This is a genomic window from Wansuia hejianensis (assembly GCF_014337215.1).
Taxonomy (GTDB): domain Bacteria; phylum Bacillota; class Clostridia; order Lachnospirales; family Lachnospiraceae; genus Scatomonas; species Scatomonas hejianensis.
The window spans coordinates 2728118-2785445 of record NZ_CP060635.1 but is presented as its reverse complement, the minus strand read 5'-3'; the positions used below and the strand labels follow the sequence as shown (position 1 = coordinate 2785445).

56 protein-coding genes, 1 tRNA gene, 2 pseudogenes and 1 riboswitch (2 of these 60 cut by a window edge) are annotated in these 57328 nt (G+C 48.9%); of the genes and pseudogenes, 33 read left to right on the top strand and 26 right to left on the bottom strand.

What is annotated here, in order from left to right; genetic code table 11:
• The 4 genes from hisA to H9Q79_RS12955 form a co-directional block, all read right to left on the bottom strand.
• On the bottom strand, window positions 1-89 hold the 5' end (the start) of the coding sequence (gene hisA, locus H9Q79_RS12970) for a phosphoribosylformimino-5-aminoimidazole carboxamide ribotide isomerase (protein ID WP_118647468.1). It extends 688 nt beyond the left edge of the window; only the first 89 of its 777 coding nucleotides appear in the window; it begins with the start codon at window positions 87-89; its stop codon lies off the left edge, out of view.
• Window positions 90-332: 243 nt separating this feature from the next.
• Window positions 333-1544, bottom strand: a complete 1212-nt coding sequence (locus H9Q79_RS12965; protein ID WP_249328469.1) for a hypothetical protein — start codon at window positions 1542-1544, stop codon at window positions 333-335.
• Complete coding sequence (locus H9Q79_RS12960) at window positions 1531-2373, bottom strand: nucleotide-binding protein (RefSeq protein ID WP_249328468.1); 843 nt, start codon at window positions 2371-2373, stop codon at window positions 1531-1533. Before H9Q79_RS12960 ends, H9Q79_RS12965 begins: the two co-directional genes overlap by 14 nt.
• Window positions 2374-3150, bottom strand: coding sequence for an ABC transporter ATP-binding protein (locus H9Q79_RS12955; RefSeq protein WP_118648712.1), 777 nt, complete (start codon window positions 3148-3150; stop codon window positions 2374-2376). It lies immediately after the preceding gene.
• A 296-nt stretch (window positions 3151-3446) separates the two neighbouring features.
• On the opposite strand from H9Q79_RS12955, the gene H9Q79_RS12950 reads away from it, so the two are divergent.
• The gene (locus H9Q79_RS12950) at window positions 3447-4664 is read left to right on the top strand and encodes an IS110 family RNA-guided transposase (RefSeq protein WP_118648864.1); all 1218 of its coding nucleotides are present in this window, start codon (window positions 3447-3449) and stop codon (window positions 4662-4664) included.
• Window positions 4665-4722: 58 nt separating this feature from the next.
• Here the strand turns inward: H9Q79_RS12950 and H9Q79_RS12945 are convergent, their stop codons facing one another.
• Window positions 4723-5790, bottom strand: a complete 1068-nt coding sequence (locus H9Q79_RS12945; RefSeq protein ID WP_118645498.1) for a FecCD family ABC transporter permease — start codon at window positions 5788-5790, stop codon at window positions 4723-4725.
• A gap of 17 nt (window positions 5791-5807) precedes the next feature.
• A complete protein-coding gene (locus tag H9Q79_RS12940) occupies window positions 5808-6974 on the bottom strand; it encodes an ABC transporter substrate-binding protein (protein WP_118645496.1) in 1167 nt (388 codons plus the stop codon).
• A gap of 122 nt (window positions 6975-7096) precedes the next feature.
• Window positions 7097-7286, bottom strand: a riboswitch (cobalamin riboswitch).
• Between the two features lie 72 nt (window positions 7287-7358).
• On the opposite strand from H9Q79_RS12940, the gene H9Q79_RS12935 reads away from it, so the two are divergent.
• The 8 genes from H9Q79_RS12935 to H9Q79_RS12900 all read left to right on the top strand — a co-directional run bounded on the left by H9Q79_RS12935 (window position 7359) and on the right by H9Q79_RS12900 (window position 14947).
• Entirely contained in the window at window positions 7359-8297 is a 939-nt protein-coding gene (locus H9Q79_RS12935; RefSeq protein ID WP_249328467.1) for a LysR family transcriptional regulator, read from the top strand.
• Window positions 8298-8668: 371 nt separating this feature from the next.
• On the top strand, window positions 8669-10201 hold the full coding sequence (locus H9Q79_RS12930) for an ABC-F family ATP-binding cassette domain-containing protein (protein WP_249328466.1): 1533 nt from the start codon (window positions 8669-8671) through the stop codon (window positions 10199-10201).
• 90 nt (window positions 10202-10291) lie between these two features.
• A complete protein-coding gene (larA, locus tag H9Q79_RS12925) occupies window positions 10292-11560 on the top strand; it encodes a nickel-dependent lactate racemase (protein WP_249328465.1) in 1269 nt (422 codons plus the stop codon).
• 79 nt (window positions 11561-11639) lie between these two features.
• Complete coding sequence (locus H9Q79_RS12920) at window positions 11640-12167, top strand: spore maturation protein (RefSeq protein ID WP_118645486.1); 528 nt, start codon at window positions 11640-11642, stop codon at window positions 12165-12167.
• Between the two features lie 145 nt (window positions 12168-12312).
• Complete coding sequence (locus H9Q79_RS12915) at window positions 12313-13071, top strand: YoaP domain-containing protein (RefSeq protein WP_249328464.1); 759 nt, start codon at window positions 12313-12315, stop codon at window positions 13069-13071.
• Between the two features lie 25 nt (window positions 13072-13096).
• Window positions 13097-14029 (top strand): helix-turn-helix transcriptional regulator, encoded by a 933-nt coding sequence (locus tag H9Q79_RS12910; RefSeq protein ID WP_249328463.1) that lies wholly within the window; start codon window positions 13097-13099, stop codon window positions 14027-14029.
• Window positions 14010-14651, top strand: a complete 642-nt coding sequence (locus tag H9Q79_RS12905; protein ID WP_118645480.1) for a GyrI-like domain-containing protein — start codon at window positions 14010-14012, stop codon at window positions 14649-14651. Before H9Q79_RS12910 ends, H9Q79_RS12905 begins: the two co-directional genes overlap by 20 nt.
• 23 nt (window positions 14652-14674) lie before the next feature.
• Complete coding sequence (locus H9Q79_RS12900; protein WP_118645478.1) at window positions 14675-14947, top strand: DUF3795 domain-containing protein; 273 nt, start codon at window positions 14675-14677, stop codon at window positions 14945-14947.
• 18 nt (window positions 14948-14965) lie between these two features.
• Here the strand turns inward: H9Q79_RS12900 and deoC are convergent, their stop codons facing one another.
• The 3 genes from deoC to H9Q79_RS12885 form a co-directional block, all read right to left on the bottom strand.
• A complete protein-coding gene (deoC, locus tag H9Q79_RS12895) occupies window positions 14966-15604 on the bottom strand; it encodes a deoxyribose-phosphate aldolase (protein ID WP_118645476.1) in 639 nt (212 codons plus the stop codon).
• A gap of 46 nt (window positions 15605-15650) precedes the next feature.
• Window positions 15651-16442, bottom strand: a complete 792-nt coding sequence (locus tag H9Q79_RS12890; RefSeq protein ID WP_249328462.1) for an inositol monophosphatase family protein — start codon at window positions 16440-16442, stop codon at window positions 15651-15653.
• Window positions 16443-16627: 185 nt separating this feature from the next.
• Window positions 16628-17365 (bottom strand): Sir2 family NAD-dependent protein deacetylase, encoded by a 738-nt coding sequence (locus tag H9Q79_RS12885; RefSeq protein ID WP_249328461.1) that lies wholly within the window; start codon window positions 17363-17365, stop codon window positions 16628-16630.
• A gap of 432 nt (window positions 17366-17797) precedes the next feature.
• Between H9Q79_RS12885 and rd the strand changes: the two genes are divergently transcribed.
• Entirely contained in the window at window positions 17798-17959 is a 162-nt protein-coding gene (gene rd, locus H9Q79_RS12880) for a rubredoxin (protein ID WP_249328460.1), read from the top strand.
• Window positions 17960-18029: 70 nt separating this feature from the next.
• Window positions 18030-20564, top strand: coding sequence for an FAD-dependent oxidoreductase (locus H9Q79_RS12875; RefSeq protein WP_249328459.1), 2535 nt, complete (start codon window positions 18030-18032; stop codon window positions 20562-20564).
• A gap of 603 nt (window positions 20565-21167) precedes the next feature.
• Here H9Q79_RS12875 and H9Q79_RS12870 read toward each other — a convergent pair.
• The gene (locus tag H9Q79_RS12870; protein WP_249328458.1) at window positions 21168-22700 is read right to left on the bottom strand and encodes a PucR family transcriptional regulator; all 1533 of its coding nucleotides are present in this window, start codon (window positions 22698-22700) and stop codon (window positions 21168-21170) included.
• A 140-nt stretch (window positions 22701-22840) separates the two neighbouring features.
• Between H9Q79_RS12870 and H9Q79_RS12865 the strand changes: the two genes are divergently transcribed.
• From H9Q79_RS12865 to H9Q79_RS12850, 4 genes are all read left to right on the top strand, one after another.
• Window positions 22841-23644 (top strand): methyltetrahydrofolate cobalamin methyltransferase, encoded by an 804-nt coding sequence (locus tag H9Q79_RS12865; protein WP_249328457.1) that lies wholly within the window; start codon window positions 22841-22843, stop codon window positions 23642-23644.
• Between the two features lie 96 nt (window positions 23645-23740).
• The gene (locus H9Q79_RS12860) at window positions 23741-24373 is read left to right on the top strand and encodes a cobalamin B12-binding domain-containing protein (RefSeq protein WP_118648093.1); all 633 of its coding nucleotides are present in this window, start codon (window positions 23741-23743) and stop codon (window positions 24371-24373) included.
• A gap of 92 nt (window positions 24374-24465) precedes the next feature.
• Window positions 24466-26073, top strand: coding sequence for an ASKHA domain-containing protein (locus tag H9Q79_RS12855; protein WP_118648091.1), 1608 nt, complete (start codon window positions 24466-24468; stop codon window positions 26071-26073).
• A gap of 37 nt (window positions 26074-26110) precedes the next feature.
• Window positions 26111-26740 (top strand): cobalamin B12-binding domain-containing protein, encoded by a 630-nt coding sequence (locus H9Q79_RS12850; RefSeq protein WP_118648089.1) that lies wholly within the window; start codon window positions 26111-26113, stop codon window positions 26738-26740.
• Window positions 26741-26905: 165 nt separating this feature from the next.
• Here H9Q79_RS12850 and H9Q79_RS12845 read toward each other — a convergent pair whose 3' ends face one another.
• Both H9Q79_RS12845 and H9Q79_RS12840 read right to left on the bottom strand, forming a co-directional pair.
• The gene (locus H9Q79_RS12845; RefSeq protein WP_118648087.1) at window positions 26906-27499 is read right to left on the bottom strand and encodes a cytidylate kinase-like family protein; all 594 of its coding nucleotides are present in this window, start codon (window positions 27497-27499) and stop codon (window positions 26906-26908) included.
• A gap of 107 nt (window positions 27500-27606) precedes the next feature.
• Window positions 27607-29364 (bottom strand): DUF885 domain-containing protein, encoded by a 1758-nt coding sequence (locus H9Q79_RS12840; protein WP_118648085.1) that lies wholly within the window; start codon window positions 29362-29364, stop codon window positions 27607-27609.
• A 134-nt stretch (window positions 29365-29498) separates the two neighbouring features.
• Here H9Q79_RS12840 and H9Q79_RS12835 point away from each other — a divergent pair, with 134 nt between their 5' ends.
• Both H9Q79_RS12835 and trxB read left to right on the top strand, forming a co-directional pair.
• On the top strand, window positions 29499-30767 hold the full coding sequence (locus H9Q79_RS12835; protein WP_249328456.1) for a hypothetical protein: 1269 nt from the start codon (window positions 29499-29501) through the stop codon (window positions 30765-30767).
• Between the two features lie 12 nt (window positions 30768-30779).
• Window positions 30780-31706 (top strand): thioredoxin-disulfide reductase, encoded by a 927-nt coding sequence (gene trxB / locus H9Q79_RS12830; RefSeq protein ID WP_118648081.1) that lies wholly within the window; start codon window positions 30780-30782, stop codon window positions 31704-31706.
• A gap of 580 nt (window positions 31707-32286) precedes the next feature.
• Here the strand turns inward: trxB and H9Q79_RS12825 are convergent.
• The 9 genes from H9Q79_RS12825 to H9Q79_RS12785 all read right to left on the bottom strand — a co-directional run bounded on the left by H9Q79_RS12825 (window position 32287) and on the right by H9Q79_RS12785 (window position 40880).
• Window positions 32287-32907 (bottom strand): V-type ATP synthase subunit D, encoded by a 621-nt coding sequence (locus tag H9Q79_RS12825; RefSeq protein ID WP_249328455.1) that lies wholly within the window; start codon window positions 32905-32907, stop codon window positions 32287-32289.
• 17 nt (window positions 32908-32924) lie between these two features.
• Complete coding sequence (locus H9Q79_RS12820) at window positions 32925-34352, bottom strand: V-type ATP synthase subunit B (protein WP_118648079.1); 1428 nt, start codon at window positions 34350-34352, stop codon at window positions 32925-32927.
• Window positions 34353-34367: 15 nt separating this feature from the next.
• The gene (locus H9Q79_RS12815; RefSeq protein WP_118648077.1) at window positions 34368-36143 is read right to left on the bottom strand and encodes a V-type ATP synthase subunit A; all 1776 of its coding nucleotides are present in this window, start codon (window positions 36141-36143) and stop codon (window positions 34368-34370) included.
• Window positions 36136-36723, bottom strand: coding sequence for a V-type ATP synthase subunit E (locus H9Q79_RS12810; protein ID WP_147371508.1), 588 nt, complete (start codon window positions 36721-36723; stop codon window positions 36136-36138). Before H9Q79_RS12810 ends, H9Q79_RS12815 begins: the two co-directional genes overlap by 8 nt.
• Before the next feature lie 14 nt (window positions 36724-36737).
• Window positions 36738-37046 (bottom strand): V-type ATP synthase subunit F, encoded by a 309-nt coding sequence (locus H9Q79_RS12805; protein WP_118648073.1) that lies wholly within the window; start codon window positions 37044-37046, stop codon window positions 36738-36740.
• A gap of 18 nt (window positions 37047-37064) precedes the next feature.
• Window positions 37065-37493, bottom strand: a complete 429-nt coding sequence (locus H9Q79_RS12800; protein ID WP_118648071.1) for an ATP synthase subunit C — start codon at window positions 37491-37493, stop codon at window positions 37065-37067.
• A gap of 62 nt (window positions 37494-37555) precedes the next feature.
• Window positions 37556-39493 carry a V-type ATP synthase subunit I gene (locus H9Q79_RS12795; protein ID WP_249328454.1) on the bottom strand — a complete coding sequence of 646 codons (1938 nt, stop codon included), beginning with the start codon at window positions 39491-39493 and terminating at the stop codon, window positions 37556-37558.
• A gap of 30 nt (window positions 39494-39523) precedes the next feature.
• Complete coding sequence (locus tag H9Q79_RS12790; RefSeq protein WP_147371507.1) at window positions 39524-40564, bottom strand: V0D/AC39 family V-type ATPase subunit; 1041 nt, start codon at window positions 40562-40564, stop codon at window positions 39524-39526.
• Between the two features lie 4 nt (window positions 40565-40568).
• Complete coding sequence (locus H9Q79_RS12785) at window positions 40569-40880, bottom strand: hypothetical protein (protein ID WP_118648067.1); 312 nt, start codon at window positions 40878-40880, stop codon at window positions 40569-40571.
• Between the two features lie 199 nt (window positions 40881-41079).
• Here H9Q79_RS12785 and trmB point away from each other — a divergent pair, with 199 nt between their 5' ends.
• The 3 genes and pseudogenes from trmB (at window position 41080) to H9Q79_RS12770 (ending at window position 42419) form a co-directional block, all read left to right on the top strand.
• On the top strand, window positions 41080-41736 hold the full coding sequence (gene trmB, locus H9Q79_RS12780; protein ID WP_249328453.1) for a tRNA (guanosine(46)-N7)-methyltransferase TrmB: 657 nt from the start codon (window positions 41080-41082) through the stop codon (window positions 41734-41736).
• A gap of 176 nt (window positions 41737-41912) precedes the next feature.
• Window positions 41913-42263: pseudogene (gene trxA, locus H9Q79_RS12775) on the top strand (thioredoxin); the annotation flags it as partial.
• Between the two features lie 83 nt (window positions 42264-42346).
• Window positions 42347-42419, top strand: a tRNA-Lys gene (locus H9Q79_RS12770).
• A 119-nt stretch (window positions 42420-42538) separates the two neighbouring features.
• Here H9Q79_RS12770 and H9Q79_RS12765 read toward each other — a convergent pair.
• Window positions 42539-43195, bottom strand: coding sequence for an HD domain-containing protein (locus tag H9Q79_RS12765; RefSeq protein ID WP_249328452.1), 657 nt, complete (start codon window positions 43193-43195; stop codon window positions 42539-42541).
• A gap of 310 nt (window positions 43196-43505) precedes the next feature.
• Here H9Q79_RS12765 and H9Q79_RS12760 point away from each other — a divergent pair, with 310 nt between their 5' ends.
• The 10 genes and pseudogenes from H9Q79_RS12760 (at window position 43506) to H9Q79_RS12720 (ending at window position 50816) form a co-directional block, all read left to right on the top strand.
• Window positions 43506-45236, top strand: a complete 1731-nt coding sequence (locus H9Q79_RS12760; protein WP_118648101.1) for an ABC transporter ATP-binding protein — start codon at window positions 43506-43508, stop codon at window positions 45234-45236.
• Between the two features lie 105 nt (window positions 45237-45341).
• Window positions 45342-46046 carry a hypothetical protein gene (locus H9Q79_RS12755; RefSeq protein WP_249328451.1) on the top strand — a complete coding sequence of 235 codons (705 nt, stop codon included), beginning with the start codon at window positions 45342-45344 and terminating at the stop codon, window positions 46044-46046.
• Between the two features lie 20 nt (window positions 46047-46066).
• Window positions 46067-46132 (top strand): annotated as a pseudogene (locus H9Q79_RS18675) (zinc-ribbon domain-containing protein); the annotation flags it as partial.
• 19 nt (window positions 46133-46151) lie between these two features.
• Window positions 46152-46319, top strand: a complete 168-nt coding sequence (locus tag H9Q79_RS12750; RefSeq protein WP_249328450.1) for a hypothetical protein — start codon at window positions 46152-46154, stop codon at window positions 46317-46319.
• 41 nt (window positions 46320-46360) lie between these two features.
• Window positions 46361-47089 (top strand): NADase-type glycan-binding domain-containing protein, encoded by a 729-nt coding sequence (locus tag H9Q79_RS12745; protein ID WP_249328449.1) that lies wholly within the window; start codon window positions 46361-46363, stop codon window positions 47087-47089.
• An 18-nt stretch (window positions 47090-47107) separates the two neighbouring features.
• On the top strand, window positions 47108-48031 hold the full coding sequence (locus H9Q79_RS12740; protein WP_249328448.1) for a M15 family metallopeptidase: 924 nt from the start codon (window positions 47108-47110) through the stop codon (window positions 48029-48031).
• 26 nt (window positions 48032-48057) lie between these two features.
• Complete coding sequence (gene ybaK, locus H9Q79_RS12735) at window positions 48058-48531, top strand: Cys-tRNA(Pro) deacylase (protein WP_118648055.1); 474 nt, start codon at window positions 48058-48060, stop codon at window positions 48529-48531.
• Between the two features lie 98 nt (window positions 48532-48629).
• A complete protein-coding gene (locus H9Q79_RS12730) occupies window positions 48630-48863 on the top strand; it encodes a polya polymerase (protein ID WP_118648097.1) in 234 nt (77 codons plus the stop codon).
• Between the two features lie 210 nt (window positions 48864-49073).
• Window positions 49074-50222 carry a CobW family GTP-binding protein gene (locus tag H9Q79_RS12725; RefSeq protein WP_249328447.1) on the top strand — a complete coding sequence of 383 codons (1149 nt, stop codon included), beginning with the start codon at window positions 49074-49076 and terminating at the stop codon, window positions 50220-50222.
• A 21-nt stretch (window positions 50223-50243) separates the two neighbouring features.
• Window positions 50244-50816: an HD domain-containing protein gene (locus tag H9Q79_RS12720; protein ID WP_118648800.1), complete on the top strand. Its 573-nt coding sequence runs from the start codon at window positions 50244-50246 to the stop codon at window positions 50814-50816.
• A gap of 229 nt (window positions 50817-51045) precedes the next feature.
• On the opposite strand, the gene H9Q79_RS12715 is transcribed toward H9Q79_RS12720, so the two are convergent.
• The 4 genes from H9Q79_RS12715 to hydE all read right to left on the bottom strand — a co-directional run bounded on the left by H9Q79_RS12715 (window position 51046) and on the right by hydE (window position 54968).
• A complete protein-coding gene (locus tag H9Q79_RS12715; protein WP_249328446.1) occupies window positions 51046-52101 on the bottom strand; it encodes an ABC transporter permease in 1056 nt (351 codons plus the stop codon).
• Window positions 52094-53074 (bottom strand): ABC transporter ATP-binding protein, encoded by a 981-nt coding sequence (locus H9Q79_RS12710; RefSeq protein ID WP_118648796.1) that lies wholly within the window; start codon window positions 53072-53074, stop codon window positions 52094-52096. The genes H9Q79_RS12715 and H9Q79_RS12710 overlap by 8 nt, the downstream gene beginning before the upstream one ends.
• Window positions 53071-53730, bottom strand: a complete 660-nt coding sequence (locus H9Q79_RS12705) for a hypothetical protein (RefSeq protein WP_118648794.1) — start codon at window positions 53728-53730, stop codon at window positions 53071-53073. Before H9Q79_RS12705 ends, H9Q79_RS12710 begins: the two co-directional genes overlap by 4 nt.
• Before the next feature lie 182 nt (window positions 53731-53912).
• Window positions 53913-54968, bottom strand: a complete 1056-nt coding sequence (hydE, locus tag H9Q79_RS12700) for a [FeFe] hydrogenase H-cluster radical SAM maturase HydE (RefSeq protein WP_249328445.1) — start codon at window positions 54966-54968, stop codon at window positions 53913-53915.
• Window positions 54969-55211: 243 nt separating this feature from the next.
• Between hydE and H9Q79_RS12695 the strand changes: the two genes are divergently transcribed.
• The 3 genes in view from H9Q79_RS12695 to mfd are tightly spaced (at most 57 nt apart) and all read left to right on the top strand, a layout consistent with a single transcriptional unit that may run on beyond the window.
• A complete protein-coding gene (locus H9Q79_RS12695; RefSeq protein ID WP_249328444.1) occupies window positions 55212-56168 on the top strand; it encodes a TIGR03943 family putative permease subunit in 957 nt (318 codons plus the stop codon).
• 57 nt (window positions 56169-56225) lie between these two features.
• The gene (gene pth, locus H9Q79_RS12690) at window positions 56226-56819 is read left to right on the top strand and encodes an aminoacyl-tRNA hydrolase (protein WP_118643481.1); all 594 of its coding nucleotides are present in this window, start codon (window positions 56226-56228) and stop codon (window positions 56817-56819) included.
• A protein-coding gene (gene mfd / locus H9Q79_RS12685; protein WP_249328443.1) for a transcription-repair coupling factor crosses the window boundary here: on the top strand, window positions 56816-57328 show its 5' portion. It continues 2865 nt past the right edge of the window; only the first 513 of its 3378 coding nucleotides appear in the window; it begins with the start codon at window positions 56816-56818; its stop codon lies beyond the right edge, outside the window. Before pth ends, mfd begins: the two co-directional genes overlap by 4 nt.

Here is a 57328-nt window from a genome sequence, read left to right as displayed (position 1 = left end):
GAGGCCTGGTCGCCGTCATCCTTCAGGCTTCCTCCAACTATCTGTTTTACTTTGCCATTGTGTATATCAATACAAGGTCGAAATTTCACGGTGACTCCCTTCCGGCTTTTGAGAAAATTCGTTTAGCCGACATTTTTCATATCATCATCATATCACAGGAAAAATAAATTGTCATCGGGCAAAAACGTGTGCGCCCCCTGTTCCGCGCTTATTCCAGCGCTCCTAAATGCCGATTTCTCGCAGATGGACATTTTGTATTTTGAACCGGCAGATCAGATAATCCATGAAATGAATGATCAGATGGGAACCGGCTGGAAAAGCTGAAATACAAATTACCAGTAAAAAGGGATTCCAAATTTCTGTTCCATCCATTTAGCCAGGGGAAGGCCTTCCGGCGCCGCCACCAGTGTCCGTTCCGGAAGAACTGCTTCTTCCGGGTGTAAAAAGGTCTCACGCCAGATTTCTACGGTGTATGCTTGCCTCTCCAGCTGCTTGATCTGCTGGCTGAGGTTCTTTTGTGTCCCGGAAAATGGATTTCCCATATCCAGAAAATCTACCGGATGACATTCCGTGTCCCTTTCGGAGGGGCAGGTCAGACGGGAGAAGCCCAATATCCAGATCAAACCTCGGACAATCTTTGTGCGGCCGGACAGAAAACGCCGTCCCAGGGAAAGCCATGCCTGTTTCATTCCGTAAGAGGCTGTATGGAATCCGCTGCTGGGCAAATAAATGGTCTGCTTTCCGAACTGTGTCAATTCACAGGCCAGCTGCTCCAGGTCCAACCCGATAGCGTGGGTAACAGCGCTGCTGAGCAAATACAGGGGGCGTTTTTCCGGAAAATCAGAGAGCAGAATCTGACAAATTCCGGAGAGATCGCCGGTCGCGGCAAAACGGTCATCGAAGCGGCTGTTCCGGCAGTTACGATAGGAAAACTGTGTTTCAGAGCAGCTGAGGCATTTCTTACAGCCGCCGGCTGTGAACAAAAAAGTATCACAGTCCCATTCCTGTAGAAGAGAGAGAATCCCTTCAAAATCCGGCGGTGGCGGAGGCTGTGCGGAAGAAACAGACGGTGGGAGCGCTTCAGAGCCTGGGGGAAGGTTCCAACGCTGCAAAATTTGCCGCAGCTCTTCCAACGGCTCTCGTTTTCGTTTTGCCAGAGGCCCCCGGTATAAAATTTCCACGGGTACAGGTAAATGGTCTCGTATAGATTCTATAGCCCCCTGAAAATCCCACATGGTGAGAACCTCCATGCAGGAGGCGTAAAAAATAACTCCCTTCACCCCTTTGGCAGCAGCGGCTTGACGTATGGTGTCTGTAATCCGTTTTTCCTGCCGGCCCAGGGCGTATTCCCGATCACTCAGACAGCAGCTGAAGAAGTGATGAAGCTTCCCGGTTCTCTTGGCCTGAAAATACAGAGTGCGAATGCAGGCGAAGGACCCGGCGGCCACAAGGGCCACATCCGGGCTGGCCAGGATCTGAGAGGGTAGATCTTCGTGGCCGGAGTTGTTCCTGGCTGTCAGGGGTTCCGTTTTAAAACCAGTCATGGGCGGCTCCTTGTTCATAGATTTTTTGCCCAAACAGCTCCAGGGCCTCCCGCTCCATAGGCTGAGGCGCGGGAAACTCTTGGAGCCGGGCGTCTTCGATTTTCTGAAGCAGATGTTTGAAGCGCATGGAGTTGGGATCTCCGGGACATGCGGAGATTAATAATTCTCTTTGAAAATCCATGCGTTTGACAGCAGTGCTCTCCAGAAAATATTCGGTTAAGTGCGCGTTTGTTTGTTCAGCGAAGAGCTGTGCGACAGACAAATCTGTTTTGCTCTTTACATGGTTCAGAATCAGTCCCCCGAACAGCAGATGGCTGCCGCAAGAATAGCGCCGGATTCCCTTTAGGATGTTATTCGCGGCATACAGAGCCATAAAATCTGAGGAGGTGACTACATAAACCTGATCCACATAGTGCCGGCGCATGGGGACGGAAAAGCCGCCGCAGACCACATCGCCCAGTACGTCATAGACGATGACGTCCCAGTTCTCCTCAAATACGCCGGTTCTTTCCAGTTCCTTCATAGCTGTAGTGATACCGAGGCCGGCGCAGCCGGCTCCGGCTTCCGGGCCGCCCGCTTCGGTACATTGTACCTGAAAACGCCCCTTCCAGACCAGATCGTTTCGGGAGGGTGCCTCCTTCAGTGCCAGTTGTTCCAGCACAGAGGGAATCCGTCTGCCAGTGAGGCAGCGGGTGGAATCCGCCTTGGGATCGCAGCCGATATGCAGCACACGTTTTCCCTGAAGGGCAAATGCAGCGGAAACATTGGAAGCAATGGTCGATTTGCCAATTCCGCCTTTGCCATAAAAAGCAATTCGGATAGGTTTCATTTAATGTCCTCCTGAGATACAGACTTTTCGTTTTACCTCTTCCACATAGACCATATGCACATCCACATGGTACAGGTTTTTTAGGTTTTCTTCGGTCAAAATTTCATCAGTGGTTCCGGTCATCAGAGAGCCGTCTGCCCCTAACAGGCCGACCCTGCCGTCCAACAGCAGCACATGATCCGGTATATGGCTGGTGATGATGATTCCGTAGCCCTTTGAAGAGAGGCGTTTGATCAGATGAATCATCCGGAGCTGGTTGCCGTAATCCAGATGGTTGGTAGGTTCATCCAGTAAAATGATGTCGGGCTGCTGTACGATAGCCCTTGCTATGGTGACTTGCTGCCGTTCCCCCCCGCTCAGCTCAATATAGGGACGGTGAGCCAATCGGCTGATGCCAAAATCTTCCAGAATTTCATCTGCCAGCTGATAATCACTGGCGGAGGGATGTGAAAACATGCCGATATAAGGAGCGCGCCCCATTACCACGAAGTCACGGACTTCATAGCCATAAGCGGGCATATGGATTTGGGGAACGTAGCCAATGCACTGAGCTACTTTTTTCAAGGGCATTTCTGACATCTTTTGGCCTTTTAGATAGATCGCGCCGCCATGAGGCTCCAAAAGGTTGGCTATACAATTCATCATCGTTGATTTGCCGGCACCGTTGGCTCCCAATATGGAAAAAATCTCACCTTTTTTCAGAGAAAAGTTCACATTCCGGAACAGAGGGATTTCGTTGTGATAGCCGAAGGTTAGGTTTTCTACTTTCAGAATCATGACAGTTTCATCCTTTGCTACTACAATATATTTATGGTTAATACCCCTTACAGCCAGTAAGGAATTATCCATCTTGTTGCTTAAGCTGTTAGAATGAGTATGGCAATAGGTCTGGCCTCCTTCCTTTCAGGACTTTACGTCCGTAGAAAAGTCAGCCAACCAGCCCCCTCATTCGCAGCATTCGTTTTACGCAGGTTGAACCATGAGACGTTCGTGTGAAACACCCAGTAGATTGAATAGGCAATGGGAAAACTGGTATTGACCATTGCTAATCCATTTACAAAGGAGTATCCATTATGAACGCTGTTGGTATTGATGTTTCCAAAGGCAAAAGCACCGTTACGATCCGCAGACCAGGCGATGTGGTCCTCATGCCGCCCCGCGACATCCCACACACCAAGTCCGCCATCAATGAATTAATCAAACAAATCCAAAGCCTTGACGGCGAGACAAAAGCCTGCATGGAACACACGGGCAGATACTACGAGCCGCTTGCCGCCTGGCTTTCCGACGCCGGCATCTTTGTCAGTGCCGTAAATCCTGTCCTCATCAGGGATTTCGCTGATGATTCCCTCCGCTCTCCCAAGACGGACAAGGCGGATTCCAAAAAAATCGCACGATATACTCTTGACCGATGGGCAAAACTGAAGCAATATGGAAGCATGGATAAAACACGCAACCAACTCAAAACAATGAACCGGCAGTTCAGCTTCTTTATGGCACAGAAAACTGCCATGAAGAACAACCTCATTGCACTGCTCGACCAGTCTTACCCGGGCGCGAACGACCTCTTTGACAGTCCCGCCCGCAGCGACGGCAGCCAGAAATGGGTGGATTTTGTTTACACCTACTGGCATGTGGACTGTGTCCGGGGAAAATCCCTTTCCGCCTTTACGGAGCACTATCGGAAATGGTGCAAGCACAAGGGTTACAATTTCAGTGCGGAGAAAGCGGAGAAAGTCTACGAGGCTTCCTGCGACCTCATTGCCGTGTTCCCGAAAGATGACAACACGAAAATGCTCATCCGGCAGGCTGTCGCCATGCTAAACACCGCTTCCGAAACCGTGGAAAACCTTCGGATAAAGATGGACGAAACCGCTTCTGCTCTACCGGAATATCCCGTTGTCATGGCAATGAACGGCGTCGGCTCTACCCTTGGTCCGCAGCTTATGGCTGAGATCGGGGACGTGACGCGTTTCACGCACCGGGAAGCCCTAACAGCCTTTGCGGGCGTCGATCCCGGAAAGAACGATTCCGGCAAACACGTCCAGAAGAGCGTGCGTACCTCAAAGAAAGGTTCTCCCCATTTGCGAAGGACGCTCTTTCAGATCATGGACGGGCTAATCAAGCGTTCGCCCATTGACGACCCCGTTTACGTCTTTATGGATAAAAAACGTGCTCAGGGCAAGCCTTACTACGTCTACATGACTGCCGGCGCAAACAAGTTTCTCCGTATTTATTACGGACGGGTACGGGAATACTTCGCATCACTGCCCGAAACGGGAGAAAACTAAGCCCAGCTTTCATATCTTTGTCAGACCAACGTCCTGCGGTGGTCTGGTTTTTGTACTTTTAATTCAACCTGTATAAATTTTTCAAAGTTCTCAAATTTCTGCTTGACTTTTTATTTGCAGACTTTACTAATAAATAGAAATAGAATGGCGCTCCTATGAGGCCGGTTAAGATACTCAGGGGCAGCTCCGCGCTGGTGATATTTCTGGCAGCCGTATCAATCAACAGCAGGAAAGCAGCGCCAAGCAGAGCGGAAACGGGTATCAATTTACGATTATCTGGCCCCACCAGCATGCGGCCGAAATGGGGAATGACCAGGCCGATCCAGCCAATAGTCCCACTGATACAAACGGCGCTGGCGGTCAGGACTGTCGCACAGATGATAATAATTCCCCGGGATTTCTGAATATCCGTACCCAGTGATTTCGCTTCGTTCTCACCCAAAGACAGGATATTGATTCTCCAGCGCATGATCAGAATGATTAATGCGGCCAGCAGAATGGCCGGGCCGACGTAGATGACATCCCGCCAGACAGAGGAGGATAGGCTGCCCAGCTGCCAGTGAGTGATTTCAGACAGTTCCGTGTCGGGATCGGCCAGATATTTTAATAGTCCCAAAATGGAACTCATGACGCCGCTGACAATGACTCCTGCCAGAACCAGCGTCATCATGGATTGATTCCTTATGAATTTGGGAATGGCGGTGGCCATAGCTACGGCTATAATGCCGCCGATGAAAGCGGCGACCTGAATTCCCAGCTGTCCAAAATGCAGCAAAATGGCTGCAGAAGCGCCGACACAGGCTCCGGCAGAAACGCCCAGCATATCGGGAGCCACCAGGGGGTTCTTAAATACACCCTGATACGCGGCACCGGAGAGGGACAGGGCCATTCCTACCAAGAGGGCGGAAAGAATCCGCGGCAGCCGGAGGGTGAAAATAACGCCTGTGGCCTGTGGTTCCCAGGTGGGGGTGACAGGAAATATCCTGGAAAAAAGAATCTTGACAACATGAACTGGAGAGATAAAATATCTCCCCAGTCCGATGGCTACGATTGTCAGTGCGATAAGCAGGAGCAGCAGCCAGAGCAAGATCACCTTATAATTTTTTTGCGTGTGTTTCTTTTTCATAAGGTGGCTACTCCTTTTTAAGACGCGCTGTTTTTATTCATCTCTGTACAGAGAATCTGTGCCAGATTTTCCTCCGACAGATCAATGTTAAAATATGTTTTATAATAGTCTGCTATTTCCGCTTTTATATCAATGTCAGAAAAAATTTCTGGTTGAATCATAGTGGCCAGCCACTCCATCATGAGCGGGGTTTCCACGCCGGGGGCGTCATAACGGTAAATGCCGATGGGTGTCTTGTATACCCGTTTTTCCTGTACGGCTTTTACCGAACTCCAGTCCTGTCCGTCAATGGCGTTGTTGTACAAGTCGTCAGGAGTAAAATCATCAAACCAGCTTAAAAGGATAATATCAGGATTGATTTGGATAATATCCTCCATAGTGATTTCTGAACTGTCGGCGGCCACATTGTCTGCGCCGGCCAGCTCCAGAGCTTCTTTTATAAAATTGTCATTGCCCTGCAGTTTCAAATCAGAATTTCTCAGATAGAGAACCTTTGGTTTTTCCGCGGAGGATACCTGATCCTGATAGGATTGGATTTCATTATATATATTTCCATATAAATCGATAAACTGCTGGGCGCGGTCTTCTTTTCCGAGAAGCTCACCCACAGCCCGGAAGCTGCTCTGCAATTCTTCAACGGTTTCATTTTTTACCATAACAGGGGCGATTCCCAGTTCTTTCAACTGTTTTGCTTCATCCTCCTGATAATCCCAGATGACTACGGCCTGGACACCCATCTTGACGATTTCTTCCATGTTGATGGAAAAATCTTTTCCGATGGCGGTGCTGTTAATAGAGCCATAGGAGGGATCCAGGATTTCAAAGAACTGTCCCTTGTAGGCAGTTCCGCCCAAGGCGCCGGGATTAAGTGCTGCGATACGCTCAGAACTCCCGTCAATTGCGTAAATGACAGAAGACCAGGGCAGAGGTGTAACGGCGATCTTCGTGATGTTCGCAGGAACTTCTACCACATTGCCTGCTGCATCGGTAACGGTCCGAAAATTATTATCATCGGAAGAGACAGAAGATATGGAGCTATCTGTAAGCGCAGAGGAATCATTGGTTACGGAACTTGAAGATGTATCCGTTTTTTCTGCGGTTTTCCCACAACCGCAGAAAGTGGCGCCGACCAAAATGGCGGATAATACCACGGCGAGTGTCCTGTTTTTGATTGCTTTGTTCATAGTTATTTCCTTTCTCATTCTGTATTTGAACCAATAAAAAAATCCTTTTCTTTGAGAAAAGGATACATAAAAAAACAGTCCGCTCTGTTCTTTTGTACCCCCATCTAATGGTCCGTTAAATAGAGGGATATCACAAAATATTTAAGTATCCTGGCTCGACATCATCACTTTTGCAGACTTCCCGGAAAATTCCAGTGTCATACTTGCATTAGCTCCGTCCTACAGTGGCGGCACCGCTTCGGCATTAGACCGAATTCCATGAAATATTTTGTACATATATATTATAGCATACGTATTTTTTGATTACAATAAGCGCCCGCTTTCGAATTTTCTATTGCTAGTCATCAATTTTATTGATAATATAATCGTAAAGGAGAGAGAAAGATGACTTTACAAAATCTGAAATATATATTAGAAATCGCGGACAGCCGTTCCCTGTCCAAAGCGGCGAGAAAACTGTTTATTTCTCAGTCCACTCTTTCGGCTGCTCTAAAAGAATTGGAAACGGATCTGGGGGTGGAATTATTTCAGCGGACAAACCGCGGGGTGACGCTGACTTATGATGGGGAAGACTTTATCAGGTATGCCAGGGAAATTGTAGAGCAGACTCAGTATTTGGAGCAGCGCTATCATTCCAGGAAATCTCTTCCCATGCGCTTTTCCGTATCCACCCAGCACCTGCCGTTTTCAGTCCGGGCGTTTATAGAGCTTTTCAAGGAGGCGGATACTGACACGTACGATATGGCGATTCGTGAGTGTGATACCAATTCGGTGATACACGATGTGGCTGGCAATAAAAGTGAGCTGGGAATTCTGGCGATACAGGAATCCCATTTGCGAACGATGGAAAAGCTGCTGGTATCTTATGAAATTGAATTCACAGAGGTTGCCTGTGTCAATAATTTCGTGTTTTTTCGGAAGTCTCATCCGCTGGCAGAAAAAACGGAGGTGACTCTGAAAGATCTGGAAAAATATCCTTTTGTGACCTATGACCAGGAGATAGAAACTTCTCATTTTTCGGAAGAACCGTTGTTTTATAAGCTTTTGAGCAAAAATGTCCATGTCAGCGACCGCTGCACGAAAATCGCCCTGGTGCGGAATACAGACTGCTTCAGCATCGGGCCGGATTTGACCAACAGCAATGCGGACGCTTTTCATAAGGGAACGGGAGAGGTCGTGGCCCGGTCTTTGAAGCATGAGATCGGTTATCTGCATCTGGGTTACCTGCACCGGAAATGGAGCACGGTCAGCCAGCTGGGTGAGAAGTTTTTAAGCTATCTGAAACGGGATATTCGTAATCTTATAGCCTCAGGACAGAAATGACCTGAATCCGTCTATGTGTTACAGCCAGGAAACCTGATACATATTTGATCTTCGGAGAATTGTGTGGTATAATGTGCCTCGACAGGGAAAATACAGGAATGTATTTTCAAATATAGAATTCAGGAGGGTAAGATGTTCAGATAATCTATGAATGCGCTATGTAGACAGCTAGAGGTGCCCGCAGGGTCTGGTTTGCATGCGCGTGCGGCACTTGCTGTTTATGTGCCGGAGATAGATTGTCTGTATCTTGCCTGTTTTTATATAAGTTTACTTTTATATTGCTCAGGGTTTGGGTTTGTACAGTCTGCTTTCCGGTATATATCTGAAAGCAGGCTTTTTTGTCCTGCTGTGTGATTTAGGAGGTGAAGGGATTGCTGCAGATTAAGAATCTGACGATTACACATAAGACAGATTTCCGCATACTGCTTCAGGATTTTTCTTTTGTTTTAAACCAGGGGGAAAAAGCGGCGGTGATCGGTGAAGAAGGGAACGGGAAATCAACGCTGCTGAGGCTGATCCATGAAGAATATCCAGCCTGCCCTTATGTGGAATATACAGGCGAGATACTGAAAAACGGGATTCGGACAGGATATCTTGCCCAGGAATTGGATGAATCTGAATTGGAGAAGACAGTGCTGGAATATTGTGAGGGTTTTTATGATTTTTACAGCCTGTCTCCCAGGGAAATTGCTGAAATATCCGGGAGGCTTTCGCTGGAGGCGGAGCTTCTCTATTCTGACCAGAAAATGAGGTGCCTTTCCGGAGGGGAAAAGGTAAAGGTGCAGTTTGCCCGGCTTTTGATGGAACGTCCGGATGTACTGCTCCTGGACGAGCCGTCCAATGACCTTGATCTGGATATGCTCGCGTGGATGGAAAACTTTATCAATACGTGCGGACTGCCAGTCATGTATATATCTCATGATGAAACGCTGCTGGCGCGCACGGCAAATGTGATCATACACCTGGAGCAGAGCCGCAGGAAGACCGTTGCCAGCTATACAGTTGTGAGAACGGGATATGAGGAATATGTTTCTGCACGTGCAGCCCGCCTGACACGGGAGGAACACATGGCCCGCCGGGAAATATGTCAATGGAAACAACAGCAGGAGCGGTTCCGGAAAATCCAGCAGAAGGTTGAACATCAGCAGAAGTCTGTTTCCAGACAGAACCCCCATGGCGGAGCCTTGCTGAAGAAGAAGATGCATGCGGTAAAGGCCCTGGAACGGCGTTTTGCGAGAGAGCAGGAGAATCTGACTGACATACCTGACGTGGAGGAAGCCATTTTTCTGAAGCTGAGAACAGATGAGCAGTTGCCGGCTAGCAAAAGGATTCTGGAGCTCCATGACGCCCGGATCGTTCTCGGAGAAAAAGTGCTGGCGGAGAACCTTAGCCTCTCAGTCACAGGGCCTGAAAAAATCTGTATTACGGGAAAGAACGGAATAGGGAAAACAACACTGTTAAAAGAAATTGCAGGAATACTGCTGGGGCGCAGGGATATAAAAGCGGCCTATATGCCTCAGGACTACAGTGAGATTCTGGATATGGAGAAGACACCTGTAGATTTTCTGTGCAGCTTTGGCAGCCATGAGGAAGTGAGCCGGATCCGTACCTATCTGGGCAGCATGAAATATACGGCGGATGAGATGGAGCACAGGGCCTGCCAGCTTTCCGGAGGTCAGAAAGCGAAGCTTCTGCTGCTCCGGATGAGCCTGGACGGCTGCAATGTGCTGATCCTGGATGAACCCACCCGCAATTTCTCCCCGCTGTCCGGGCCGGTCATACGGCGCGCGCTGAAAGACTATCAGGGAGCGGTCATCAGTGTTTCCCATGACAGGAAGTATATGGAGGAGGTCTGTGATAAAAGATACTGCCTTACAGAAAAGGGTTTATTAGAAATGAGCTGAATTCGTATCTGTGTTACAGCCTGCTTGCCCTGGGTGAAGGAAAAGAGTATAATGAAAGAACTTAAATTGTCTGAGATTAGGGGGAGTGAAATGAGAGAAATCAGACTGCCCTTTGGGCAGGAGACCCTGCCGCTTCATCTGCCGGATGGAATGGTGGTGCAGGAAATTGAAGCGAAGTGCATAGAACCAGGAAAAACGGAGCAGGAGATTGTGAGAGAGGCGCTGGAGCATCCGATTGGCAGTCCTTCGCTGAAAGAGCTGACACGCAGTGCTAAGAAAATTCTGATTATTACAGATGACAATACACGTCCCATGCCGAGCAGGATCACGCTGCCCTTGATCCTGAATTCTTTTGACCGGCCTGCGGATCAGTACGAAGTTACGATCCTGATCGCGACCGGCCTTCACAGAAGTATGACTTCACAGGAACAGGAAGAGCAGCTGGGTGAAGAGATCTGCAGGAACTACCGGGTATTGAATCATAATGCGAGAGACGGGGGACAGCTGATTTCGCTGGGCAAGATGAGTACGGGCAACGAGCTGGTGGTCAACCGGGTTTTGAAGGAACAGGATCTGATTTTGGCGGAGGGTTTTATAGAAGCCCATTTTTTCGCGGGATTCAGCGGCGGCAGAAAGAGTATCCTGCCGGGTGTCAGCGGGGAGGCGACGATCCTTCGGAATCACAACCCTCATAATATTGCGGACCGCCACTCCCGCGGCGCCTGCCTGGAAGGAAATCTGATTCATCAGGAATGCTGTGAGGCGGCCCGTCTGGCGGGCCTTGGCTTTATATTGAATGTGGCTTTGAATGAACGGAAACAGATTGTTGCCGCATTTGCGGGAGATCCGGCTGAAGCTCATGAACGAGGGTGCGAATACGTGAAAAATACCATGTCTGTACCGGTCAGGAGAACAGATATTGTAATTACGACGAATAATGGCTATCCGCTGGACCGGAACCTGTATCAGGTGGTAAAGGGAATAGAGGTGGCGGGGCAGGCTGTAAAAAAAGGAGGGGTTATCGTCATCGCAGCCGAGTGCCGGGATGGAATCGGGCATGAGGGCTTCAGCAGGCTGCTGGCGAGCTGCTGCAGCCCGGAAGAGCTGTATGAAAAAATGTCTGCGTATCCTGTGGAGGTGGATAAATGGCAGGTGCAGATCCTTGCAAGAGTGTTGAAGGATACACATGTAATTCTGGTAAACCGTTCCATTGATACGGAAGTCTTAAAATCTATATTTTTAGAGCAGGCACCGGACCTGGACGCAGGGCTGGCTATGGCGATGAGGCTGACGGGTCCTGAAGCAGCCGTCAGCATTATGCCGGAAGGGCCTGTGATGATTCCGGTGGCGGAGGACTGACGGTATAATTCTGTAAAGCCTTAGGGAATATGGTTCCGGTCCGTACATACAATATAGAAAAGACGAGCAAGGAATGATCATGAAAATTCTCTATATTCTATCGGATCTTTTGATACCATGCCTGATTTTCTATATAGTTTCCTATGGGCTGATATCCAAGAGAAACATTTATAATGATTTTGTATCAGGAGCCGGGGATGGCCTGAAGACGGTCGTCCAGATCCTTCCGACGCTGGTTGGCCTTCTGGTGGCGGTAGGCGTCCTGCGGGCTTCCGGTTTTCTGGATATGGTTGCAGGCCTGATCGGAAGAGTTTCAGAACCTCTGGGATTTCCCGCCGCGCTGGTGCCGCTGGCGATTGTACGGATGTTTTCGGCAAGCGCGGCCACGGGCCTTTTGCTGGATATTTTCAAGCAATACGGTACAGATTCCCAGATCGGAGCCATCGGCTCTCTGATGATGAGCTGTACGGAAACAGTCTTCTACACTATGTCGGTCTATTTTGTGGCCGCTAAGGTGAGCAAAACCAGGTACACGCTGGCCGGCGCGCTCATTGCTATGACGGCGGGTATTGTAGCCAGTGTGTTGCTGGTAGGAATGGGCGGATGAACATGACATACTGATGTCGTGTTCTCTGTGTTAGGATGAAGATCACACATGAAAATCAGTACCGTACGGAACAGGGCGAACTGTTTCCCCACCCCGTCAGGGGCAGGTGCTGCGGGCTGCCGTGAACTATGTTAAGGAGGACAGAATGGAGCTGATACAGATTACTGAGGAAAATCTGGAAAGAGAACACATTTGCTGCGCAATTTCTAATAATAAGGACTGTCAGGTGAAGTCTAAAAAAGCCTGGCTGGCAGAACGGCTGGCAGAAGGCCTGGTATTTCTGAAGGGGAATGTCAGAGGAAAATGCTTTATTGAGTATATTCCGGCGGAGTATGCCTGGGCGCCGGTGACGGCGGCTGGGTATATGTATATTAACTGCTTTTGGGTATCAGGACAGTTAAAAGGCCAAGGGAATTCCAACCTTCTTCTGGATTCCTGTATCCGGGACAGCAGGGAGAAGGGAAAGCTGGGACTGGCAGTTCTGTCTTCACTCAAGAAAATGCCGTTTTTGTCGGACCCTGGATATCTGAAGCACAGAGGATTCCGGGTTGCGGATACGGCGGAGCCGTATTTTGAGCTCTTGTATCTGCCGTTTGGGGAAGATGCACCGGCGCCTTTATTCCGGGAACAGGCGAGGCGGCCGCAGACCCAGGGCTGTGGATTTGAGCTGTATTATACCTGCCAGTGTCCCTTTACTGCAAAATATGTGCCCCTGGTGCAGGAGGCAGCCCACGATATGGGAATTCCATTCCGGAGCATATTGCTTGACCGGTGCGAGGCGGCTCAGAATGCCCCGTGTGCAGCGACGTCGTATTCCATGTTTTATGACGGGAAATTTATTACCAACGAAATACTTTCAGTTAAGAAATTTCTGGCGCTGGCGGAAAAGCTGGCCGGCGGCTGAAGCAGCCGGGGAAAGGAGTGCGCGGATGAAGATAGACCGGCTGATTGGGATTCTGTCCATTCTGCTGCAGAGGGAGAGAGTGACGGCTCCCTATCTCGCGGAAAAATTTGAAGTGTCCCGCCGGACCATTAACAGGGACATAGAAGATCTGTCTAAGGCAGGGATACCCATTACAACCTTACAGGGTGCCAACGGCGGTATCTCCATTATGGAAGGTTACCGGATAGACCGGACGTTGCTGACCTCTTCTGAGATGCAGGCAATCCTGGCAGGACTCCGCAGTCTTGACAGCGTCAGCGGGACGAACCGGTATGCCCAGCTGATGGAAAAGCTGTCGGTGGGAGCCAGCGGACTGATGACGGGTGACCAGCATATCTTAATCGACCTGTCATCCTGGTATAAGGCTTCTCTTGCGCCAAAGATAGAGCTGATTCACAGAGCAATCGAACGGTCGGAAAGGGTTTCTTTTACCTATTGTTCACCCAGGGGGGAAAGTGGGCGTCAGCTGGAACCTTATGATCTGGTCTTCCAGTGGAGCAGCTGGTATGTCTGGGGCTGGTGCATGGACAGGCAGGAATTCCGTCTGTTCAAGCTGAACAGGATGACAGAGCTGAAAGCAGCGGGAGAAAAGTTTGAGAGGCGGGCCGCTCCGCTGCCGAAGCCGCCGCCTGTTGGGGTTTTTTCTGAGAATTATCAGGTCAGGGCATTGTTTGAACCGGAGTGTAAATGGCGTCTGGTGGAAGAGTTCGGGCCGGACAGCTTTGAAGTACAGGCGGACGGGAAGCTTCTGTTTTCCTTTGGATTTCATGACAGAGACGGGATTGTAAGCTGGATCCTGACCTTTGAGGATAAGGCAGAGCTGCTGGAACCGGCAGAGTTCCGCAGGGAGCTGCGCAGGATCGGAAAAAGGCTGAAGAAAAAATATGGAGGGAAAAACAATGGAGAAGTGGGATTATAAGAAGACAGATAAAGATCTTTATTTGCCGAAAAAAACACCTGCATTCCTCGAAGTGCCGGAAATGACCTTTATCCAGGCAGTAGGCCGTGGGAATCCAAACGTATGCCAGGAATATAAGGATGCACTGGAAATATTGTACGGGCTGTCTTATTCCATAAAAATGAGTAAGATGGACGGCAGCCAGCCGGAGGGCTATTATGAATATGTGGTGCCGCCGCTGGAAGGATTATGGTGGATGCGGGAGGAAGACGGCGTGGATTTTACCAGAAAGGATGGATTTTACTGGATTTCTATGATCCGTCAGCCAGAATTCGTGACAGAGGCCGTGTTTGAAGAAGCGAAGCAAAAGCTGCTAAAAAAGAAACCAGAGCTCAATTTTGACCGCACAAGGCTTGTCAGGTGGACAGAAGGACTTTGCTGCCAGGTCATGCATACCGGACCCTATGACGATGAACCGGCCACTCTGTCAAGGCTGGAGCAGTTTATTGCGGAGAATGGCTGCGTGCCAGATTATACGGAGTCCCGGAAGCACCATGAAATATACCTGGGTGATCCCAGAAGGACAGCGCCGGAACGTCTGAGAACGGTTCTGCGCCTTCCGGTGAAAAAAGTCTGCAAATAAAAAGTCAAAAGGAGGTACTGGAGATGTATGAGTCAAGATGTGGCATTTGCTGTGATGAATGTGAGAGAAAAGAAGAAGTACACTGCACGGGCTGTGTTACGATGGAAAAAACTTTTTGGGGAGGGGACTGCGGTGTGAAGAGCTGCTGTGAATCCAGGCGGCTGAATCATTGCGGGGAATGTGAGGAGTTTCCCTGTACCATGGAAGCGACGATGGGAGCCGATATGGGTTTTGATCCGGCTCCGAGGCTGGAGCATTGCAGAAAATGGGCAGGGGAAAAGCCCTGCCCGCAATAAACTGCCGGATGAAAGTGTTTAGCCCAGCAGGGGAATTCCGTTGCCGGCGCCGATCCGGTCGGCTCCGGCCTCCAGAAGGGCCTGGGCGTCCTCCGGCGTGCGGATTCCTCCGCTGGCTTTTACCAGAGCTTTCCCGGCTACGGTCTTTTTCATCAGGGAAACATCTTCTGTTGTAGCGCCTCCTGTAGAAAAACCAGTAGATGTTTTTACAAAGGCGGCGCCGGCGGCCACGGAGGCCTCACAGGCTTTTGCCTTTTCTTCATCTGTCAGAAGACAGGTTTCGAGTATTACTTTTACGGCAGCCGGTTTGGATGCGTCCACAACCGCAGCGATATCTCTTTGTACCAGATCCCAATTGTGATCCTTGACGGCGCCTATATTGATGACCATATCGATTTCGGAGGCGCCTTCTTTTACCGCGCATTCTGCCTCAAAGGCTTTTGCGGCAGTTGACATGGCGCCCAGTGGAAATCCGACCACACTGCAGGTCTTTACTTCGGAACCGGCCAGTTCTGACACCACAAGCGGTACCTGGCAGCTATTCACACATACGGAAGCGAATCCGTATTGAAGGGCCTCGCGGCAGTAGCGCCGGATGGTGTCTGAGGTGGCGTCTGGCTTTAACATGGTATGATCTATTTTGGGGGCGATATTCATATGAAAGTTCTCCTTTTTAATAATGAATGTTTGCTGACGTTATGATTTACGGGTGCTGTACCAGCAGCTCCCTCAATTCTTCATGTACGCTGCCATTCGTAGCGAGAATGGAAGACGGTGCAGAGCAGTCTGGCGGATTGCCGGAGAAATCGGTAACCCTGCCGCCGGCTTCTTCAATCAGCAGCAGGCCTGCCGCATAATCCCAGGGAGACAGATATATTTCATAAAAACCATCTGTACGCCCGCAGGCGACGTAAGCCAGATCCAGCGCGGCAGAGCCGAGCCGGCGGATATCCTGGCAACGCAGAAAAATCTCCTTTGCCCTGCGGAAGTTCCAATCTGCGTAATCATGAATGTAGGGCGAGGTTCCGACAGATACCAGGCTATCGGATAATGAGGCGCAAGAGCTGACAGTGACAGGCTGTCCATTCAGGGATGAGCCGCAGCCCTTCAGGGCGGAGAATAATTCGTCGGTGTAAGGATTGTAGATGATGCCGGCGATTATCGTGTGATTTTCTGCCAGCGCCAGGGAAACGGAGCTTTGGCGAAAGCGGTGGATCAGATTGGTAGTTCCGTCCACAGGGTCCAGAATCCAGACCAGTCCGCTGAAATCTATGTTGCTGTTGTCTTTTTCCTCTCCCATGAACTGGATATCCGGGCGGAACGCCGCCAGTTCGGAGAGCAGGAAGGATTGTACCTGATAATCAACGTCGGTGACAAAATCTGCCTGGCCTTTTTGATGTACGGAGGAGAGCAGTTCAGTGTTTTCAAAAAGGGGTCTGGTTTTGCGGACGATATCCGCCAGCCGGTCCAGCTGCGTCTGGCTGAAGTTCTGCATACGATACCTTCTTTCTGTGTATAAAAAGAATCCTGCCCGGCAGAATTCTCCGCCTGCAGCTTGTTAACAGATCCGTATTCATACCCGCAGGGCACCCCGCAATACATGCCCTATCGGGCGGGGGCATGAGTTACGGGATACTCTGGAGTTATTATATCTGGGATGGTCTACAAAGGCAAGACAGTTTATTGATAACCCAGAGCCGGAAGCACGTTCATCGGCCGGTCCAGTATGACCAGGTCAGCCCTATAATCCAGCCTGTTCTCTTCTTCATGGATGATGACCAGCTTACTGCCTGAAAAGTATTTGATATAATTGGCATACAGCTCTGAATCTATTGTTGTCTCCAGCAAAAGTAGCACATCGGCTTTTTCGATCTCGCGGGTGGTGCGTGTCATCAGATGGCTGTCTATCATTTCGCCGAAAAACAACAGCTCCGGCCGTATGGTGGTTCCGCAGCTCCGGCAGTGGGGGACACCCTTGGTGTTCAGGATTTCCTCACGGGTATACTTCTGTTTGCAGTGAGGACAGATGAAGTAATTTAGGGTCCCGTGCAGGTGTATGACATTTTTGCAGCCTGCTTTCTGTTCCAGGTCATAAATGTTGCCGGTGATAATGCTCTGAAGCCTGCCGGCGCGCTCCATGGCAGCCAAAGCGTAGGCGGAGGGACCTGGGAGAGAAGGGACAGAAAGGATTTCTTCCCGAAAAAATTTATAAAACTGTGAGGTACGGTTGGTGAAATAGATATTAGTAAACATCCGTTCCGGTGAAAAACCGTATTTTGATTCGAGTTTAAAGGCCAGATCCTGAGATTTCAGACTGTAAATCCCACATTCCTCCAACATGCGGGAGCCGCTGATGGCTACGGTATAGCTGCTGTCCTCAATGATCTGTTTTAGATAGAAAATCTGGTTTGCTGACATGAAAACACCCCCGTTTCAATACTGAGTGAAACAGCATAAGCTGTTCACCGTCCCGCAAAAAGTATGGTTTTGTTATATTCCAGAGCATGCTTTGCAGTACAGCATAGACTGTTCCCCGGCTGCGGGATTTGTATACAGTTCAGACTGTATACGCACAGCGAACCATCGCTTTGATTTTCAGCATTGGATGCAGACAGGGTATACAGGCAACTGTAATGGATTTGTGTTAGTATTATTATAATATAAAAACGATAAATAGTATAGGAAATTTGTGGAATTTTACCATAAAAATCAAACAGCGTGAATGTTTTGAAGGGTGTGGGAAATAATAAAAATATTCTTGTTTTCTGCTTGAAAATAGGAAAGTTCTGGTATATAATGATTATAGTAACAATTACTAATATTATTTAAAGACAGAAAGGACCTACAACTATGAAAAAATATGAATGCGAACCCTGCGGTTATATCTACGATCCTGAGCTTGGAGATCTTGATGGAGGTATTGAGCCCGGTACGCCGTTTGAAGAGATACCTGATGACTGGATTTGCCCTGTCTGCGGTGTGGGAAAAGAAGAATTCAGGCCTGTAGATTAGTCAGGATCAGGGAGCCTTGATGCATTAGGAGGGCGCGGATGTTACAGCGCCGCGCCATTGGAGGAATAATATGAAGACATTGCAGTTAAGAGAGGGATTTTATTGGACGGGCATTGTGGATGCCGAACTGAGAGTGTTTGATATCATCATGTATACGGAATTTGGCACCACATATAATTCTTATGTCCTGAAAGCCGGAGATAAAGTGATTCTGTTTGAAACGGCTAAGGAAAAGTTTTTTGATGAATACCTGGAAAAATTAAAAGAAGTGATCGACGTATCGAAGATTGATTATCTGATCGTCAATCATACGGAGCCGGATCACGCAGGCAGCGTAGAGCACCTGCTGGACTGCAGTCCGCAGATGAAGATCGTTGCGACAGGCTGTGCCATCAGCTTTTTAAAGCAGATTATAAATAGGGATTTCTGCTCGATTCCGGTAAAGGATAACCAGGAAATGAAGATTGGGGATAAGACCTTCCGTTTTCTGATCGTGCCGAACCTTCACTGGCCGGACACTATGTATACTTATATTGAGGAAGAACAGATTCTGGTAACCTGTGATTCATTTGGGTCCCATTATGGATTTGAAGACGTCCTGGCTAGTAAGGTAACTGATATGGACGGCTACCTGCGCGCTACAAAATACTATTATGACTGTATTATCGGGCCATTCAAGCCTTATATGCGAAAGGCGCTGGACAGGGTGAAGAAAATGGATGTCTCCATGATATGCCCGGGGCATGGGCCTGTGCTGGATCAGACCCAGAAGATTGACTATATCATGAACCTCTATGAAGAGTGGAGTACGGTGGTCAATCCAAATCAGAAAAAAACCGTTATTATGCCGTATGTCAGCGCTTATGGTTATACAGGCAGCTTGGCAGAACGCATTGCGGAAGGAATCCGCGACAGTGGGGATGTGGACGTGCGTCTCTATGACCTGGTGGAGGCAGATCAGGCGAAGGTGTTGGATGAACTTCTGTTTGCGGACGGCATATTGTTTGGAACACCTACAATCGTGGGCGAGGCGTTGAAACCAATCTGGGATCTGACCACATCTATTTTTGCCGGCACCCATGGCGGCAAGCTGGCCAGCGCATTTGGAAGCTATGGCTGGAGCGGTGAAGGAGTCCCTCACATCATGGAACGGCTGAAACAGCTAAAAATGAAAACAATGGAGCCTTTCCGCGTGCGTTTCAAGCCCAGTGAAGTGGAACTGACAGAAGCCTACGAATATGGATATAATTTTGGCTGTACCCTTCTGGATAAAGAAAACCCGAAAAAATCCACAGGGCCGAGAAAGCTGGTTAAGTGCCTGGTGTGCGGTGCTATTTTCGATGCTTCTCTGGAAATATGTCCTGTCTGCGGGGTGGGGAAGGAAAACTTTGTTGAGGTTGAAGATACTTCAACGGATTACCGGAATGATACAGAGCAGTTCTATCTGATCCTGGGAAATGGCGCTGCCGGACTGCATGCGGCGAAGGCTATCCGGGAGCGGGATAAGACTGGTTCTATCGTGATGGTGTCTAATGAACCTTACCCTTCCTATAACAGGCCGATGCTGACGAAATCGATTCTGGCCGAATTGTCGGCTGACCAGATCGCCATGGAGGACCCGTCCTGGTATGAAGAAAATAAGATCTATCAGGTGCTTGGAAAAACCGTGACCGCGATTCACGTACAGGAAAAGGAAGCTGAGCTGAACGACGGCATGCGGTTGAAATATGATAAATTAATATACGCTCTGGGCTCCGAATGCTTCATCCCGCCCATTGAAGGATGGGAAAAACCAGAGGTAATAGCGATCCGGCGCATGGACGATGTGATAAAAATAGAGAAGCTATTGCCGGCCGTAAAACAGGCGGTTGTGATCGGCGGCGGGGTACTGGGCCTGGAGGCGGCGTGGGAACTTAAAAAGTCCGGCTGTGACGTGACAGTTCTTGAATTAGCACCCCAGCTCATGGGAAGACAGCTAGATGAAGAAGCAGGAAAACTGTTAAAGACGATCAGTGAAAGCTGCGGAATATCCATTCACACCGGAGTAACTATTGCGTCCGTTGAGGGAAACTCCCATGTGACCGGCGTCCGCCTGGCAGACGGCACCGTATATCCTGCCGGCCTGGTCATCGTATCCGCCGGTGTGAGAGCCAGTACAAAGATTGCGGCAGAAGCCGGAATCGCCACAGACCGCGCTGTTGTAGTAAATGAAAGAATGGAAACCAGCCTGCCGGACATCTACGCCTGCGGGGACTGCGCCCAGTATGAAGGAATCAATTATGCGATCTGGCCGGAGGCCTCTGAACAGGGAACGGTAGCCGGGGCAAATGCCGCCGGAGAAAAGCTGACTTACGAAACCGTACCCGCAGCGCTGACCTTCAACGGAATGAACACCTCCCTGTACGCCATAGGAGACAACGGCAAAAAACCGGATCTTCTGTACCGTCAGGTAGAATTCAAAGACATGGGCAAAAAACAATATGAAAAATACTATTTCTTCAACAACAGATTGTGCGGAGCAATCCTGATTGGAGATACATCGCGGATAGGAGAAATCACAGAGGCGATGGAAAAGAAAAAAACATTCCACGAGATGTTTAAGTAATTGCTTCCAAATGGTCGGTGAGGGGGAGGCGGTTTGGATACCCGGACGAAAGGGTGGGAGGAGGCGGGGCGGAACAGGGGCGGAGCCCCGCCTCCTCCCACCCTTTCTGGTGATCTAAAACGCTTCGCCCAGGTTCTCCGAAAGTGTCATCGGTATGGTTACAGACAGTAATCACTGGCTGATTGTGGCCTGGTGGCGCCAGTATTTCTTTATTGCATATCAAAATCTACCGTCTGAAACCATCGGGGTTCCCCCTCTGGCGAGGGCCATTGTACCGTCTGGAACAGCCAGAAAAGCAGCGGGAGATCTCCAGGGGCTGCGGCCTGCTGGGCAGACCTCTGCAGGGTTGTTAGTAGTTCTTGCATTCCGGCGGCTTCTCGCAGGAGGGCGAAAATTGTGCTTCAAGCACAATTTTCGAGGGGTACGGAGCTCAGAAAACATCGGTTTTCTGGGCGACTTACCCCGGTCCCTCCGGAGAGGAGCCGTCGGAATGCTTAGAACTACTTCAACCCGAAGCCCAGTCTGTCCGGCAGGCCGCAGCCCCTGGAGGTCTCCCGCTGCTTTTCGTCCGGGTATCCACACTCCCTCACCCAAAACCCCAATTTATGATATGTCTCTGCGTAAGCTGAGCATTCTGAATGACATCATCAGGTAGAAAAGCATGTCTTCGTCTTCAAAGTCTATACTGATGAGTTCTTTGATTCTGTCCAGGCGGTAGAGGAAGGTGCTGCGGTGGATGAAGAGACGGCGGGAGGCCTGGACGGCGTTGAGGTGGGTTTCCAGGTATATTTTCAGGGTTTCACAGTATTCGGAGTGGTGCCTGATGTCGTAGGCTTTCAGGGTAAGCAGTTTCTGGGAACAGACCATGTGGGTCGGCAGTTCTCTGGTGCAGCTTTCCATCAGATAATAGAGGGAGATGTCCTCGAACCGATGTACCCATCGGTAGTTCTGGTATTTACTTCCGATGTCGAGGGCGATCTTGGACTGCTGATAGCAATAGAGCAGATCCATGGTTCCCTTGACTGGGTTGCTGACGCCTGTTTTCAGGAAGCTGTCGCGGAGGAAGAGGACGGTGTTGTTCAGCAGCTGGTCGACAGAACCGTCGTAGCGGGTCAGGTTGATGAAGATGACCAGGTCATCTTCATAGCGGAATGCGCAGGAGCCGGGAACAATTTCTTCAAAATGGTGGCACAAGTATTTGCTGGTCAGGTTTTGCTGGTCCAGGGAGGCTATTTTCAGATTCATACAGCAGTAGGTATGGGCGGAGGTCCATCCGAATTCTGAGAGATGGCTGTCGATTATGGAATAATCTGTTTCTTTTCCGCTGATAATATCACTGAGCAGGTGTTCCAGAGAATATCCTTCACCGATATTTTCCATGTCTGAGTGAACCAGAATCAGTTGTACGTAGCCAGCCAGGTGCGCCAGAAGGGGAGCCAGTTCTTCGGTTATCTCCCCCAGAGCTTCTACCAGAATCAGCCGGTGGGAGAATATCCTGTGCTGGAAAAGATTGATGCATAGCTCGCGGGAGCCGGAAAGATATTCTGGCAGGAAAAAGGGCTCTTTATAATTTCTGGCTTCGTTGTAATATGGATCGAGTTTACTGGTGGTCAGGGTATCGAAGGAATAATTGGGATCGATCAGGTGGGTCAGGCCGGGGTTTTCGTCTATGATGCTGGAATAGGAGAGCATGAAAAAATCAGCCGCCCGCAGGAGCAGCGGGTTCTGAAAGATGGGGAAGCTGATATCCAGCAGGTTTTGTATATTTCCTTCGTTCTTTATAAGCTCTTTCAGAGAGTTATCCCAGCTGTCATATTTGTCAAAAAGGCTTTGCAGCTGGTTGAATAATTCAGGTAAGCTGCACAGATCCGGTAATTCAAACAATTTGTTGGAAGCAGAGTGATAGCCGGAGGCAGCGCGGGGTGAAAGCAGGACCAGTATATCGTCAGGAAGTGGTTCGCTTAGCAGATGGTCCGGGATCGATTCACAGATGCAGACGTGGCCTCCGGGCCAGTGATCCTGATTGGTCAGAAAGACCGGGCGGCCCAGGTTCAGGGTATTGGGCAGATTCTTTCTGTATTGCAAAGCATATGATTGCTTTAAAAAATTTATAATTAATCTCACACTTAAGTTCATAGGTGATCCTCCGATCTTCATACACATTGTAGGAAAAAGGGATGGAAATGTCAATAGTTTTGCGGATTCTGGCAGAACTATTTTTTTGTTATAATATAGTCAATGTATTTTTGATAAATAAAACCGGAGGTAACTGAAATATGATTATTATTGGTGAGAAAATTAATGGTTCCATCCCTTCTGTAGCGGAAGCAATAGCAAACAGGGATGCAGATCTCATTAAGCAGCGTGCCATCGCACAGGCAGAAGCGAATGCAACCTTTATCGATTGCTGCGCATCTGTGCCGGAGGCAGAAGAGGTTGAGACCCTGAAATGGATGATTGACTGCATTCAGGAAGTGACCGATCTTCCGATCAGTGTAGACAGCCCCAGCCCCGACGTATTGATGGAGGCATATAAATTCTGTAAACGTCCCGGTCTGATTAACTCCGTATCCATGGAGGGCGACAAGGTAGACAAAATTTTCCCGGTTATCGCGGACAGCGATTGGCAGGTGGTTGCACTCTGCAGCGATGATACAGGTATCCCGAAGACAGCTGCAGACCGTCTGAGAGTATTTAACAACATCATGGCCAAAGCAAAAGAGTACGGTATCAAGCCCAGCCGTCTGCATATCGATCCGCTGGTAGAGATGCTCTGCACCTCCGAGGATGGCATTGCGATGAATGAAGAAGTAATCGGAACGATCCGGAGCCAGTATCCGGACATTCATATTACGGCCGCAGTCAGCAATATTTCCTTTAACCTGCCGGTTCGTAAGCTGCTGAACATGAGCTTCACTGTTCTGGCCATGAAAGCCGGACTTGACAGCGCCATCCTAGATCCGACCAACCGTGATCTGCTGGGAATTATCCTGGCTACGGAAGCGATGCTGGGTCTGGATGATTTCTGTATGGAGTATATCGAAGCATACAGAGACGGGCTGTTTGGACCGAAGAAATGATTCCGGTCATAATACATGCTTAATATGATCTTCGGCGGAAAGAAGATTATATTATATATTCAATAATTAAAACATATAAAATGGAGGAAAAAGGTTATGTCAAAGATTGATGAAGTTGCTGCATTAGTTGAAAAAGGTAAAGCAAAACAGATCGGTGCTGCTGTACAGGCTGCTCTGGATGACGGATGTGATCCCGCAGAGATCCTGAACAAAGGTATGATCGACGCTATGGGCGTTGTTGGCGAGAAGTTCAAAAACAACGAAATCTTCGTTCCGGAGATGCTGGTAGCTGCAAAAGCTATGAAGGTTGGCGTTGAGGTTCTGAAACCCCATCTTTCCAGTGGTTCCACAGGAGCTCTTGGTAAAGTTATCATCGCAACTGTTGCAGGCGACCTGCATGATATCGGTAAGAACCTGGTAGCTATGATGATCGAGTCTGCTGGATTTGAAGTAATCGACCTGGGTGTTGATGTTCCGATCGACAAGATTATCGCTGCTGTTAACGAGAATCCGGATTGCAAGATTGTTGCTCTGTCCGCTCTGCTGACAACTACTATGCCGTCTCTGCGTGATACTGTAGCTGCTCTGAACGGAGCTCCGTTCCGCAGCAACATCAAGATCATGGTAGGCGGTGCCCCGATCACCCAGGCATTTGCTGATGAAATCGGTGCAGACGGATATTCAGAGGATGCAGCATCTGCAGCAACTCTGGCTAAATCCTTAGCATAATTAAAAGATCAAGAATTCGCACCCCGTGCTGCAGAGTCTGCGCGGGGTGTTTCTATTACACGGGAAAGTTCTCTGAAAGAGGTAAACCATCTATGAAAAAAACATATACTGTTACCTTTCTGCCCCAAAATCTCGTACTGGAAGTAGAAGAGGGGACGACACTTCTGGCAGCCGAGCAAATGGCTGGATTAGAACCTGATGCACCCTGCGGCGGTAAAGGGAATTGTGGAAAATGTAAAGTGAATATAGTGGCAGGTGTTAAGACGGGCGTTGTTCTGGCCTGCCAGACGCCAGTGACCTGTGATATGAAGGTAGATACCATGTATCAGGAGAAGATTCAGAAAATCCTGACAGACGGTTTTTCAAGAAATATTGAGGTCGCTCCCGGAGTGAGCCGTCCGGAAGGGGGACAGGACCTGCCTTTTTATCTGATGGCCTTTGATATCGGGACTACGACGATTGTCGGTTATCTGCTGGATGGGCGTACAGGGGCGGAAAAGGGAATTGCCAGCATGATGAACCCTCAGCATCAGTTTGGTGCAGATGTTATTTCGCGTTCCAATTATGTGCTTGAGCATGGAGGGCGGGAAATGCAGGAGGTTGTGCAGAAGGCCCTGAACCAGCTGATCGGCCAGGCTTGTGCCGAGGCCGGGGTTCGCCGTGAGGACATCCTGCAGGTTTCCATAGTGGGCAATACCTGTATGCATCATCTGTTCCTGGGGATTTCTCCGGATTCACTGGTTCATGCACCGTATCTTCCTGCTGTAAAGGATGGAATGATCCTGGATGCCGCGGAGAATGGCATCCGTATCGCGGATGGGGGAAAGCTGGTGATGTTGCCAAATATTGCGGGTTTTGTGGGAGCTGATACGGTGGGCTGCATGCTTTCAGTAGCATTTGACCAGTTGAAGCCGATGACGCTTATGATAGACATTGGGACCAATGGTGAGCTCGTGATGGGCAATAGAGATCATATGGTGACTACTTCAACGGCGGCAGGCCCTGCTTTTGAGGGCGCCAAGATAGAGTGCGGCATGCGTGGCTCTAAAGGGGCAATCAGCCATATAACGGTGGAGGATCATGAGCTGAAGCTGGAAGTGATAGAGGATGTCAGACCCATAGGGATCTGTGGTTCTGGCTTGATCGATATACTGGCGTTTATGATCCGTTACGGATTTATAGATAATTATGGAAGCCTTTGCGAGGAAGAAGATCTGGAAGATGAATTTGCCAAGAGCCAGGCCTACAGGCTGAAAGAAAAGGATGGAAAGCCCGTATTTGTACTGGTTCCTGCGGAGGAATCTGCCAATGGAACTGATATTTATATCAGCCAGAAGGATATCCGTGAGGTGCAGCTGGCCAAAGGCGCCATTGCGGCAGGTATTCAGATTATGGCAGCGAAGCTTTCGATCCGCCCGGAAGAGATTGAGCAGGTCTATCTGGCAGGGGCGTTCGGCAACTATATGGACGCTGAGAATGCCTGCGAAATCGGCTTAATTCCCTATGAGCTCCGAGAACGAATTATCCCGATTGGCAATGCGGCCGGTGAGGGCGCGAAGCTGGCTGTTGTGAACAGGGGAGAGTACGAGTATGCCTGTGAAATGGCCAAAAAGGCTGAATTCATAGAGCTGGCGACAGAAAGTTGTTTCCAGGATACCTTTGTGGATGAATTAGAGTTTGCACGAGCCGTAGAAAGGTGATAAGATAGTACTGGAAATAATACCAGGAGGCCATCTTATGCCTTACGATGAAATTCAGAGAGCAGTGATCGAGGGAAAGCCCCGCCTGGCTGCGAAGCTGGTTCAGAAAGCTCTGGACAGCGGTGAAAAAGCTACAGATTTATTAGATAATGGACTTCTGAAGGCGATGCGCCGGATGGGGATCAATTTTCAGGATGATGACAGTGATATAGCGAGAGTTCTGGCCTGTGCCAGAGCGATGAAGGCAGGTCTGGAACAGCTGGAGCCTCTTCTTGAGGACGGCCGTTTTGGCAATAATGGGAAAGCAATTGTAGGAACTGCCGGAGGTGATTTGCACGATGTAGGTAAGAATATTGTTGCGATCATGTTTCGGGGTTCCGGTTTTGAAGTGGTGGATCTGGGGGTGGATGTATCTGCCCAGCGGTTTGTGCAGGCGGTGCAGGATCACCCGGATGTGAAGATTGTCTGTGTTTCTTCCCTGCTGACCACATCCCTTCCGGAAATGCGGCATATTGTCCAGTGCCTGAATGAGATGGAGAACAGAAGCCAGTTTCATGTCATGGTGGGCGGAGGCCCTGTTACGGGGGAATTTGCCCGTCAGATAGGGGCAGATGCTTATACGGAAAATGCAGTCGATGCTGCGGAAATCGCGAGAACCTTTGTTTAATGTAAAGATTGTCAATACTGGGATACCCTGTGGCGCAGAGAGCTGTTCCCAGGCTCAGCAGGAGACAGGAAGCATGGTATGATCAGGAGTATACATAACTGATACACAGCGGTCTTATGAGAATGGCCGCTGTGTATCAGTTTTTTGTTTGCAGGTTTGATTTGTTTATTCGATATTCCGGACGAAGACTGTGAGCAGTTTCGCTGCCCGTTCGATGCCGAAGGTAGTGCTGTTAATGCAGAGATCATAATTATGTGGATCACCCCAGGTGCGGTCTGTGTAATAGTTATAATATGACCGGCGCTGTTTATCCATTTTCTTCACCAGGGCAACGGCGTCTTTCTCACTCAGCTGATGGCGCTTCATCTCACGGCTCACACGGTCATCGAAGGGCGCCGTGATAAAAATGCTCAGATGGGGAACCCCGGTCTGCTCAAGCACATAGTCCCCGCATCGTCCTACAATCACGCAGGAGCCTTTGTTGGCGGTTTCATAAATCCACTCGCTCTGAAGCTGATATACAATGTCGTTGGCGGAAAGGCCGCGGAAGCGGATCTCTGAAACATTGTACTGGGGAGTATTCAGCAGAGGATTGGCCTTGGCTTCGTCGGCCTTCTCCAGTATGGAACGTTTCAGGCCGATATCTTCTGCGGCATCTATTAATTTGCGGTCATAATAAGGAATATTCAGATTGGCTGCCAGGCGTTTGCCGATATCGTGGCCGCCGCTTCCATATTCCCGTGCGATACATATGATCATAGTTTAGCCCCCTTTCGTACTCTGCTTTCATTATAACAAGAACTGACCGGAATGTCATTCAAAACTTCCGGCCGGCCCTGAGGAACCATGTAAGCTGTTTCGCGGCATTACTGGGAAGCGGAGACACCCAGCTGCTGCCGCAGGATATCGAAGGGCATGGGTCCGAGCTCTAATACCTGCTCGTGAAATTTTTTCAGTGAAAAGTGATCGCCCTCTTTTTGACGGACTGCCTCCCTGATATCCAGGAAATTCAGATATCCATAGTAATACTTCAGGTAATTTGCCGGTGTTTCAATAATGTACTCGTATATTTTAGAAACGGTGGCCGTATCAGAAATGCCAAACTGTTTTAGAAAAGCATAGGTTTCAGCCATCGTCCAGCCATCGTGATGGATGCCAATGTCCAGCAGGGAGTAGAGGCACAGGTTAATAGAGCGGTTCAGCCACAGGAGACGTGTCAGTGAGGGATTGCCGCTGGCATAGGAATAAGCGTAGGATTCTACATAAGTGGCCCAGCCTTCCACGTAACCGCTGGGGACGTAGAGATAACGGACCAGCTGGGGATTCGTCCGGGCGAAATAGACAGTCTGGTACAGGTGGCCGGGGAAGCCTTCATGTGCCAGGGTGGTGAACAGTTCGATCCCTTCCATGGAGGAAGCCTGGTTAATATAGATTGCGTTTGGGCTGGAGGTGTCGGCAGGCGGTGTCAGATAGAAGGCGGGGCTCAGATAATCCTCCAGGGATTCATCCACATACTTTATTTCATAGTCCGTTTGTGCCAGGGCCGGAAAGTCAGTCTGTATACATTCCTGGAGGGTTTCCAGTATTTCAGCCGGCGTCTGGGAGCTTGAGGAGATGCTGTCTGAGGTCAGAAGAGAGGGATCTGAGGATAAAATGCTTTGCATTTCCTCGGAGTCAGATAAGAGCTGCCGGATCATGCGCTGGCGGATGGTGTCGACGGAATCTGATGTACCTACCTGTGAACGGAGCAGGTAGAGGTAGTATTCCTGGCCGCCTCTTAGTCCTGCCAGCCCCCGGTCGTTTATGCCGGTTCCTTTGAGCTCTGCCAGGCCGTCGATCAGAGACTGATAGGCTGGGATGATACAGGATGAGATGAGCTTTGTATGTAACTGGAGAAGGGAGGAATGCTCTTCTTCGCTGAGTCCCTGGAAACTATCCAGCTTCTGGCGGAATACGGACTCCAGGCAGATCTGATCGGGATTTTCTATGAATGAGGCGCATTGAGCGATTACGCCATCGGCAGCCGCATCATTCATGAAATACCCATTTTTTGATTTTTCCCGTTCAAAGTCCAAGATTTGGGAAAAATATTCAGGGACCTCTTTTAGGAGAGCCATGTAGTCCAGAATATCCTGTTTCGTGCGGAAGGTGTATTCACATAGAAGAATGGGAAGCTGTGCCTGTACCCCCAGGGAGGGGCTCAGGTATTCCTGGAGCAGATCCAGGCCTTTGGCTGATTCCTGGGTTTTCAGCTCCTGGACGATGATCTGGTAGATCAGTTGGTTCTCATCATTGAGCTTGGATGTATCAATAGAAGAGAGAAATTCCTTCTGTTCGGCAAGAGCTGTTTCCGCAGCTTGCAGATTGGAATCAGAGGCTGCTGCCGAACCCAGGGAGATGGGATATTCTTCTATTCCGTTTGCCGCCGGGTCAGCGAGAGTGTAATGCAGGTTCATGGTAGTCGAGGTGATTTCACTGGTAAAAAGTTCTTTCGTGTATGCCTCGAAACGGCGGTCCTCAGCGGTATCGCCGGTCAGAAACCTGACCAGCAGGAACAGGGCGCCTAATAGTATAAAAGCCAGCGGTATAGGGAACAGATATTTACGAGATGGGAGTTTTTTCATAGCAGCACCAGAGTTTATTCTTTCTTCACAGTTTATGAGGTTACGGGATTGGAAAGTACCCTGATTTATGTTAAAATCAGGTTGGATATAAGAAACTGAACAGTTATCATATTTTATAGAGAGGATAAAGTTCTATGAAAAAATATATCGGGCTCCTTGTGCTGGCCGGGGCTGTGCTCATGGCTGGCTGCCGTGAAAAAGAAGAGATTCCGCTGACTCTGAGCACCACTTCCCTGGAGGATGGGGAACCCAAGGATTCCCTGGAGGACGTGGAGCTGCCGGGGGAGGAGATTCCAGAATATGCCGTGGATCTGCCGGAGGACCTGAGCAGCTTTACCATTGCAATCTGGGGTGAGAATTATCAGCTGCCCATGGAATGGCAGGCATTTGAAGACATGGGATGGGATTATCAGGGGGATGGAGAGCTGACTGTCGATTCAGAGTCCTATCTTCAGGGCGAAATTTTTGAACAGAGTGGGAATTCCCTGACTGTAGACATTATGAATCCCAGGACTACCGCTCAGCCGGTGTCCGACTGCTATATTGCCGGTTTACAGATTGATTCTTCAGCGTCGGAGGGGGCTGGCATCTATGTGGATTTGCCGGGAGGGATTACCTTACAGAAATCCACACTGGAAGAGGCGGTAAAAGCCTACGGAGAGCCGGTGGACCGGTTTGAGGGGGAAAAAGAGGTACTGCTGACTTACGAATATGGAATGTACCGGTCAGTCCAGCTGGGATTTGCGAAGGATACAGGCATCCTGGCACGGATGGATATGAAGAACATGAGGAATACGGAAGGAATGGATGTAGCCAGTGTCAGCAGCAATCCTACGGAAGAAGTGCAGAATTATACAGCCCCTGAAGGGCAGGGGGATGTATTGGGAGACTTTGTTGTAGAATATGACGGCCAGTTTTATCAGCTTCCGGCCCCGGTTGCTGTATTTGAAAAAAATGGCTGGGTGCTCAATGAAGCAGAATCTGATTATGCTGTGATGTATGGCAAATATGGCTGTGTCACCCTGGAGAAAAACGGAGTTAAGCTTTATGCGGTAGTAAATAATTATGGAGAAGAGGCTACCACAGTTTCCAATTGTTTTGTGACAACACTGTATGGAGATTTGGACACGACAAAGGTGCCGATTGTCATAGCCGGGGGAATCACTCTTGGCATGCCGGAGGATGATTTTCTCGCGTTGGCGGGCGATGACGAGTGGGAGAAAAAGGAAGATGAGGAGACTCATCTGGTTACTTATACTTGTTACCTGAATGAATCCCGGGTTGATTATACAGAGGTCACCGTAGACGGATTACTGCATCTGGTCCGCGGCATCAAGGTAGTGAATAATGAGGATGTGGAATTGGCGGGAGAAACAGACAGCGAAACTGGAAATATTTCTTAAGGAGGAAGTAAAATGGAAGAAATCTATGATCTGATTATCATAGGGAGCGGTCCCGCCGGTCTGAGTGCGGCAATATACGCCCAGCGCGCGAAGCTGACTACTCTGGTGATTGAGGCCAGCTACGTGAGCGGCGGCCAGGTGGTGAATACTTATGAAGTGGATAATTATCCCGGGCTTCCGGGGATCAGTGGAATGGACCTGGGAACAACGCTGCGGGGCCATGCAGATCAGATGGGAAGCGAATTTGTCAGGGAAAAGGTTTTGGACCTGGAACTGGAGGGAGAGATTAAGACCGTTCGCACGAAAAAAAACCTATATCAGGCGAGAACACTGATCCTGGCTACCGGTGCCGGCCACAGAAAGCTTCAGGTTCCGGGAGAAGATGAATTCGGAGGCATGGGCGTGTCCTACTGTGCCACCTGCGACGGAGCTTTCTTTAAAGATAAAGTGGCCGCCGTAGTAGGCGGCGGAGATGTGGCTGTAGAGGATGCGATCTTCCTGGCGAGAGGCTGCAAGAAGGTATATCTGATCCATCGCCGTGACAGCCTGCGTTCTGCAAGAATCCTCCAGGAGCGCCTGATGGCTCTGCCGAACGTAGAGATTATCTGGGACAGCGTTGTGAGGTCAATTGAAGGAGTGGAACAGGTGGAAGCCCTGCAGTTGGAGAACGTTAAGACAGGCGCGAAAGAAAAGCTGCCTGTAGACGGGTGCTTTATAGCCGTCGGAATTCTGCCCAATAACGCCCTCGTACAGGGAAAGCTGGAGCTGGATGAAGGCGGCTATATAAAGGCTGCTGAAGACGGTGTGACGAGCGTACCGGGCGTATTCGCTGCAGGGGACGTCAGGACGAAGCAGCTTAGACAGATTGTAACGGCTGCGTCAGATGGGGCAAACTGTGTGACATCAGCTCAGAATTATCTGCTGACTCAGAACATATAAATTGTGTTAAATTGTATAAAAAATTTTAATTTCGTGAAACTGCACAAATGCCGTCGAAAAATGTAATAAAATGGAAAATCCAATCAATGTGGATAGCGAAAAGTTATCCACATTGAAAAATCGCAGAAACAGGGCAAAAGTAAAGTTATACACGAAGTTATCCACATTATCCACCGGAATTAGAGTGAAAAATACTACTTTACATAAAGAAAAAGCGGAACGGACGTTTTGGTAACATGTCCCAAATCGTATTTCTGTGGAAAAAAACCGGGAAAAAACCTTGACAAAAAGAATGTCAAATTATTGGAAAAGGTGGCGGAAAACGGGCTGGAATTGTAAAGTTAAATTTGAAATTGTCAGAAAGTATACGATAGAGTTGTATATAGGGAGGGTGAAGGGCGGGAGCTTGCCGATTCCGGCAAATTTCAAGTGTTTATTAGCAGAGGAATTCTATTTTTAATGATGGACGTAAGCAATAATTAAAAAGTCTGGCAGAGTATGGGACGGGCCCTCTTTTCTTCAGGCTAAAGCTGTCTGTAGAAGAGTTTAAGGCTCGGCACTGTACCCTGCCAGGCTGTATTTATTGATTCTGCTGCATTCTTTTTATCACTTTCAGCCTTGTAAATTCCTCACGTTCCTTTTCCTCCAGTGCCTCCGAGATATCCTTTGACAGCTGTTTATAATGAGGGATCGTAATGTTTTTCAAGGCATTGGCCCGTTTCTGTGTCTTTTTGATCGCGATTGCCAGACGGTAAGCAGAGTTTTCTACCATGGACAGTTCAATGGATAATTCCTTTACCTTCGTAAAAGCGATCCTGGCTTTATCCATGGATTCTCTTGTGGTGTAGAAAGCATAGGTAGGAGCAGTACCGGACTGGTCGGCCTCGGCCAGAGGGATTTCCACTCCCATGATGCTGCGGGTCTTGATCCGTATGGATGTTTCCACTGGCACCGTGTAGGAGATGGTCTGTACATAGCTGATGCCGTTGTCCATATTGGCTTTTTGCAGGGCGGAATAGGCTTCTCGGAACGTGCGGTCGATCTGAGACTGTATTTCTTTGGCTTTGTCGATCAGATCCATCATCTCCCGGATCAGAATATTCCGCTTTTTATCCATCAGGTCGTAGCCCATGTTGGCGAGAGCAAGGGAATTCTTTGCCAGTATCAGATTGCCCTTGGTAGGAAATGTATTCGGATCCATAAAATTCCCCCTTTCACTTAGCGGTTCATAGCTTCTGCTTCTGCCTTTGCCTCCGCGATTGCGTCGTGTTCTGTGGGCTGATAATACTGATCCAGAACCTTCGTATCGATACGGTCCAGTTCTTCCTTCGGAAGGAGTCCCAGGAGCTTCCAGCCGATATCCAGTGTTTCTTCTATGGTACGGTTTTCGTCGGCGCCCTGGCCGATAAAACATTTCTCAAATTGTGTGCCAAATATCAGATATTTTTTATCCAGCGGTGAAAGCTCATCTTCACCGATGACGGATGCCAGCGCCCTGGCGTCGCCCACTTTGGCGTAGCAGGAAAAAAGCTGGTTCGCTACATCCTGGTGATCTGCGCGGGTATAGCCTTCGCCTATGCCGTCCTTCATCAGACGGGACAGGGAGGGCAGCACGGAAATGGGCGGATAAATTGACTGGCCGTGTAGCTGACGGTCCAGTACGATCTGGCCCTCGGTGATGTAGCCGGTCAGGTCAGGGATTGGGTGGGTAATATCGTCATTGGGCATGGTCAGGATCGGGATCTGGGTCACAGATCCCTCGCCTCCGCGGACAATGCCGGCCCGTTCATACAGAGACGCCAGCTCACTGTACAGGTAGCCGGGGTAGCCCTTACGGGATGGAATTTCACCCTTTGAAGAGGAAACCTCACGCATAGCCTCACAGAAGGAAGTGATATCCGTCAGTATGACCAGAATATGCATGCCCTTTTCAAAGGCCAGATATTCAGCGGCCGTCAGGGCTACCTTCGGCGTAATCAGACGTTCGACTACCGGGTCGTTGGCCAGGTTCAGGAACATGACCACGTGGTCAGAGACTCCGCTTTCCTCAAAGGTCTTGCGGAAGAAATCAGCCACGTCATATTTAACGCCCATGGCGGCGAAAACGATTGCAAATTTTTCATCAGTATCGCCGCCAAGAGATGCCTGCTGAACGATCTGGGCTGCCAGATTGTCGTGAGGCAGTCCGTTTCCGGAAAAGATCGGAAGCTTCTGTCCCCGGATCAGAGTGGTCAGTCCGTCAATGGCGGATATACCGGTTCTGATGTAGTTACGGGGATACTTCCGGGTTACCGGGTTCAGAGGCAGACCGTTCACATTTATTTTCGTGTCGGAGGTGATCGGACCCAGCCCGTCGATAGGCTGGCCGATGCCGTCAAAGGTACGGCCCAGGATATCCTCCGAAAGTGCGATTTCCATGGGATGGCCGGTCAGATGGGTGCGGGTGTTTTTCAGGGACATGTTTTCTGTACCTTCAAATACCTGGATCAGGGCTTTATCCTCATAAGCTGCAATGATCCGCCCCAGTTTTTTAGTGCCGTTTTCAATGGTGAATTCCACCATTTCTTCATAGGCAACATTTTCTACGCCCTCAAGAACAACGAGAGGGCCGTTAATTTCGCTCAAGCCTAAATATTCAATAGACATTGCTGGTTCCCTCCTTTATGCGTTCTTTTCCAGCACTTCATCGTAAAACTTGTCAATTGCTTTTTTATAGTCGGCAAACTGTTCGGGTTTGTCATTGGGAACATCATATTTTATAGAAATCACCCGGTCAAAGATGTCGCTTTCCTTCAGTACGGACATGGGGTGTCCCATGGTGACCAGGGCTTTTGATTTCTTGTAGAGGTAAAGGATGGTTTCCATCATCTGGAACTGTTTAATTAAGGGCACGCAGGTGTCATCCTTATGGAAGGCGTTCTGCTGCAGGAATCCCAGGCGGATTACCCGGGCGATTTCCAGCACCAGCTTCTGGTCGTCGGGAAGTACGTCTCCTCCGATCAGCTTGACGATCTCCATCAGAGAGCTTTCCTGATTCAGAAGCCCCATAATTTGGTTCCGGTCGTCTACAAAGTTTTTGTTCACGTGGTCCTTATACCAGGGAGACAGGTCTCCGAGATACTCGCTGTAACTGGTCAGCCAATGGATGGCCGGGAAATGGCGGGCGTAGGCCAGCGATTTGTCCAGGCCCCAGAAGCAGCGGACATAACGCTTGGTATTCATGGTGACGGGCTCTGAAAAGTCGCCGCCCTGAGGGGATACGGCCCCGATGATGGATACGCTGCCCTCAGTGCCGTTTAGGTTCTGCATCATCCCGGCGCGTTCATAGAATGCTGACAGCCTGGAAGCCAGATAAGCGGGATAGCCTTCCTCGGCGGGCATCTCCTCCAGACGTCCGGAAAGCTCTCGGAGAGCTTCGGCCCAACGGGAGGTGGAATCAGCCATAATTGCCACGTCATAGCCCATATCACGGTAGTATTCGGCCAGAGTCAGCCCGGTGTAAATGGAAGCCTCACGGGCGGCTACAGGCATATTAGACGTATTCGCGATCAGCGCGGTACGGTCCATCAGCAGGTTGCCGGAACGTGGATCCACCAGCTCAGAGAATTCCTCCAATACCTGTGTCATTTCGTTGCCGCGTTCTCCGCAGCCAATATAGATAATGATATCCGCGTTAGACCACTTAGCGATCTGATGCTGAGTCATGGTTTTACCGGTCCCGAAACCGCCGGGAATGGCAGCAGTGCCGCCCTTGGCGATAGGAAACATGGTATCCAGGATACGCTGTCCGGTGATCAGAGGCTCTGAGGCAGGATACCTCTTGGCCGTTGGCCTTGGAATACGGATCGGCCATTTCTGACACAGGGAAATTTCCTGTTCGGTCCCGTCATGAAGCTCCAGTCTGACAATTGGGTCTAGAATGGTGTAATCCCCGTCGGGGGCTACCCAGGTGACGGTTGCCTGATGTACAGCCGGGGGTACCATTGATTTGTGGATGATACTCTGAGTCTCAGGAGTCTCGGCAATGATTGTTCCGCCCATGACTGTATCACCTGGGGCCACTTTCATGGTAACAGGCCATTTTTTCTGGGTGTCCAGAGAATCAACATTGACTCCCCGCGTGATGTACTTACCGGATTGCTTTGCAATTTCGGAAAGAGGACGTTCAATTCCGTCAAAAATATTATTCAAAATACCGGGGCCCAGAAGGACGGATATGGCGTCTCCGGTTGCTTCCACCATGGCGCCGGGTCTCAGGCCGGTAGTTTCTTCAAAAACCTGAATGGTGGTGGTGTCTCTTGTCAGTCCGATGACTTCTCCCACCAGATGTTCTTCGCCTACATAGACCATCTCGGACATCTTAAAGCCCGTGTTGCCCTTCAGATAGACGACAGGTCCATTGATTCCGTAGATAATTCCTGTTTTTTTCTCACTCATGTACGTGTCCTCCCTCGAATATGAAAGAATCACGTTCCTCCTGCAGCATGGCGGCAAAGGAATTATCAATCAGTATATGTTTTTCCGGGATAACTGCCCGGAGGCCGCCCATGAATTTTTCAGGATAGATCTGGATGGGTACGCCGGCTTTCCGGGAAATCGTATCTGAGAGAGCGCTGTCTGATGCGTCCAGATAAAATTCAATAGCGCTGCTCTGGGCAAAATCCGAAGCCGCCTTAATTTTCTGACAGAGATAGGTCTCATATTCGGGGGTCTTCTTAAATGCCAGGAGCTTTTCTTCTACTTCAGCAAACAGTTTATTCTTCAATTCCATGTTCTTCAGGGAAAGCGTCCGTTTGATCTGGAGCTGTTCCGTTGAGAGAGTTTTGTTATTCTCACGCTTCAGCTTTTCCTTTTCAGCTGCCAGCTCTGCGGCGGCCTGACGTTTCTTCGTCTCCTGATGCTCTGAAAACAGCTGGTCCAGAGCGGCCTGATGTTCGTTAATCAGACGTTCTGCCTCATTGTGGGCGCTCTCTATGGAATGGTTATAAAAATTTTCTAACTTTTCTTCAGTTGTCAAATCCTTCACCTACCTTACAGTTTCAGTCCGATTGCTTCATTTACATAGGATGTGATAAAATCTGCTTTCCGCCCGGTACCGTGACGGTCCGGAATCTCAATGATGAGGGGAAGCTTATGGTTCAGCTTGACATCGTCTATGATATCCGGGAATTCACGCCCGAATTTCTCAGTCAGCAGAATGATGCCAATGCTTTTATCGGCCAATGTTGTCTCCAGGGCCTGCCGGAGTTCGTCACGCTCGTGAACGACAACGCCCTCGACGCCGGCAAGCCTCATACCAGTCTGTGTATCCACATTGTCACTGATTAAGTACATTTTCATGGCGCTGCCTCCAGGTGATCAAAGTTTACCGATAATCATGAAGGAAATGATCAGGCCGTATAATGCGATACCTTCGGCCATGGCTACGAAGATCAGGGATTTACCGAAGATAGAACCGTCTTCGCTGATCGCGCCCAGTGCCGCGCTGGCGGAGCTGGCAACGCCGATGCCGGAGCCAATGCCTGAAAGGCCGGTAGCCAGAGCGGCTCCGATGAAGCCCATTCCTGCGCCTGTGCTCATGCCGTCGGTGGCCGCCGATACAGAGGAAGCTCCCGCCAGGGTTACGACCGCGGCGACCATTAGTATTCCGAAAAATGCAAGACAGTTAATGCCAAGTGTTTTTTTGTAACGTTTCTTGTTATGATCCCCAAGAAAATAATAGCTAAACGGGATGATGATGCTTAATACCAGAGCTGCCGCTGTAAGAATCTGAATGAATGTTGTCATAATGATAATCCTCCTTAATTTATCTTAAATAAAATAATAGCAAAACCATTTTATAGCGTTCCTCAATTTTTTTTCAGGAAGGGCTTAAATTCTCTTCCGTTTCCTTTGTAGAAACGGCTGAACATCTCGTAATATTCCAGACGGAGTACCTGGATGGCGACCATCAGGCCTTCCATCGCTGCGACGAATGCGTTGCCCAGAATGACAACAACCATATTGGGGGCTCCGCCGCTTTCAGCCCCGGCCAGCATCATGACTACCTGCATCATTGCCACATGGCTGACTGCATAGGCGCCGATACGGACGTAGGACAGCGTATTGGACAGGAAGCTTAAGACTGTCTCGAATGTCTCAAAAAATGCCTGGACAAAATACATTCCCTTGCCGCCTTCGATGGCCGGTCTGCGCTTCATGGCTATTCTGCTCAGCATTTCTTTCAGGAAAATGACGATCAGTGAAACGGCGATCAGCACGATCAGTATTGGAAGCAGCGTATTCAGACCTCCGTTTCCCGTCATGATCAGGAACACCAGCGCAACGATCGTGCCATAGAAGACAAGACCTGCAAGGGCGTTCTGGCTGAACCATATATTTTCCTTGTCTTTTTGCTTTACCGCGTTTACGATGCTCAGGATGATGTCAAACAGGATCATGAACATTCCGAAAGCGATTGCCAGGACGAACACCGTATTCAGACTGCCCAGCCCCGGCAGGGTGAGCATGTCGTCTTTAGCGTGAATAAGCGGTTCGTAAGGGAAGAAGCCCTCAAATCCAAAAAAGCTGTTGTACACAAGCCCCCATATGACGGAGAATATTCCGGCTGTTCCCATAATCGCGGCCAGTGGTACTTTTTTAAAATGGTAGATTAAAAAGCCGCCGATCACAAAGCAGAGTCCCTGACCCGCGTCTCCGAACATAATGCCGAAGATGAAGGAGTAGGTGATGGCCAGATAAATGGTGGGGTCGAATTCATTGTAACCCGGCAGGCCATACATCTTTACAAACATTTCAAAAGGCTTGAAAAACCTGGGATTTTTTAGCTTTGTAGGAGTCTGGCTCAGAATATTGTTATTGTTATCCTCCACAAAACAGTATAGGTTGGGATCATCTGAGATCTCCTTCTGAAAGGCCTCTGCGTCTCTGGCGGACATCCAGCCGCACAGGATATAGAAGGTCTCTGCTTTTGATTTCGTACAGGCGGCCAATTTCCTCACATCAAAATTCTCTGACATATCGGATAGCCTGTTTTTCGCACCTACCAATTCCGAAGCATGTGAGTTCAGATAATCGGCCATCCGGTCGTCGCAGGAGCGGATACCTTCTTCCGTCCTTGCGGTATCTGAAATCAGCTTGTGATAAGCCTCTTCGGGAATGCCCTCGTATTCGTCCGGCAGATAGATCCTTTCAAAATGCATCGACGCATACAGGGCGTCAATCCGGCTGATCTGATCCTTGGGGCTGAAATAAACACCCCATACATACTGGCTGTCGGAGTGGCAGCGGTAAAATACCGTGTCAGAATTTTCGTAAATATAATTCTCAAATTTTGTGTAATATTCCTTCGGAATCTTGCCAAAGCGGAAACGGATGAATTTGAAATCCAGCAGGGAAGAGAGGCTGCAGGGGATATCCTGAAACGGCTCTATCTTGGCGGACAGCTCCCGGTATTTATTCCGTTTGGCTTCCAGTTCAGTCCGTTCTTCCTTTAGCTTTGCCAAAGTCCGGTCGGTTTGCTGTATACAGGCAACCGCCTGTTCCAGGGACATTGATTTTCCGGTCTGCCGGTTCTGTTCCGGGAGAAGCTCTGTATAATCTTCGGCCAGTTTCAGTTTTTCCTTATAAGGATTGATCTGAATGTATGGAGTCAGATTCTGTACGGTCTTTAATTCGGCCAGTGCATTTTCCAGATGAATCTCATATTTTGACAAATATCGCTCGACGACTCGGTCAATATCTGCTTTTGGACCGGTGATACTAAGAAATTTCATCTTGACGATCACAGTTAAACACCTCCGGTTTTTAGTTCAGGCTTAGCGGCATGCGACGTGAGTCATGGCTTCTTCCGGAGAAACCTGATACCGCACGCATTCAAGCGCTATGATCAGACGGTCCACCTCATGTTCTTTGTGATAGAGGTAGGAGTAAACAGTTGTTACAGAATATGGTTCCTGCCTGGAGCCTGAACTTAGTATATGCTTCAGGATCTCCGCATACATGGATTCCAGGGATGCTTCTGTAAAATTTTCATAATGCTTCGCGTAGTAACTGCGGCTTATGACAGCTTCCAGAGCGTCCAGATCCTCTGCTTCTACCATTTCTCTGGTCTGCTGCCTGCTGATATGGTAATTGACAGGTATCAGCAGAGCGTATATATCTGCATGATCCATGTGATAATACCGCTTACAGCGGTAGATCCACTGGATATTCAGCATATCAAATTTGGAGCCCAGGATACGGGTCAGTCCATTGGACTTTTCCTCATGAATGACTTTATCTTTTTCTTTCCACAATTTCCGGAAATAGTAAAGATCCAGCGCCATTTCGTAGTCGAACAGCGTTGGCTGATCCACGTTCTTGATATTGGACAGCGGAATGTAGTATTCGGAGCTTTTCAGATTGGCCAGGAATTCTTCCGGCGTGGAAGAAGCGGTCAGCAGTTGGAAATTCAGCCGTGAGTGCTTCGTAAAAAACGATTCAAAAGCTGACAGATCCAGAGGAGCATTCCGATGATCAAAAATATTGGTCAGGCAGACTTTGAGGAAATAAACCTCATACCGCATAAAGTACAGATCCAGGAATTTCCGCTGTTTTAGATTAGCAAAGCTGTAGATCTTAGTAAAGTCATGGTAGATGCTCTGGCGAAGCATCTTCTCGATTTCTCCGCGGTGCAGCTCCGTCTCGCCGGCAGCCGACAGGATTGCCGCATAGGAAGGCTTTTGCCTCAGATATGCTACGGCGGCGGGCACACTTGGCAGTTCCACGATCTCCCGGTAATTCTCTGTGGTCAGAAGATGGCTTTGCATGGCGCGGATTTTCGTCGTAAGTCCGCTATAGGACATTAAACCTCGCAAACAATCACTTCCTTATTATTTTCTCATAAATTTGTTCTACAAGCGTTTCGTGATTTTCTTTATAATAGGTCTCCAGAGACTGAAGCGCATGTTCCGAGCTCTGCTTGAGCTTTTGTAATTCAGAATCCATGGAAACAGAAAGTTCCTGCTGAAGTCTGGCAATCTCGGCAGCGGTTTCCTTGTCGATCTGCTGGTCATATTCTGCAATCTGTTCTTCCTGCTGCTGGTCTAAGACTTTTTTCTGATTTGCGGCGCCTTCCAGTATCCTGGATGCTGCAACTTCAATCTCAGATAATTTGTTGATTACAGTGTCCATTTTTTCACCTCCGGTGACTCATTTCATTTTTGCTACTGCCTATCATATACCTTCGAAATAGAAAAAGCTAGCTTTTCTTTTTAAAATCTTTTATTTAATCTTTTATTTTGGCAATTTATATAGTAAACTGTAGTTTACGGACAATAAATGCTGAAAATTGTTCACCTGTATGTTAATAATTTAACGGAGGCATGGGAAATTGCGCTTAAGAAATATACCTGGTTCGAGAGAGGCCATTGCCGAAAATTTCTTCTGTATCCAGAATCCGGAAGGAATCAAGGGAAAATGGAATACAATCTTTAAAAATGACAATCCTATCCATATAGAGGTTGGAATGGGTAAGGGCCGTTTTCTGATGGAAATGGCCGGGCTGCATTCAGAGGTCAATTATATAGGGATAGAAATGTACAGCAGCGTGCTTCTCCGGGCAATACAGAAAGCAGAGTCGCTTGAGAATACGGAAGGGAATTTCCGTTTTATCCGTATGGATGCGAGAGAGCTTCCGGAGGTGTTCTCAAAAGGAGAGGTGGAGAAAATATATCTGAACTTTTCAGACCCCTGGCCCAAGGAGCGCCACGCAAAACGCCGGCTGACCTCCAGGGAATTCTTGCGGCGCTATGAACGGCTTCTGCCGGAAGGCGGAACAGTGGAATTTAAGACTGACAACAGGGAGCTGTTTGATTTTTCGCTGGAAGAGATACGGGAGCGGGGCTGGAGCCTGGAAAGCTTTACTTTTGATCTGCATAATGACCCTATCCTTAATATAGGAAATGTTATGACGGAATATGAGGAAAAGTTTTCCGTCATGGGCAACCCGATCTGCAAACTGACAGCCCGGCCCGGCTCTGTCAAATGACGCGGGGAAAACATATGATAAAGAAAAAGGCAAGTGTTCAATATGAAAAAAAATTCCGGAGTCAGGGGAAAGATCTCACAGTTGGAGTATGAAGCGTCAGGCCGAAGCAGTCAGGTGGCAAGAATACAGAAATCCATGAGTGAACTGAACACGATGTTAAAGAAGATAGAGAAAAAAAAGAAAAAATAAGAAAAGGAGAAAACAAGATGGTAAAAGAAGTGAACGAAGGTAATTTTGAAGCTGAAGTACTGGATACAACAGGGGATATCGTAGTGGACATGTATGCGGACTGGTGCGGCCCGTGTAAAATGATGACACCTATCCTTGAAGAGCTGTCCGAAACCATGACAGACATTAAGTTCTGCAAATTGAACGTGGATAAAGCTCCTAACATAGCGGCACAGTTCCGCGTGATGTCCATTCCCACCTTCCTGTTTTTCAAGGACGGGGCCCTGGCCGGATCAGCAGTAGGCGGTATGGATGAAGAAGGGCTGGAGGAAGAGATAAACAGAGCTTTAAAAAAATAAAGAATTTGTAAAAAAAGGGGTTGATTTTTCCGCGGCAATCTATTATAATGAGTCTTGCGTTACAAAAATAACGTAAGACATAAGCGCCTTTAGCTCAGTTGGTAGAGCAGTAGACTCTTAATCTATTTGTCCAGGGTTCGAGTCCCTGAAGGCGCATGGAAAGCACTGTTTTCGATGACGAAAAGAGCACCGGGGGCGGTGTTTTTTTTGCGTTTCTGCGGGTTTGCGGCTTTTCAGGGCGGACGGATCAGCTACCCCGGCGGACTCTGCTGTTTTTAACCCACCTTGTGTCCGTTTGCCATCACCTTGAACTTAAGCCCCAATATCTCCGCCGCTCTGCGGCACATCAGCATTCGCTGAAGGAATATCTCAAAATAATCCATAATTGAACAAATCTGTTCATCCAGTTCGATATTTAATGTGATCTGTTTTTTCTCAATGTTGATTTCCAGACTGGAAGCGGCTGCGGCATAGTTGACCCTGTCGTGCTTGTCGAAGGTGGCCTTGATTTTATTGCGCACCCGGTTGCGGCGGACGTCGGTCTTGTCGGCCAGGATGATGGCGGCAGAGACGGGATCTACGGCGGCGCCGGATTTCTCGTCATGGTTGCCGATGGCGGTGATGATAATTGCGATGTCTGCCGGGCTCATATTCATTTCCCGCAAAAGCTGAAATGCCATCAGGGCGCCGGTGTGTGCGTGGTCTTCCCGGTTAATGCTGTTTCCGATATCGTGGAGATAGCCGGCCATCCGGGCCAGCTCTATCTGATGGTCATCATATCCCAGCTCCTGCAGAATATTTCCGGCTGTAACTGCCACCTTAGATGCGTGAACGCCGGAATGCTCCGTGAAGCCCATGGCTCCCAGTACGAGGTTGCCCTGCTCAATATATGTGTTGATCTCTTCTGTTTTCTTTAATTCTTTGTACGTCAATTGTTTTCTCCTTTTATTCTTGCGTTTATTCTATAAATTTTGCCCTGTAAATATCATCATAACCGCATGTATGAGTATTAATCATCAGAAGAATGTAAATTGTTTGTTAAATCCTCTGGTCATAAAGAAGCAGACTCTCCGTCAGACTGGCCGGATTCATACCCTGTTTTTGTCTGCAGAACCTTTGGCTTTTCCGGTTTTCCAGAGAGACAGGAACTAATAGTTGGAAAGTTGCCTGGGATTTGTTATACTGTATCCATCATTTATACTCTGACAACGTATCAGGGATGAGATGGGGGAAGTGCAGGCGATGCGTGAGAATCTTAAAAAAATGGTAACTTACTATAAACCTTATAAAGGGCTGTTTTATTCGGATATGTTTTTTGCGATCCTGGGAGCGGCTGTGACGCTGGCGATTCCGCTGATCGTCCGCTATATTACGGGTTCTGTGGTGAACCGGCCGCTTCAGGAGGCTACCGGCCTGATTATGAAGCTGGGGATTCTGATGGTTGTGATGATTCTGGTGGAGCTGGGATGTAATTTTTATATCTCTTATTTCGGGCATATTATGGGAGCGAAGATCGAGCATGATATGAGGCAGGAAATATTCGGCCACTATCAGAAGCTGTCGTTTGCCTTTTTTGACAACCAGAAGGTGGGGCATCTGCTTTCCAGGGTTACCAGTGATCTGTTTGATATCAGCGAGCTTCTGCATCATGGGCCGGAGAACATTGTAATTTCCTGCATTAAGCTGATCGGAGCGTTTGTGATCCTTCTGACCATCAATCCGAAGCTGGCCCTGGTTCCGATTCTGATCGTGGCCGCCATGGTGGTTTATGCAGTATTTCTCAACGGGAAGATGAAGAACGCATTTAAGGATAATAGGAGAAAAATCGCGGATATTAACGGGCAGATTGAAGACAGCCTGTCAGGAATCCGGGTAGTGAAGTCTTTTGGAAATGAGACGGAGGAAATGCGGAAATTCGAGGTAGGAAACAGCCGTTTTGTCCAGTCCAAAAGGAAAAGCTATTGGTATATGGGATTTTATAATTCCGGGATGGGCGCTTTTTCCACGCTGATTACGGTCGGATCTTTGATTGCGGGCGCTTTTCTGATGACGGAGCAGCAGCTTTCAGCGGCAGATCTGGTGACGTTTCTTTTGTATATTAATAATTTTACAGAGCCTGTGAAGAGGCTGGTAGATTTTACAGAGCAGTTTCAGAATGGGTATTCTGGTTATGAGAGATTCCGGGAGATCATGAATATCGCTCCCGATATCGCTGACAGGCCGGACGCCGTGCATGTAGAGCGCGCCCGGGGTGAGGTAGAGTTCGATCATGTGTGCTTTCATTATGAAGATAATCCGGAGGAAGTGCTGCGGGATGTAAACCTGTCGGTGAAGGAGGGGGAATATGTGGCGCTGGTGGGCAGTTCGGGGGCCGGTAAAACCACTTTGTGCAGTCTGATCCCCAGATTCTACGATACGACAGGCGGGACAGTACGTCTGGACGGGACGGATGTGAAGGATATCTGCCTGAAGGACCTCAGAAGCCAGATCGGAATTGTGCAGCAGGATGTTTATCTGTTCGCAGGCACGATTATCGAGAATATCCGGTATGGGCGTCCAGATGCCACGGATGAGGAAGTGGTTGCCGCGGCCAGGGCGGCAAATGCCCATGAGTTTATTATGAGTATGCCGGAAGGATACCAGACAGATATCGGACAGAGGGGTGTGAAGCTGTCGGGAGGACAGAAGCAGAGACTTTCCATTGCCAGAGTATTTCTGAAAAATCCTCCGGTGCTTATATTTGATGAGGCTACATCAGCTCTGGATAACGAAAGTGAACGGGTAGTACAGGAATCACTGGAAAGCCTGGCAAGGAACCGTACGACGTTTGTCATCGCCCACAGGCTGTCTACGATCCGGAATGCGCGCAGAATTCTGGTGCTGACGGAGGACGGCATAGCGGAGGAGGGCACACACAAGGAACTGCTGGAGAGAAACGGTGTATACGCACATCTGTATCAGCTCCAATTCTGATGTGAGGCGCCCTGGCAAACCAACAGTTGAATTTCACCTGAAGCTGTAGTAATATTAAACAAAAAAGTAATCCGAAAGAATGAGAGCAACGGAGGATACGGCCCCATGCGGAAGAAGAAAAGAAGGAAAGGCAAGAAAATTGCGGTGTTACTGATAGTGGCAGTCATCATTCTGCTGGCGGCGGGGGTTTTGTTTCTCACAATGAGTCAGGTAAATCAGCTGAACGATGAGACGGCGAAAATTGTCCGGATGGATATAGACGAGGATGTCATTGATGAGGAAATTTACACGAACGGCAGCTACGCGGAAATAGAGCAGACCATCAAGGATTATATGTCTGATTATATTGAAAACCTGAAGACGGTCAGGACACTTTTTCAGGATCAGGAATTCTCAGATCTGCTGAGCGTGGAGAATATAGAGGCCGATGGGCCTGAATTTAAAAACTCTGCGGAATATCTGTCAGAGAAGCGGCGGACAGCGGATGAAGCTTTTCAGAAGCTGGAAGAGATGGCCGGGGAAGAAATGATTATGGCAGCCATAGAGAAAAAGGGGCTGAGCAGTTATTTTGAGCAGCTGTACAGGAAGCTGGCGCTGGAAAACCTGCGGGTGAATTTTATGTATTCAGCGGAGGAGCTTAAGACAGCGAAGGAAAGTGTTGAAGCCATGATTGCCAGCAGGGAGGAGGCAGTTACCTTTTTATCAGAACATCAAAGCAACTGGAAACTAGAGGATGGAAAGCTGAAATTCGATTCTGACGATCTGCTGAGCCAGTATAATGATCTGGCGGCGGCCATCAGCCAACAGTAAAAGAAGGTGAGGATGAAGAGATGAAATGTCCTTATTGTGGTTATGACAATTCAGAAAACTCTCATTTCTGTTCCGGGTGCGGAAAAAAGCTAGATCAGATAAGATGTGGTACCGGGCAGGGCCGGCCAAATCAAAGCCAGCCAGGCCGGGATCAGCCGGGACGGGGTCCGTACCGTCAGGAGCAGCCAGGCTGGGAGCAGCCGGGACGCGATCCGTACCATCAGGAGCGGCCTGACCGGGAGCGGTCCGGACAAGGTACGCCATCAGGCGTGAAACAGGGCAAGCCCGGGCGTTCCAGAGAAGAAAAGAAAATTATGATGATTGGGATTATCTTGGCTTGGGCGGTTGTGGTTGCAGGGATCGGCGCTTATTTTGGCGTCTCACACTTCCTGGACAGGGATGAGACTGCCAGCAGCAGCCATGAGAGTGATGATAAGAAGGACAGGGGTGATGAGAAAACCCCGACGGAGACACCGGCGCCTTCCAAAGAACCGACTGTGACACCGACGAAGGAGGCCACTGCTACGGCTACGCCCACTCCCACTCCAACGGAAGAACCGGAGGAAATTACGGCTTCTCTGGTGGACCGGTCTTCTGTCAGCATGACAGGATATTACCGGGCGCCCGTCAGACAGGCCACAGCATCTTCGACGGTGGTGCAGGAGGGCTATGACAATTCAGCAAATATGGTGCTGGACGGTGACGATTCAACATCCTGGCAGGAGGGTGCGGACGGCGACGGCATTGACGAATTCCTGAACTTTAAGCTGGATGGAGAGCAGGAGGTGAAGTATCTGACCTTTAAGCTGGGGAACTGGCGGGATCAGGAAAGATATGAGATGAATAACCGCCCAAAAACTATGACCGTCTGGCTGGATGATCTGAGCTTTTCGATTACCTTTCCGAACGAAAAGAAAGAGTTCTGCGTGGAGCTGTCATCTGAATGTAAGGCATCTGAAATTTATGTGAGGATTGACAGCGTGTATGAAGGTACAGAATGGGATGACACCTGTATATCGGAAATAGGAATATATGGTAAGTAAGCGGGGGAGACAGGAATTATGAAGGAGCATATAAACCGCAGGGCATTAGTGCTGATTCTGGTCTGTGCGGTTCTTTTAGGCACCGTTATTCTGTTTCTGGCCGGCAGGTATCATTCCGTATCCGGAGAGAACAGAGATCTGAGGGCGGAGCTGGCACAGAAGGAAGAAGAGCTGGAGAAGCTGAGAGAAAAAGAAGAGGCGCCGGCTTCTACGCCCGTACCGGCTGCCGTTGAGACGCCGTCTCCTGCCCCGACAGAAGCTCCGTCCTATATAGGAGACCTGGAAAATGTTGAAGCCGGGACGATTGTGGCTGAGGAAGAAATTGACCGGGAACATTTGGAACAGTATTTTGCGAGTTATGAAATATCCGACGCCTTGTTCGGGAGAATTTACGGGGATGACCGGTCCTTTAAGACCTATTGCACGGTTCCGAGGGAGGACCTCCGGTATATAAAGGTACTCCATTATGGATTCGACCAGCAGATTCATGTGGGAGAATTGATGGTTAACTATCTTCTGGCGGAAGATATGACGTCCATATTTCAGTCACTTTTCGAAAACCGGTATGAGATTGAAAAAATGTATCTGATTGATAATTATGACGCGGACGATGATCTTTCGTGCAATGAAAATAATACCTCCTGCTTTAATTTCCGCCTTGTGACAGGGGGCAGCACCCTTTCTAATCACGCCACGGGCTGTGCGATTGATATCAATCCCAGGAATAATCCGTATGTTACGATCGACGGAGACGGAATCAAGCACTGGGAGAATGTGGACGCGGAGCTTTACATCGACCGCACGAATCCGGACGCGGCGGCGATGCACATGATTACCCATGAGGATCTCTGCTACCAGTTGTTCGCTGAGAGAGGATATACCTGGGGTGGAGACTGGGCAAATCCCATTGATTATCAGCATTTTGAAAAAGTGGTTTATTGAGCGGACTGACCTGGCGAGGTGTAGATATGTCGAAGGAAACAAAAACTAATGCCATGCGTATACTGGACCGGATGAAGATCCCTTACAGGGTCATCCAGTACGAATGTGATGAATTTATCGATGGGCTTCATACTGCGCAAAAGACCGGAGCTCCGGTGGAGCAGTCTTTTAAAACCCTTGTCACCAGGGGGAAGAGCGGACAGTATTATGTAGTGGTAATACCAATTGCGGAAGAAGTAAATCTAAAAAATGCCGCGAAGCTGGCCGGTGAAAAGTCGCTGGAAATGATCCATGTAAAAGAGATTACAGGAATCACCGGCTACGTCAGAGGCGGCTGCAGCCCGATCGGAATGAAAAAACAATTTCCCACATTTATCCATGAATCGGCCATGCAGTATAGTGAAATTTACATAAGCGGAGGCAGGATTGGTACTACCCTTTGTCTGTCTCCTACAGACCTGCTGACAGCTTGTGAGGGAACGTATGGTAATCTCACATGAAAATGTTTTTTCTGTCAGAAAATGCTTTTCAAGGGTCGGTAAATGGGCTATAATCAAAGCAGAACTGAAAATAAGCCCATATGGGAGGTAAAATTACCATGAAAATTGAGAATATTAAAGACATTGACAAATTTTTTGAAGTAGTGGACAGCTGCAAAGGACGTGTAGAGCTGATAACCGGAGAAGGTGACAGGCTGAATCTGAAGTCCAAACTCTGCCAGTACGTTTCTCTGGCTAATATTTTCTCCAATGGCGAGATTCCGGAGCTGGAGATTATCGCATCTGAGAAAGAAGATGTTGATAAGCTGTTAAACTTCATGATTAACGGCTGATTCCCGCACGGGAAGATCCAGGCGGATGTATTTGTGCGTCCATCAGAGCCAAAGACAGTCAGGCGCGGAAGGGAATGGCCTTCCGTGCCTGTTTTTATCTTTACAGGCAAAAAAAAGAGTGTTATAATCCGATTAGCCGTGAGGCTGTGAAGAACTAGACGGAGGCGGAGGTTTATACCTTCGTCTCCTTAAATTGAAGGAGGCATATATATGACCAAAATAGACATTATTTCCGGCTTTCTGGGCGCCGGAAAGACAACCCTGATTAAGAAGCTTTTAACAGATGCGCTGAAGGGGCAGCAGGTGGTGCTGATTGAAAATGAATTCGGTGAAATAGGCATTGACGGAGGATTTCTGAAAGATGCCGGCATTGAGATCCGGGAAATGAATTCAGGATGTATCTGCTGTTCTCTGGTGGGAGACTTTGGGACAGCCCTGAAAGAAGTAGTTGAGCAGTACCATCCGGAACGGATTATCATAGAGCCGTCGGGAGTGGGCAAGCTGTCAGATGTTATCCATGCGGTAGAGGGCGTACAGGCAGACGCGGATGTGGTATTGAACTGTGCCGCCACTGTTGTGGATGTTATGAAATGCAAGATATATATGAAGAATTTCGGCGAGTTTTTCAGAAATCAGGTGGAAGCGGCCAGTACCGTTATATTGAGCAGGACTGATACGCCGAAAGCGACCGATGAAAAAGTAAAAGAAGTTTTGGAGATGATCCGTGCACTAAACCCGGACGCAACAGTCATCACAACGCCGGTAGAAGAGCTGGGAGGGCGAAAAGTGCTGGAAACCATGGAAGGTGTGAAAATAGACCTCTCACATGTGGAAGAAGAGGAGGAACATCATCACCACGGCGGCGGATGTTGCCATGACCATCACCACGGCCATGAAGAAGAGTGTGGCCATGAGCATCATCATGACCATGGAGAAGAGTGCGGCCATGACCATCATCACGGCCATGAGGAAGAGTGTGGCCATGAGCATTATCATGACCATGGAGATGGGTGCGGCCATGACCATCATCATGACCATGAGAATTGCTGCGGTCATGACCATGGCCATCATCACCATCATGCGGATGAGGTGTTTACCAGCTGGGGAAAAGAGACGGTGCATAAATATGGGAAAGATGAAATGGAGGGAATTCTCCATGCCCTTTCTGACGATGATTCGTATGGCACAATCCTTCGCGCCAAAGGAATGGTAGAAGGAACAGACGGGAAATGGATTTATTTTGATATGGTGCCGGGTGAGGCCGACGTCCGTGAAGGGCAGCCGGAATATACCGGTAGAATCTGTGTAATTGGCGCGCAACTTAAGGAAGACAAGCTGGAACAGCTGTTTATGCTTTAACTGTTAGGGGAGGTATCATTCATGAAAACACTGAAGAGGGAAGAAGCATGGAATTTGCTTACAGAATATAATAAAACGGCGGCGCTGCAGAAGCATGCGCTGGCTGTAGAAGCGGCGATGAGACATTTCGCAAAGCTAAAAGGGGAAGATGAAGAACTTTGGGGTGTGGTTGGCCTCTTGCATGACCTTGACTATGAAATGTTCCCGGAAGAACACTGTAAAAAGGCGGAAGAAATTATGAAAGCCCGTGATATAGATGAGTTCTATATCCATGGCGTATGCAGCCACGGCTACGGTATTTGCAGCGATGTGAAACCCGAAAGCGAGATGGAAAAAGTCTTGTTTACCATCGATGAATTAACAGGATTGATTAATGCGCTCTGCATTATGCGCCCATCCAAAAGTGTGCTGGATCTGGAAGTGAAATCTTTGAAGAAAAAATTTAAAGATAAACATTTTGCAGCAGGCGTCGACAGGCAGACTGTGTTAAATGGCTGTGAGATGCTGGGTATGCCGCTGGAAGAAGTTATGAAAGAAACCATAGAAGGTATGAAAGAAAACGCAGAGGCAATTGGTCTAAAGGGAAATCTTTAAATTATAGGATTGCTTCCAATTGGTCGGTGAAGGGGGGATTTTTGGATACCCGGACGAAAGGCTGGCGGGAGGCGGGGCGGAACAGGGACGGCGCCATGGAAGGCATCGGCCTGAAGTTCTGCTCCGCCTTCCCCAGCCTTTCTGACGATCTAAAACGTCTCACCCGGGTTCGCCGAAAGTGTCATCAGGATGAGGAGTTCCCACTCCCTTCTTTACCACTAAACGAATACTATACTTCTCTTCGGGTGAAGCCGTCGTATGCGATTAGCAGGAACACTACCATATAGACAATCAGTGTGACTACTGCGAATGTGAGTGACTGATTCGGGAAGTATGGTGTTCCGGCTGCGATATCCGCCAGATTTGTGTTGGAAAATGGCAGGTACCTGCCTCCGTCCACTCCCAACTGGGAGAGGATTTGGGTGATGATGCTTCCGCCCATCAGTCCGCCCAGGCCCAGTGCGATGGAGAGGGCTGAGCTGCGGAACAGAGAGCTGATGGCAAATGCCATGGTCATCATGAGCAGCGGATTTACACTGGCCAGCAGGAATTGCTGGAAGCCGTACAGCAGGATTGGCGTTCCGGTTGCCACCCCGTTTATTACCTGGACATATTGGCCTCCGTAGGCGGAGAAACCGTAACTGAAGCCCAGAAAGAGGGTTTCAAGGCCGAAGAGCAGGAAGAATAATCCGGCCAGAAGGCTGAGACAGCAGAGATATTTACTCCACAGGATTTTTCCTCTCCGTACCGGGTTAATCAGCAGGAATTTAATGGTGCCCTGGCTGAATTCGTTGGCAATAATTCCTCCGGCGACTACGATCATCACCAGTGCCAGAAGGGTAACCAGCATGGGCGCCTGGCACAGCGTGCGTATCAGATAGGAATCTGTGACCGGATACCCATAGGAATCGAAGGTCAGAGAGCTTTCCAGCTGATGATCCTCGATGTATTGGGCGATCAGGTAGGCGTTATGCGCGTCTTCCAGTTCGGATGGGTCCACGGGGGTGCCGTTATCGGACTGGGCTTTCAGCTGTGAATAGTTTAATTTTGCTTCTTCAGTCCGGGCGTGCAGAGTTTCTTCCAGCGACATAGTGTTCTCTTCTGCGGCGGCTTCGGTCCCGGAAGAGCTCGAGGCTACCGTTTCATAGGAGTCGGAGCTGTTAAACAGGGGTAAATGGAAGAAAAAGGCCAGGCCTATAGTTGCCAGCAGCAGCAAAAGCAGTAAAAGCTGCGTGGTCTTGCGGCTGAACAGCTTGCTGTATTCATTTCCTATTAACTTAAACAATTTGACTACCTCCTTCATCGGTCAGCCGGATAAACGCATCTTCCAGTGTGTGATCCTGGCTTTCTGTAACGGTGTACAGGGAAATGCCAGACTGAATCAGAAAGCTGTTATAGGAAGACAGCTCTTTTTGGAAAGGAAACGTGCCGTATTCTTCTGTGGCCTCTGGCTTCAGGCGTATGGAAAATTCCTGTTCCGTCAAAACGCTGGCAGCGATCTGCGGGTATTTACCGCGGAGCAGGGAAACTGCCTGTTCTGCCTGGCTAACGCGGTATAGGAAGGCCGTGCTTCCGTCATAAGCTTCCTCGATCAGGCTGCCAATGGGTTTCACATCCCGGATTTCCCCGTTTACGATCAGTCCGACGCGGTCGCACATCAGCTCCATCTCTGACATCAGATGTGAGGAAACCACTACTGCCGCTTCTTGACCGTGGGCTATTTGTTTCAGGATATCCCTGAGCTGGCGGATTCCGGCCGGATCCAGGCCGTTGGTCGGTTCATCCAGAATCAGAAGCTTGGGATTGTGGAGAAGGGCCTGTGCAACGCCCAGCCGCTGGCGCATGCCCAGAGAATATTTCTTGACCGGTTCCTGTATCCGGTTTTCAAGTCCTACCAGGCTGACAACCTCATGAAGCCGTTCATCACTGACGCCTGGGCGCATATTCTGGTATAGCTTCAGATTTTGCCAACCGCTCATATGGCGGTAGTGTTCTGGATTTTCTACAATGGCTCCCAGGTGCTTCATCGCCTGCTCATAATGTTTTCGTATGCTGGTTCCACAGATCTCGATGTCTCCGGAATCTATGGACAGGAGGCCGCAGACAACTTTGATGGTAGTGGTTTTTCCGGCGCCGTTCGGGCCTAGAAAGCCAAATACTTCTCCGGGATAGCATTCAAAGCTGATATCTTTTAAAATTTCCCGTTTGCCGATTTTCTTATTCAGATGCCGTATGGCAAGGATTGGCGTTTTACTCATGCTGGCACCTCCGTCATTTTCACAAGTTCTGGCGTTCCGTAGCTCCCCGATGGGGCGGCGGTTGCGATTTTCCAGCTTCCGTCTTCTTCATAGAGCTGGAGCAGTACCTGTTCTGTTGAAGTGTAACGGATTGCTTCTTCACCATTCTTTACAGAATCCGGCGTTACATCGCCGCCCTCTGAGTTGGGGTCATAGGCATAGCCCACATAGAATGGAGATACAAAGGATCCATATTGATCAAGATATGCGGTCTGTTCGTAAGTCACCTTCGCGGTACAGGCGCCGGGACCGTTTTTCTGAATCTTACAGCTTGTAATCTCAACATCAAATGCCATTGGCAGCGTGAGATTAGAGTCTTCAGACTGGGTCAGATAATTGTAAAAATCAGATTTAGTGTAGTAATAGTAACCTTTGGTTCTGGAATCGCTGCTCCAGAACTGGTCGAGATTCTGCAAAAATGCAGATGATGAAGTGTCTTTACCTGTCTCATTGGTCAGGACGGCGCTGGTGTTGTTCAGGTAATCCTGAATGTTGCCGCTGATCAAAGGGATGCTGCGCTGAAAACGAGCCTGATCTGCAGCCTGGAAAATGATGACTCCGATAATCAGGATAACGGCGAGCATGAGGCCGCGGTTCCATCGGCGAAACTTTTTCATAAACTTCCTTCCTTTCTGTTCGTGTCCGGACGGAATCGTCCGTGTCTGTAGCTGAGATTAGCATGGAGGAATTGGGAAGTCAATAAGGGCAAGAAATGCTTAAGAAAGCTTAAGAAAAAATACCAGAAATGTGCAGAGATATTCTGTCTGTTGTTGTCGGATTTTATATTATCTTAAGAAAATCAGCCGTAGGGTCTGGGATCGCCTCTGTCGGTAATGATCTCATATCCGATGGCTTGCATGCGGTTGTTTAAACAGTTTCTGCATTCCGCTGATTCTTCGCCGGTGCATATTTTATGATCGTACAATTCATATTTTGAGCGCACGTTGACAGGGGAAAGATTAGGCATGACGACATTGGCGCCTGCAAGTATACCTTGCTCGCGTCCTGTAGGGTGGATTGTCCCCAGAGCGGTTGTGGCCGGCAGCAGTATGCCGGGGGAAATGAGGCGGATGATGGACAGCAGATAGGTAGTCATCTCCAGTGTGCCTGCCGCCTGGTTTTTAAAGGGTGTGGCGCCGTGTGGGATAAAAGGACCTATTCCGCACATGGCGGGCTGGAATTGTTCGATAAATTTCAGATCTTCGGCGATGCAGTCTGGCGTCTGCCAGGGTGAGCCCACCATAAAGCCGCAGCCCACCTGATAGCCAATTTCTTTTAAATTCCCTAAGCAGCTCATTCTGTTAAAATATGACATGTCAGAAGGATGCAGTTTTTCATAGTGCTGCGGGTTAGCTGTCTCATGGCGCAGAAGGTAGCGGTCGGCGCCGGCATCAAACAAAGACTGATAGCTTTCTCGTAATTTTTCGCCGAGCGACAGGGTTACGGCACAATCCGGGAAGTTCATCTTAATTTGCCGGACTATACCGCAGATTATTTCGTCGGTGAGAGCGGGGTCCTCTCCGCCCTGCAGTACGAACGTGCGAAAGCCGAGATCATATCCCTCCTGACAGCATCCGAGAATCTGTTCCTGCGTCAGTCGGTAACGGCTGCAGGAACTGTTGCTGCGACGGATTCCGCAGTAGAGGCAATTGTTTTTGCAAACATTGCTGATTTCAATCAGGCCTCTTACAAATACAGCGTTTCCATATATTTTTTTACGGATGCTGACAGCCTTGTGAGCAAGGACTTCCGCGGCATCATCGTCCCGTCCGGCGACCAGATATGCGTATTCTTCTGTGTCCAGAGAATGCATAGTTTCCAATTTATCAATTAGATTCATAATTTTTTCGTTCATAGTAAACCTGCCTTTAAGAAAGCATATCATAAAATCTCTAAACGAGCAATTATGTTTTGTGGAGAGGTTTTGTGGCGAGGGGGTGGATACCCCTTCACCGAAAAAATACCCCGACGGCTATTGCGAAGAAAGGCTTGCAGCGTCTGGTAGAAAAAGGTATACTTGTGGTTGTGATAGGGGCCAGCGGCCCTGTGTGAATTCTTAAGGAAAGGAAAGGCTTTTACAGGCCTGGAACATGGAATTATGAATGAGAATGAAATAGATGTACCAATATATTTAATCACAGGTTTTCTTGAAAGTGGGAAGACTACATTTATAAACTTCACTGTGCAGCAGGAATATTTTCAAATTGAGGAACCTACGCTTCTCGTTACCTGCGAAGAGGGAGAGATTGGATATGATGAGAGAATGCTCCTTAAGCATCATACGGTACTGGCTGCTGTGGAGGAGCCGGAAGATTTTACGCTGGAGAAGCTGAAGGCATTCGGGAGAAAGTACCGTCCGGACCGGGTGATTCTGGAATATAATCCTCTGTGGAGCGTGAAGAAGCTGGAAGAGATGGAGCTGCCGGGAGGCTGGGGGATCGTGCAGCATATTGTGACTGTAGATGCCGGGAGTTTTCAGGTGTATATGAACAATATGAAATCGTTGTTTGTAGAAATGGTGAAGAATGCGGATATGGTAATGTTCAACCGCTGCACCAGTGACCTGCCGCTGGCTAACTTCCGGCGCAGCATCAAAGTGGTCAATCCTGGCTGCGAGATCCTATTTGAGGATTCGGAAGGTGAGCTGACGGATATATTTGAGGACTCGGTGCCCTATGATTTGAATGCAGATGTGATTGAAATTGAGGATGTGGATTACGGCATTTTTTATGTAGATGCAGGGGATCATCCGGAACGGTATAAGGGGAAAACAGTGAAATTTAAAGGAATGGTGCTGAAAAGCCGGGATGTGGGGGCGGACTTCTTTGTTCCGGGACGCATGGCGATGACCTGCTGCGCGGATGACACTACCTTTATAGGATATATCTGTAAAAGTAAAAATGCCTCAAAGCTGGCAATGGGCAGCTGGGTGGAAGTGACAGCCACTGTGGATTACAAATATGTTCCGGTTTATCATGAGACAGGGCCTGTTTTCCAGGCAAAGTCTATAAAAAGCACGCAGCCGCCGGAGTCTGAGCTGGTGTATTTCAATTGATTATGGCCTTTGGGCATGAAACAGGGTATTTTCTGGAGTATATTTAGGAGATCTTGTATGTATATTATTGTAGGCTTGGGAAATCCCGGCAGAAAATTTGACGGTACTAAACACAATGTAGGCTTTGACACCATTGATTATCTGGTGGATGAGCACCGGATTCCCTCTTCTGGAATCAGTCTGAAAGCAATGTATGGAAAAGGGGTGATCGCGGGACAGAGGGTACTTCTGGCGAAACCCATGACATATATGAATCTGAGCGGCGAAGCAGTCAGGGCGCTTGTGGATTATTATAAGATTGCCCCGGAGCAGGAGCTAGTGGTGATTTATGATGATATCAGCCTGGAACCGGGACTGATCCGGATCCGTAAGAAGGGGAGTGCCGGAGGCCATAACGGGATGAAGAATATTATCAGCCATTTGGGTACCGACAGATTTACCCGTATCCGGATCGGCATCGGCGAGAAGCCGAAGGAGTGGGATTTGGCCGATTACGTTTTGGCGCCCTTCAGCCGGGAGGACAGAGGAAAGGTGAATGAAGCGGTGAAGGACGCCGTCTCTGCCCTGGAGATGATCCTGCAGGGAGATACGGACGGTGCTATGAACCGCTATAATAAAAAGGCGGAAAGCAGTAAAGGAAATCAGACATGAAGGCATTAATGCAGCCGTTAGAGGCAGTCGCAGGGTTTGACGACCTGAAAAGGCAGCTAAAGAAGAACCGGGGGCTGGTAGTGGTTACCGGGTGCCTGGAATCCCAAAAAGCACATATAGCTGCGGGACTGGCGGAGGAAAGCCCTGCCGTACTTCTGATCGCAGAGAATGAGCTGAAGGCCAAAGAGCTGTATGAAGATTACCGTCTCTATGACCGGGAAGTTCTGCTGTATCCGGCTAGGGATTTGATTTTTTACCAGGCGGATTTATCAGGGAATCTGTTGACCAGACAGAGAATGCAGGTTATACAGGCACTAATGGAGCGGAAGAATGTGACCGTCATCACCAGCGCAGGGGGGTGTATGGACTATCTTCTGCCTCTTCGCGTGCTCAAAAAGCATATCAGAACGCTGAAAAATGACAGCGAACTGGATCTGGAATCATTCAGCAAAGAACTGACGGCCATGGGCTATGAGCGGTGCGCCCAGGTGGAAGCTTCCGGGCAGTTC

Coding starts and splice junctions, on each gene's coding strand:
- H9Q79_RS12960 (WP_249328468.1), bottom strand. CDS start 2,373: ATGAAACCTATCCGAATTGCTTTTTATGGCAAAGGCGGAATTGGCAAA.
- H9Q79_RS12910 (WP_249328463.1), top strand. CDS start 13,097: ATGAAGATAGACCGGCTGATTGGGATTCTGTCCATTCTGCTGCAGAGG.
- deoC (WP_118645476.1), bottom strand. CDS start 15,604: ATGAATATCGCCCCCAAAATAGATCATACCATGTTAAAGCCAGACGCC.
- H9Q79_RS12825 (WP_249328455.1), bottom strand. CDS start 32,907: ATGGATCCGAATACATTTCCTACCAAGGGCAATCTGATACTGGCAAAG.
- H9Q79_RS12945 (WP_118645498.1), bottom strand. CDS start 5,790: ATGAAAAAGAAACACACGCAAAAAAATTATAAGGTGATCTTGCTCTGG.
- H9Q79_RS12915 (WP_249328464.1), top strand. CDS start 12,313: ATGGAGCTGATACAGATTACTGAGGAAAATCTGGAAAGAGAACACATT.
- H9Q79_RS12730 (WP_118648097.1), top strand. CDS start 48,630: ATGAAAATTGAGAATATTAAAGACATTGACAAATTTTTTGAAGTAGTG.
- H9Q79_RS12785 (WP_118648067.1), bottom strand. CDS start 40,880: ATGGACACTGTAATCAACAAATTATCTGAGATTGAAGTTGCAGCATCC.
- H9Q79_RS12725 (WP_249328447.1), top strand. CDS start 49,074: ATGACCAAAATAGACATTATTTCCGGCTTTCTGGGCGCCGGAAAGACA.
- H9Q79_RS12955 (WP_118648712.1), bottom strand. CDS start 3,150: ATGATTCTGAAAGTAGAAAACCTAACCTTCGGCTATCACAACGAAATC.
- H9Q79_RS12720 (WP_118648800.1), top strand. CDS start 50,244: ATGAAAACACTGAAGAGGGAAGAAGCATGGAATTTGCTTACAGAATAT.
- pth (WP_118643481.1), top strand. CDS start 56,226: ATGTATATTATTGTAGGCTTGGGAAATCCCGGCAGAAAATTTGACGGT.
- H9Q79_RS12800 (WP_118648071.1), bottom strand. CDS start 37,493: ATGACAACATTCATTCAGATTCTTACAGCGGCAGCTCTGGTATTAAGC.
- H9Q79_RS12860 (WP_118648093.1), top strand. CDS start 23,741: ATGTCAAAGATTGATGAAGTTGCTGCATTAGTTGAAAAAGGTAAAGCA.
- ybaK (WP_118648055.1), top strand. CDS start 48,058: ATGTCGAAGGAAACAAAAACTAATGCCATGCGTATACTGGACCGGATG.
- H9Q79_RS12850 (WP_118648089.1), top strand. CDS start 26,111: ATGCCTTACGATGAAATTCAGAGAGCAGTGATCGAGGGAAAGCCCCGC.
- H9Q79_RS12905 (WP_118645480.1), top strand. CDS start 14,010: ATGGAGAAGTGGGATTATAAGAAGACAGATAAAGATCTTTATTTGCCG.
- H9Q79_RS12870 (WP_249328458.1), bottom strand. CDS start 22,700: ATGAACTTAAGTGTGAGATTAATTATAAATTTTTTAAAGCAATCATAT.
- H9Q79_RS12920 (WP_118645486.1), top strand. CDS start 11,640: ATGAAAATTCTCTATATTCTATCGGATCTTTTGATACCATGCCTGATT.
- H9Q79_RS12935 (WP_249328467.1), top strand. CDS start 7,359: ATGACTTTACAAAATCTGAAATATATATTAGAAATCGCGGACAGCCGT.
- H9Q79_RS12950 (WP_118648864.1), top strand. CDS start 3,447: ATGAACGCTGTTGGTATTGATGTTTCCAAAGGCAAAAGCACCGTTACG.
- H9Q79_RS12740 (WP_249328448.1), top strand. CDS start 47,108: ATGAAGGAGCATATAAACCGCAGGGCATTAGTGCTGATTCTGGTCTGT.
- H9Q79_RS12835 (WP_249328456.1), top strand. CDS start 29,499: ATGAAAAAATATATCGGGCTCCTTGTGCTGGCCGGGGCTGTGCTCATG.
- H9Q79_RS12805 (WP_118648073.1), bottom strand. CDS start 37,046: ATGAAAATGTACTTAATCAGTGACAATGTGGATACACAGACTGGTATG.
- H9Q79_RS12965 (WP_249328469.1), bottom strand. CDS start 1,544: ATGACTGGTTTTAAAACGGAACCCCTGACAGCCAGGAACAACTCCGGC.
- H9Q79_RS12865 (WP_249328457.1), top strand. CDS start 22,841: ATGATTATTATTGGTGAGAAAATTAATGGTTCCATCCCTTCTGTAGCG.
- H9Q79_RS12845 (WP_118648087.1), bottom strand. CDS start 27,499: ATGATCATATGTATCGCACGGGAATATGGAAGCGGCGGCCACGATATC.
- H9Q79_RS12885 (WP_249328461.1), bottom strand. CDS start 17,365: ATGTCAGCAAACCAGATTTTCTATCTAAAACAGATCATTGAGGACAGC.
- H9Q79_RS12695 (WP_249328444.1), top strand. CDS start 55,212: ATGAATGAGAATGAAATAGATGTACCAATATATTTAATCACAGGTTTT.
- H9Q79_RS12840 (WP_118648085.1), bottom strand. CDS start 29,364: ATGAAAAAACTCCCATCTCGTAAATATCTGTTCCCTATACCGCTGGCT.
- H9Q79_RS12755 (WP_249328451.1), top strand. CDS start 45,342: ATGCGGAAGAAGAAAAGAAGGAAAGGCAAGAAAATTGCGGTGTTACTG.
- hydE (WP_249328445.1), bottom strand. CDS start 54,968: ATGAACGAAAAAATTATGAATCTAATTGATAAATTGGAAACTATGCAT.
- H9Q79_RS12855 (WP_118648091.1), top strand. CDS start 24,466: ATGAAAAAAACATATACTGTTACCTTTCTGCCCCAAAATCTCGTACTG.
- H9Q79_RS12705 (WP_118648794.1), bottom strand. CDS start 53,730: ATGAAAAAGTTTCGCCGATGGAACCGCGGCCTCATGCTCGCCGTTATC.
- H9Q79_RS12815 (WP_118648077.1), bottom strand. CDS start 36,143: ATGAGTGAGAAAAAAACAGGAATTATCTACGGAATCAATGGACCTGTC.
- H9Q79_RS12890 (WP_249328462.1), bottom strand. CDS start 16,442: ATGCAGAACTTCAGCCAGACGCAGCTGGACCGGCTGGCGGATATCGTC.
- H9Q79_RS12940 (WP_118645496.1), bottom strand. CDS start 6,974: ATGAACAAAGCAATCAAAAACAGGACACTCGCCGTGGTATTATCCGCC.
- H9Q79_RS12900 (WP_118645478.1), top strand. CDS start 14,675: ATGTATGAGTCAAGATGTGGCATTTGCTGTGATGAATGTGAGAGAAAA.
- H9Q79_RS12745 (WP_249328449.1), top strand. CDS start 46,361: ATGATGATTGGGATTATCTTGGCTTGGGCGGTTGTGGTTGCAGGGATC.
- trxB (WP_118648081.1), top strand. CDS start 30,780: ATGGAAGAAATCTATGATCTGATTATCATAGGGAGCGGTCCCGCCGGT.
- H9Q79_RS12760 (WP_118648101.1), top strand. CDS start 43,506: ATGCGTGAGAATCTTAAAAAAATGGTAACTTACTATAAACCTTATAAA.
- larA (WP_249328465.1), top strand. CDS start 10,292: ATGAGAGAAATCAGACTGCCCTTTGGGCAGGAGACCCTGCCGCTTCAT.
- H9Q79_RS12820 (WP_118648079.1), bottom strand. CDS start 34,352: ATGTCTATTGAATATTTAGGCTTGAGCGAAATTAACGGCCCTCTCGTT.
- H9Q79_RS12710 (WP_118648796.1), bottom strand. CDS start 53,074: ATGAGTAAAACGCCAATCCTTGCCATACGGCATCTGAATAAGAAAATC.
- rd (WP_249328460.1), top strand. CDS start 17,798: ATGAAAAAATATGAATGCGAACCCTGCGGTTATATCTACGATCCTGAG.
- H9Q79_RS12875 (WP_249328459.1), top strand. CDS start 18,030: ATGAAGACATTGCAGTTAAGAGAGGGATTTTATTGGACGGGCATTGTG.